Consider the following 54,229-nt stretch of genomic DNA (forward strand, 5'->3'; position numbering starts at 1 on the left):
ACCCCGCTACGCCCTGGGGAGCGCCCACGTCAGGGACTTCGCCCGTGCCCACTTCCCCGCGGAAGCCGTCGCGAGGCAAGGCCTGGGTCACCCATGGCGCCGTGGGGGCCGTCGCCCTGTTCCTCGGAGTCGGCATCGGCATCTCGGACGACGAGGCCCGCGCCGAGGCCTCGGACGCCGGCCCCGCCCCGAGGATCACCGTCACCGAGGAGGTGGAGGTGCCCGGGCCGGAGGTCACCGTGACGAAGACAGCCACCGTCACTGCCAAGCCGCCGAAGCCCAAGGGGCCGCCCACCACTGTGGCCGGGGACGGTGAATACCTGGTGGGTGAGGAAATGCGCGCCGGTACGTACAGGACGGGCGGTCCCGGTGACTCCTTCGGGTGTTACTGGGAGCGGGCGAGGAACTCCAGCGGGGAGTTCGAGGCCATCATCGCCAACGGCAACCTGGAAGGCAGCGGACGGGTCACCATCAACAAGGGCGAGGTCTTCAAGTCCAACGGATGCCAGGACTGGAAGAAGGTCGGCTGAGCGATCCCACCAGCTCCGCCAGCCCCTCCGCCAGCGTGCCGAGGCCCGGACCCGCAGGCCCGCCCGGCTCGGTCATGTACGTGTCGCGGCGGATCTCGATCATCAGCGCGGTGACCCGGCGGTCCGACCCGTAGTGCCGGAGGGGCACGTACGTACCCGCGAACGGGCTGTCGTGCCCGATGCCGTCGTGGCCGAAACGGTCGCCGAACGCCGTCTCCGCCGCAGCGAGGAGTTCCGACGGGGTGTGGAACGGGTCGGTGCCCAGGCAGACGGGCGGGCGGGGGCCGGTGCCGTGGAGCTCGTAGGGGAGGGGGTCGGTCGGGTACGAGTGGACGTCGATGATCACCGCGCTGCCGGCGGCGGCGATGCGTGCCTCGACGGCCTCGGTCATGGCGGTGGCGTACGGGTGGAAGTACGCCTCCAGCAGGGGAGTGGGGTCGTCCTCCGGCGGGCGGAGCGGTTCGCGGTGGGTGGTGCGGGTGTAGACGGCGCCCATGCCGACGGCGAGCATCTCCTCCCGTTCGTCCGGGAAGCGTTCGGGGTCGACGACCAGCCGCGACAGGTTGTTGACGAAGCGCCAGGGGGCGACCGGGGCGAGCTTCGCCGCAGCCGCGGCCAGTTCGGCGGTGTGGGCGTCGGTGATGTGGTCGAGCTCGCGCTCCAGGGAGGTGTCGTCCAACGCGATCCCCTCGCGCACGTGGTGGGGGATGCGGCGGGAGCCGTGCGGTACGTGGAGGAGGACCGGGGAGTCGGCGGCGCCCGGGATGAGGGTGAAGGGCTGCTGGGGGTCGCTCACGGGTACTTCTCCTCCGTTGTGCCGTCTTCGTCGCACACCAGTCTCCCGTGCCCGCCCAGGCGGTGGTCCCCCGGAGCCTCACCGGGGGACCACCACGTCAGAGGACGGCTACTGGCCGGAACCGATCACCGGGTAGTGGTCGGAGAGGTTCGTGTACGTGTACTTCTTGCCCCAGCTGGACACCGTCCACGGGGCGCTCTGCTCCTTGACCACATCGTTCTTCCAGTTCGCCGGCTTCGCGTGGCCCGTGCGGTGCAGGACGTGGTCCAGGTCCTCGCGGGGGTCGTCGGGGTAGCGCTCGGAGGCTATGGAGTTGTCGCGGGTGTCGAAGGAGTACGTGTGGCCCGTCCGGGAGTCCGGGGTGGTCAGGCCGGCGTCGGCGAGGAACGACGCGTACTCCGCCGAGTGCCCGTCCACGTTGAAGTCGCCCGCCACGACGACCTGTTCGGAGGCCGGGATGTTCTTCGCGTCGAGGAACGCGTCCATCTGCTTGAACTGCCGGCTGCGCATCTGTGCCGCCTCGCCCGCCGAGCAGCCGGGGTCGGTCGACTGGGCGTGGGTGCCGACGACGTGGACCCGGGCGCCGTTCACGTTCAGAACGGCGTAGGCGAAGCCCTTGTTCGAGAACCAGTCGGCACCGCACGCGTCCTTGAAGACGAACTGCTCCTTGCGCACGATCGGCCACTTGCTGAGGATGGTGACGCCGCCGTCCTCCGGCGTCGTCGCCGAGTAGGAGCCACCCGTGGCGTCCCAGCCGCTCTTGCTCCGGCCGATCACGGGCGTCTGGTGCGGGTACTGGGCGGCGGCGTTGCGCAGCAGCGCGTCGGAGGCGCCGTTGTCGAACGCCTCCTGGATCACCACGACGTCGTTGCCCTGGAAGAACGACGTCTTCGGGATCTCGGCCGCCCGGTGGTCCTGGCCCCAGTTGGGGTACAGGGTCTTGCTGAAGAGGAACGCGTTGTACGAGAGCACCCGCAGCGACGGGGTCTCGGCGGCCGCTGCCTGGGGAGCGTTCGCGGCGAGGGTGACGGTGGCGAGTGCGGCGGAGAGGGTGACGCCGGTCAGGCGGCGGAACACGGTGTTCGGCACGAGGTCTCCTGTGGTCGAGTGGGGGGCGTACCGGGTGCCCCCATCCAAGCAGCGGCAGTTACCCACGGGTAGACATCGGATGGCACGAGTCTGTCCGATCGGCTGCCATCCGGATCCCGGCCGGATACGCCGAATCGTCTCCGTCGCCGTTCAGACGAGGTCGCCGTAGACGATCAGGTTGTCCACCGGGTGGCCCTCCGCGTCGAACTCCCCGTCGCAGGTGATCAGCCGCAGCGTGCTGCCCTTTGTCGGGCCGTAGACCCTCTCCGTGGGGAACGCCTTCTTGCTGACCGCTTCCTTCCCCGTGACCGTGAAGCGCAGGGTCTTCCCCGCCCCGTCGCGGACCAGTACCTCGGCGCCCTCGCGGATGTCCTTCAGGTCGTGGAAGACGGCCCGGCCGAAACGGGTGTCGTTGTGGCCGATCAGTACGGCCGGGCCCGGTGCGCCGGGTACGGATCCGCCGCGGTACCAGCCCGCCGTCATGCCCCTCTCCGCCGGCGGAACCTCGACCGTGCCGTCCGCGTTGAGACCCAGCTCCATGAGGGTGCTCCGTACGCCGATGGAAGGGATGGTGACCTCCGTGGGGGCCGACCGTTCCGTCTCATCGGCCCGGGACCGTGCGGTCGGTCCGGAGCCCGCGTCGTCCCGCGCCGACGCGGAGGGAGCAGTGGCCGTGGCTGCCGAGGGCCCGGCGGACGAGCAGCCGGCCAGAGCGACGCAGGCCGCGACGGCGGTCAGCAGGGCGGCGGTCCGCCGGAAGCGGTGGGGCGTACGGGGCGACGGCACAGGGAGACTCCGGAATCGGGGTGGGAGGGGGTGAACTTGCGGCTCGGGAACTGCGTGTGGCGCCGCCCCTGCGCGGGGCGGCGCCACACTCAACGGTCGGGTCAGCCGTTGCGGGCCGCCGCCGAGCGGCGGCGCAGCACGAACGTGCCCGCGCCCGCGAGCAGTGCGGCCCCGGCCGCCGAACCGGCGAGCAGCGCCGTGCTGTTGTCGCCGCTGCCGGCCGGGCGTTCACCGGCGGCGACACCGCCGCGCGGGGTGACCGCCGGTTCGGCCTCCTTCGGCGCCGGTGCCGGGCGGTCGCCCGCCGCCACACCGCCGCGCGGGGTCACCGCCGGGGCGGCGTCCTTCGGGGCCTCCGCGGCGGCCTCGCTCCGCTCCGGGGCCGGTGTGGCCTCGACGGGCGCCGACGGCTTCGGGGAGGCGTCGGCGAAGGCGGCGGCGGACGGGACCAGCACCGCGCCCGCCGCGACAGCGGCGAGGACGGCGGCGCGCAGCGTGGTGCGCGAGGGGAAAGCGGTCATGCGGATGGCTCCATTCCATACTCGGCCCCGTGACGGTCCCGGATGCCGGTTCGCACCGGGGACGGGGCATGGAGCCAGGCTGGCGCCGAGATATGAAGAAGCTGTCAGAACGCTGTGGTCATCCCATCAGGGGCCGGCATCCCCCGGCTCCGGGCAGCCGGAGAGCGAACGTCGACCCCTTGCCCTCGGTGCTCGTGGCCTCCACCGTGCCGCCGTGCGCCTCGACCAGTTTGCGGACGATGGCCAGGCCCAGGCCGCTGCCGCCCGTGCGGCGGCTTCGGGACTTCTCGGCGCGCCAGAACCGGTCGAAGACATGGGGGAGATCGTCCGCGGGGATACCGGATCCGGTGTCGGTCACCTCGATCACCACCGTCCCGCTGCCGGTCACGGCCGTCCCGCGGCCTTCCTCGGAGGCGTTCGGCCCGGGGGCGTACGGACCGGAAGCGTCCCGCCCGGTGACGTACGCGCGCAGCGTCACCCGCCCGCCCTCCGGCGTGTGCCGTACGGCGTTGGACACCAGGTTGCCCACCGCCTGCCGCAGCCGCACCGGGTCCGCGCTCAGGCCCGGGCCCGGGGCGGTCGCCGTGACGGCGAGCGTGACGCCCGCGTTCTCGGCCCGCGCCTGGTGCGCGGCGGCGACCTGGCCCAGCAACTCCCGGACGTCGAGGGGTTCCGGATGCAGGCGCAGCGCCCCCGCGTCGGCCGCCGCCAGGTCCTGGAGGTCGTCGATGATGTGCTGGAGCAGCACCGCCTCCTCCAGCAGCGAGGAGACGAACGCCGGGTCGGGGTCGGCCAGTCCGTCCTGGGCGGCCTCCAGCCAGCCCCGGATGTTGCTCAGCGGGGTGCGCAGCTCATGGGCGACATCGCTCACCATCGCCTTGCGCTGCTCCTCCAGCCGCGCCCGATGGGCCGACATGTCGTTGAACGCCGCGGCCAGCCGCCCGACCTCGTCGTCCCCCGACACCGGCACCGACGCCGACTCCTCCCCGTCCCGCATCCGCTGCGCGGCGCCGGTCAGCGCGTGCAGCGGGCGTACCAGCCGGGCTCCCGCGAACACCGACGCGCCCACGGTGAGGGCCAGGACGAGCGCCGCTGCTCCGGTGATCCTGGCGGTGTTCGCCGGGGAGAGGTCGAAGCCGGGCAGCGTCGCGCCGCCCTCGCCGCCGATGAAGAGGAGGGCGGGGGAGGCCACGTACGAACTGAGCTGTTCGCTCCGGGCCGTGCCCACACAGGACGCGATGGCCCGGTCGTTCTCCCCGGTCCGCTCCGGCGTCTCCACCGACGGCGCGGCCTCCTCCGCGGGGGCGTCGCGCGGTGCGGGCACCGGCCGAGGCGCGGGCGCCACGGGTTCCCCCAGCACGGCCACCGGGGCCGGATCGCCCCAGGACAGATCGCTGTTGAGCCGTACGCCTTCGCGGCCCTGGCGCTTCAGGCAGGCGTCGGCCAGTTCGGTGAGCGCGTCGAGCGCCTTGCGTTCCGAACGGGTGGGCGTGTCCAGGGCGGCGAGATCGCACCGGGTGCCGAGCGCGCGTTCGGGGTCGTTGCCCACGATCTGCACCCGGGGGCGGCCGCTCGCGCCGACCACCACGTCGGAGGCGATCCCCGCCCGGTTCAGGCATGCCACCTTGTCGTCGGCGGTCCGCCGCAGCGCCCGGCTGTCGGCCGTCGAGAGCCGGAAGGGGCCCACCGCCCGGGGGTCGATCCGGTCGGCGCCCGTCCCCTGTCCGTCGGCTCCGCGCGCCGCCAGAACGGTGTCCACGGACAACGGGTCGACCACGGCCGACGCCTGCGGCGGGAGCGGCGGGGCGCCCTCCCCGATGGCGGAGTCCGCGAGCGGCTGCCGGCCCTGCGTGGTCAGGGCGACCCGGCGGCCCGACTCCCGCGCCAGCTTCCGGACCGTCGCCCCGACCCCGTCCCAGGTCGGGTTGCGGGCGGCGTACTCCAGCAGGGTGTCGTAGATCCGGGCGTCCGCGGTGAGGTTCTGCCCCTGCTCCTGCCTGATCGCACCCGAGGTGGTCTGCACGGCGATCCAGGCGGTGGCCGCCACCGAGCACGCGGCCACCAGCGCCGAGACGACGAGCAGCCGCCCCAGCAGACTCCGCCGCAGCGGCAGCCGCGCCCGGTCCGGCCGCCGCAGCGGCAGCCGCGCCCGGTCCGGCCGCCGCAGCGGCAGCCGCGCCCGGTCCGGCCGCCGCAGCGGCAGCCGCGCCCGGTCCGGCCGCCGCAGCGACGGCCGCGCCCGGTCCGGATCCTCCCGCCGGGCCCCCTGCCCCCGCGCCCTACCCACGCCGGGCCGGGGCCTTCGCCGGGTCGGTCAGTTTGTAGCCGACGCCGAAGACGGTGAGCAGCCGCTCCGGCCGGCGAGGAGCCCGCTCGATCTTCTTGCGCAGGTTCATGACGTGCACGTCCACGGTCCGGGCGCTGATGTAGCGGTCGAACCCGTGGAGTTCCTCCAGGAGCCGCTGCCGGCTGAACACCCGGTCCGGTCCGGCCGCCAGTGCCGCCAGGATCCGGAACTCGCCCGGCGTGCACTCCACCGTCCGGTCGCCCACCGACACCTCGTGCCGCTCCGGGTCGACCACGAGCTCGCCGACGCGCAGGACCGGGTCCTCGGCCACCGGCTCCGGGGCGGTGGGCCGCCGAGTGCGCCGCAGCAGGGTGCGGACCCGGGCCATCAGCTCGCGCGGGCTGTAGGGCTTGGTCATGTAGTCGTCGGCGCCGAGGTCGAGACCGAGCAGGAGATCGTCCTCGGTCGACCGCGCGGTCAGCATCAGCACGGGCAGTTCGCGGTCCTCGGACCGCAGCACCCGCACCACGTCCAGGCCGTCGGCCCGGGGCATCATCACATCGAGGACGAGCAGGTCGGGTTCCCGGTGCCGGACGGCGTCGAGCACGGCGAGGCCGTCGCCCACGATCCTCACGGCGTGCCCTTCCCGTTCCAGATAGCGGCGTACGAGCTCGGCCTGCTTCGCGTCGTCCTCGGCGACCATGACGTCTGCGCACACGCCCCCGATCGTAGAGCGGCGGGACTACAGTGCGAGGCCGGGGCGGGTTCCGGTCCACGGAAGCCGGGAAGGGAACCGGCGCGTTCACCCAGCGCGAGCGCGCGAGGGTGTCGCACCGGTGGAAGGAGACGGGTTTGAGCGGCCTCGGTACCGACGGCGGCGGAACGGCGCACAACGCGGCGTACAACACGGTGTCGGGGGACGCCGTCATCGTCGGGCCCGTCCTGATGGCGCAGCACATCGAGGGCCTCCAGTTGCCGGCGCCCCCGCCGGACGTCCCGCCGAGCCAGGGGCCCATGCCCAGCCGGGTGTTCGTCAACCGGACGAAGGAGCTGGCCGATCTGCGGGACGCGGCCCTGTCCCTGGCCGCCGGACCGGAGCCGGGTGTCGTGCTGGTGGTCGGGGTCGGCGGGGTCGGCAAGACGCAGCTCGTCGCCCAGGCCGTCCGGCGCGAGCTGCACCAGCTCTTTCCCGACGGCCAGCTCCACGTCGACCTGGCGGACCACCGCCGGGACGGGGTGGTCGACCTCACCGCGGTGCTCGGGGAGTTCCTGCGCGCCCTCAAGGTCCACAAGGACTACGTGCCCGCCGGGGTCGCCGAGCGGACGGCGCTCTTCCGCAGCGTCGCCGCCACGCTCCGCCTCCTGGTGAAGGTGGACGACGTCCAGCACGCCCCGGAGGCGCGGGCCCTGGTGCCGCCGCGGGGGCTGCTCGTGGCGACCGGACGCCGGGTCCTGCCGTCGCTGCTGATGGACGGGGCCGCGCTCATCGATGTCGCCCCGCTGGACGAGACGGCGGGGACGGAACTCGTACGCCGTTGGCACGCCGACGCGGACGAGGGCACGGCCGCCGATGTCGTACGGCTCTGCGCGGGGCACCCGCTGGCGCTGCGGGCGGCGCTGGAATGGCTGGCGGCCCGGCCCCAGCTGACCCTCCACGACGTGGTGCGCGACCTGACGGCCGGGCGGTACGGGACGGACGACGGCGTACGGGAGGCGATGGCGGTGGCCATGGGCACGGGCGGGGAGACCGAGGAGGGCGGTGTGGGCGAGGCCGTCGACGCGGTGCTGGACTCGGTGGTGGCGGGGGTGGCCGGCCACACCCGCCACCTCTACGACCTCCTGGGCGTCCTGCCCGGCACGACGGCCACGGCCGACCTGCTGGCGGCCGCCGGTGCCACCCGGGTCGACGAGGGCCTCGGTGAGCTGCTCTCCTGCCGGCTCGCGGTCCTGGTGGAGTCGTCGGACCGGCCCCGCCGCTACCGGCTGCACGACGTGGTGCGGGCCCATGCCCGGCTGCGCGCACGGGCGTTGCCCGAGGAACGGCGGCGGGCCGTCCTGCGGCGCGTCGTGGACTTCTACGCCGACGCGGCGGCCCACGGCGACGCGCTGGTGCTGGGCGACCGGTTCCGGATCCAGCCGCCGCCGGTCCGCCCGCTCCACGAACTCGCCGTGCGGGGAACGCTGTTCACCGGGCGGGCCGATGCTCTGGAGTGGCTGGACGCGGAACGCGTGAACTTCCGGGCCGCGATCCGGGTCGCCGCCGACGAGGGCCGGCACGAGCAGGTGTGGCGGCTCTGCGAATCGCTGTGGGCGCTCTACCACAGCCGCAAACACCTCGCGGACTGCGTCGAGTCGGGCCGCCTCGGTATCGAGGCGGCCCAGCACGAGGCCCGCCCCGACGTCGAGGTCCGGATGCGGAACCAGGTCGCCCGGGCCGCCTACGAGCTGGGCGACCTCGACCGCGCGGAGGCCCAGCTCGACGCCGCGGTCGGCCTGCTGGGACTGGCCGGTGACCCGCGGCTGAGCGGCGTCGTCCAGGAGAGCCGAGGGCTCATCGCCCTGGCGCGCGGCCGGTCGGAGGAGTCGCCCGGGGCGGCGTACGAGCGGGCCGAGGAGGCGCGGCAGCTCTTCGAAGACGCGCTGGCGGCCAACCGTGCCGTCCCCGACCCGCACGGCATCGTCGTCCAGAGCTACAACGTGGCCCAGGCGCTGGTGGCCGGGGAGCGGTGGGCCGACGCCGTCGACGTGCTGGACGCGGCGGCCGAGACCGCCCGGACCACCGGCGACGAACCCATGCTGCCCCGGATCGACCTCGTACGGGCCCACGCCTTCGCCGGGCTCGGCTCGCTGGACCGGGCGGTCGCCGCCGCGGGTGCGGCGGCCGACGCGGCGGCCGGGCTCAAGCAGTTCGCCAAGCTCGACCAGGCGCTCGAACTGCTCACCGCACTGGCCGACCGGGTCGAGGACCGGCCGCTGCGGGCCGCCTGCGAGGAGAAGCTCAGCGCGTTGCGGCGGACCATGGGGCTGAGGCCACCGGCCGCGCCGACGGCCTGAGCCTCCCTCCGCTTACCCTTCTCCCTGTCCCCTTACCTCCCCCGGAGCCACGCGTTGTCCTCGGTGCCGTCGCTGCTCAGCCGTACGTCCGCCCGGTTCCGGGGCCGCCGCGCGGGCCGGCCCTGCCGCGACCGGTGGAACACCTGGGACGCGCCGAAGGCCGAGGTCCTCGGGGTGGCCCGGACCCTCACGTCCGCCACCCGGGTGGTGGACGTGATGCATCTGCTGCGGCCCGAGGACGGCATCGAGAAGTACTACACGGTCAACCCGGGATCGGCGTTCGCCGACGGGCTCGACTCCTACCTGTCCGGCCTGGGGATCCATTTGCTGAGCTGGGAGGAGGCGACCCGGCGCCCCTTCGACCTGGCCGTGAGCTGTTCGGTGCATTCGACGATGCGCCGGCTCGACGCCCCGCTGATGGTGCTGCCGCACGGCGCCGGGTACAACCGCCTCGTCACCGAGTCGACGGGCGACGCCCTCGCCCCCGCCGGGCTGTCCCGCCGGGAGCTGATGTGGCGGGGCAAGGTCGTCCCGCAGGCGATCGGCGTCTCCCACCAGGATCAGATCGACCGGCTCACCGAGATCTGCCCCGAGGCGGCGCCGTACGCCCTGGCCGTCGGCGACTGGTGCTTCCAGCGCATCACCGCGAGCATGCCCCACCGGGACCGGTACCGCTCGCGGCTCGGCGCGGTCGACGGGCGCCGGCTGGTCGTCGTCCACTCCACCTGGAGCGAGCACTCGCTGCTCGGGCGCCATCCGGAGCTGCCGCTGCGGCTGGTCACCTCGCTCCCGGCCGACGAGTTCGCGGTCGCGGCCGTCTTCCACCCCAACGTGTGGGCGCGGCACACCCCGGCGGGTGTGCTGGAGCGGCTCGGGGCCGCCATGGACGCCGGGCTCATGATCATTCCGCCTCAGGAGGGGTGGCGGGCAGCCGTGGTGGCCAGTGACTGGGTGGTCGGCGACCACGGCAGTACGTCGTTCTACTCGGCCGCCGCCGACCGCGTCACGATGCTCGCGGCCACCGGCCTCGACGAGCTGGACCCGCTCTCTCCCGCCGCCGCGTTCGCCCGGGGCGCGCCGCGCCTGGACCCCGAGGGGGACCTCCTCGCGCAGCTGCTGGACGCGGCGCGCCGGCACGACCCGGCGGAGCTGCGGCCCGTGGTCGACGGGCAGCTCGCGTCGGTCGACACCTCCGGTGAGGTGACGCGGGCCCGGATGTACGAGTTCCTCGCCCGGCGCGGGGTCCGGGTGCCCCCGGGTGCTCCCCGGCCCCTTCCCGTCCCGGCGCCCGAACCGGTGCGACGGGCGCAGGTCACGGCGTACGACGTGACGGGGACGCACGACGCGTGGGGCACCGTGACGATCCAGCGGCGCCCCCTCGTCGCGGGACACCACACCGAGGCCCTCGGCTTCTACGCCGTCACCACCGAGGAGAACCACCCCCACTGGCCCGCCGCGGCGGAGGTGCTGGCCCGCACGGTCGCGGACGCGGAGGTGGCCGCGCTCGACTGGATCGCCGACGCGGCCCGCCGCCACGAGAACCTCAACGTCCTGGTCGCCCGGCTGGACGAGACCCGCTGTCTCGTCCAGCTGCGCGGCGGGCGGCAGTTGGAGGCGCGCACCGAACGCGCCTGGGGTGCCCGGCGGCCCGCGCTCGACCCGGTGCTCCTGGGCTCCGCCGTCAACCTGTGGCTGACCGACCTGGAGCGGTCGAAGGATCTGACGGACGGACTGACGCTCCGGACCGGGGAGTGGAGCGTGGGGGTGACCTTCACCCCGCCGGCGCCGCCGAGGTGATCCGCCCGCGCCGCCTTGGTGGCCTGCCTCCGCCGCTGGTGATCGGCCGCACCGCCCTGGTGACCCGCCCGCGTGGACCGTGCGGTCTGCCGACGCCTGCCTTGTGGTCAATGGTGCGCAGATGTCCTGCGAGGGCCGACGGGAAGGCGGTCCGCATCGTTCGAGGTTCGGCCGGAAATGAGCGCGAACAGGGCCCAAGAGTTCACGGAACCTCCTTATAGTGGTGCCGCGTTGATCGTATGGTCGCAACGCGCGAAGTCGCCGCCACTGGAGTCCGTACGATGACGAACCCCTCGTCCGCCGCGCCCGCGTCCCCGACCGGTCCCGGTGGCTGTCCCATGGGCGCCGGTGCGGGTGCCGTCGCGCTCGGCGGACCCGGCTTCGACGCCGAACCCCAGGAGCTGTACCGCTCCATGCGGCGCGAGCACGGCCCCGTCGTCCCGGTCGAACTGCCCGGCGGCTTTCCCGCCTGGCTGGTGATCGGCTACCGGGAACTCCACCAGGTCACCAGCGACGGGGAGTTGTACCCCCGGGACGTCTCCCTGTGGAACCAGTGGGGCAACATCCCCGCCGACTGGCCGCTGTTGCCCATGGTGGGGACCCCGATGCCGTCCATCTACTTCACCGCCGGGGCCGAGCACCGCCGCCACGTCGACATGGTCGTCCCCGCCCTCGAAGGCGCGGACCCCTTCGAGATCCGGCAGCACTGCGAGCAGTTGGCGGACCGGCTCATCGACGCCGTGTGCAGCCGGGGAACCGCCGACCTCGTCGCCGAGTACGCCGAGCCGCTGCCCGTCCTCGTGCTCGCCCGGCTGGTCGGCTTCCCCGACGACGAGGGCGCCGACATCGCACGGGTGCTCAAGGACCTCGCCGACGGCGGCCCCGACGCGCAGAAGGCGCATCTGCGCTTCGGCGAGCACATGCAGCGCCTCGTCGCCGACAAGCGGGCCCGGCCCGGCGACGACGTGACCTCGCGGATGCTGGCGCACCCAGGGCCGTTCACCGACGAGGAGTACGCGCTCGACCTGATGGCCGTCACGGCGGCCGGGCACCTCACCACCGCCGACTGGATCAGCAACTCCACTCGGCTGATGCTGACCGAGGACCAGTTCGCCGACGCGCTCTCCGGCGGCCGGCACAGCGTCGCCGAGGCCATGAACGAGGTGCTCTGGGAGGACGGCCCCACCCAGATCCTGGCCGGCCGCTGGGCGGCGCGCGACACCCGGCTCGGCGGCCGGCACATCGCCCGCGGAGACATGCTGCTCCTCGGGCTCGGCGCCGCCAACGCCGACCCCCACATCCGCCAGCAGGTCACCGCCTCCGCCGTCCGCTCCGGGCAGGGCGGCAACAACGCCCACCTGGCGTTCAGCCACGGCGAGTACCGCTGCCCCTTCCCCGCCCAGGAGATTGCCGAGATCATCGCCCGTACCGGCATCGAGGTGCTGCTGGACCGGCTGCCCGACCTCGAACTGGCGGTCCCCGCGACCGAGCTGGTCCGCCGGCCGTCCGCCTTCCTGCGCGGGACGACCGCACTGCCCGTCCGCTTCACCCCCGTACGCACGACAGGAGACGCCTTGTGAACTGCCCGCACGCCGAAGCCGCACCGGCAGGCCGGAACACCGGGGTCATCACCATCGACCCCATGGTCCAGGACCTGGACGGCGAGACCGCACGGCTGCGGGACGCCGGGGTCCTCGCCCGGATCGACCTGCTCGGCGTCCCGGCCTGGACGGTCACCCGCCACGCCGAGGCGCGCCAACTCCTCGTCGATCCACGTCTGGTGAAGGACATCGACGCCTGGGGGCTGTGGCGGAGCGGAGTGGTGACACGTGCCTGGCCGCTGATCGGCATGATCGACGCCGGGCGCTCCATGTTCACCGTCGACGGGGCCGAACACCGGCGGCTGCGCACCAAGACCTCGCAGGCGCTCACCCCCCGCCGCCTGGAGGCGATCCGCCCGGAGATCGAGAAGTTCACCGCGGAGCTGCTGGACGCCCTCGACGCCGCGCAGGGCGAGGACGGGGTGGTCGACCTCAAGGCGGTCTTCGCCCAGCCGCTGCCGATGAAGGTCGTCGGCATGCTGATGGGCGTCGACGAGTCCCAGCACGCCATGCTCACCCGGCAGTACAAGGCGTTCTTCTCCATGCTCACCCCGCAGGACGAACGCCTCGCCCTGCTGACGGAGTTGGACGACTTCTACATCGACCTCGTACGCGAGAAGACCGCCCGGCCCACGGACGACCTCACCAGCGCGCTGATCCAGGCCGAGGAGGGCGGCGAACCGCTCACCGAGGAGGAGGTGGTGGGCAATCTCAAGGCCATGGTCGCCGCCGGGCACGAGACCACCATCGGGCTCGTCCTCAACGCCGTACGCGCCCTCCTCGCCCACCCCGACCAGCTGCGCCTGGTGCTCGACGGGGAGATCGGCTGGGACGCGGTGATCGAGGAGACGCTGCGCTGGGACACCCCCACCACCCACCTGCTGATGCGGTTCGCCACCGAGGACATGGCCGTCGGCGACGAGGTGATCCGCAAGGGCGAGGGAGTCGTCATCTCCTACCGGGCCATCGGACGGGACTTCGAGCAGCACGGCCCCGACGCCGATGCCTTCGACATCACCCGGCCCACCCGCAACCGCCACATGACCTTCGGCCACGGCCCGCACATCTGCCCCGGCGCGGCCCTGTCGCGCGTCGAGGCGGGTATCGCGCTGCCCGCCCTGTTCGCCCGCTTCCCCGGACTCCGCCTCGCCGTTCCGGACGAGGAGATCACCAGACTTCCGGTGATGACACAGAACGACATGGCCGCCTTCCCGGTTCTTCTGGGCTGACGGCACGGCCCTCCGGCGGCGGAGGAGAGGAGGGCGTATGACATCCGGACCGGGGTTCCTGGCGCGCGCGCCGCACCGCTCCGGCACGGCCTCCCTCCTCGCCGACGCGGCCCGCCGACGGGGCATGGAGGTCACCGTGCTGCCCGCCGACGGAGTGCCCGAACCACACCGGGGGCGGGCGGACGCGCACTACTACGGGGGACCGCGCTTCGCGGCCCGGGTCGCCGGTCCGCTCGGGGTGGCGCTCCTGGAGCCGCACGAGGGATGGCTGGACGGGCTGCCCCTCGCCTTCACCGGCCGCGACGTCCGCCGGGTGCCCCTCTCCGAGGCCCGCCGCCGCACCGGCCCGCTCTTCGTCAAACCGCCCACCGACAAGAGCTTCCCCGCCGCGGTCCACCCGGACGGCTCCTCGCTCCCGCCGTCCCCGCCCGGCTCCGGCGACCCTCTCGTCCAGATCAGCGAAGTCGTCATCTGGCAGGACGAGTTCAGGATCTTCCTGCTGGACGGTGAGATCCGCACCGGGTCGCAGTACGCCGTGTACGGGCGGCTCGACGCCGCCCCACTGGCGGGCCACCCCCAGGAGTCCGCCGTCCGGGCCTTCGTCGGCCGGCTCACCGAGGAGTGCGGGGACACCTTGCCCGGAGCCGTCGTCGTGGACGTCGGACGGATGCGCCGGCCCGGCCGCGCCCCCGCGTGGGCGGTCGTCGAGGCCAACATGGCGTGGTTCAGCACGGTGTACGCCGCCGACCCCGACCGCGCCCTGGACGTGGTGCTCCGGTCGGCGGGCCCCCTCGGCCTCGTGCCCGAACGGGACCTGGAGTTCCGGCGGGCCCGGCCCGCGACGGCCGCTGTCGAGGTCTGACACGGAGGTCGAAAGGGTGCGACGGGGGCGGGCAAGATCCTGGTTGCCGAAGATTCAACCGTGGTAACTTCGCGTTCAGCCATGTGAGTTGACCGACTCGGCGGGGGGATGGTCGGCGATGAATCCTGTCCCACGCGGGCACCCGGGGCCGGACCTGGCCCAGACCCTGGTCGATGAACTGACCCTGCTCGACTGCGTCAAGGACCGCACCCAGCGGATCGAGTTCGTGCACGCCGTGGCCTACCGCCTCGACATCGAACTCACCCACCCGGACAGCACGCCCCGCACCGACATGATGCATGTGGTCCGCAAGGTGATGCACCACCCCGGCGGCCCCGAGGCGCTGATCTACGCGGTCCGCACCGTCTCCGGCAAGGACGACGCCGACCGGATCGCCGCCGAGGCGGGCATCCGGACCGACCAGGAGCGGCGGTTGCCCTGGCCCGCGCCCGTCTTCGCCGACGATGTCGCCCGCCAGGCGCGCCGGCTGCTCGGCGAGGCGACGGACATCGACCCCGTACGGTTGCGCGCCCTCCTCGCCGAGGAACTCCCCGGCGAGCTCCCCGATCACGGAACACCGGCCGAACTCTTCGACCACGCCCAGGACATGACCGCGTGCGCGGACGGTCTCCCGGCCGCCGTCGTCCTGGCCGAGGTGGCGGCGGCCCTCTCGGCGGAGCGCGGCGCACCCCTGCGCGGGTGGTCGGACCGCTGGGCCGCGGGAGACCCCACCGCACCGGCCGACGACGCCCGGGCACCCGTCCCCGGGGCCGCCGAGGCCCTCGCCGACTGCCGGCAGCGCCTGAAGAGCCCCGCCGCCCCCGACCCGACCGTGCCCCGCTGCCTCGTGGTGATGGTCGACCCGGCACGGGACGGCTCCCCGGACGTCTTCGTCCGGCACTGGATCAACAAGACCCCCGGCTACTGGCGGCCGGAACCGGGCTCCGTCGAGACCGCCACCCTGGACACCCTGGCCGCCGCGGTCGAACGCGCCGTCGACCGGGGCGAGTCGCTGTGGGCCGACCGCCCCGTGGCCCGGGCGGGCCCCGTCCACGTCGAGTTCCTGCTCCCCTTCGACCTCCTCAACCACGACATGGCCCGCCTGGAACTGGGTACCCGGACCCCGAGGTCGTGGCCGATCGGGATGCGCTACCGGGTCCATCTGCGCAGCCTGGACCGGATGCGCGGCGACGCCGGGCAACTGCGCCGCTGGCAGGCCCGCTGGGACCGGCTGCGGACCGCCCCCGCCCCCGCCGCCCACCGGTGGAGGGCGGCCGACCGGGACGGCTTCGAACGCTGGCGCGCGCGGCTCGCGGGCGACGAGTCGCTGACCGCGGTGATCCTCGACGAGCCCGCCGTCCGTGGGCACGGACTGGAGGCACTCCAGAGCGCCCTCGCCGAGGGCATCGGCCTCGCCGCCTGGGACCGCAGAGCGGAGAGCACCTCGCAGTCCAGCGAGCTCCTCACACTGCTCCTGGGCCACTCGTACGCACAACTGCCGGAAACGGTGAACAGGCTGAGGATCGGGGCGGAGATGGAGGAGGACGGCCCGCTGTGGCTGGGCCGGCACATCGCCTTCCTCTGGGACGATCCGCACCGACTGGTCGATCGTGAGGAGTTGTTGTCGGCATGACCGGACAGACCCCCGCCGCACCACCGTCGCCGCCACCCTGGTGGGTGTTCCACGCGACCGGAAAGGCGCCCGGGGCCGAACCGCCGGAGCTGCCCGAGCCACCCCCCTGGCGCACCTTCCCCGGCGCCCCCCTCCAGCCGCCACCGCCCGAGGACGACCGGGCGGCCGAACGGCGTCTGGGCCGGATCCAGGACGGTCCGCAACTGCGCCGTGAGGAGATCGACGCGGTCAACGCGGCCCTGCTGCTGCGCCGCCCGCTGCTCGTCACCGGTCCGCCCGGCGTCGGCAAGTCCACCCTCGCCTACTTGATCGCCCGTGAGCTGGGCCTGGGCCGGGTCCTGCCCTGGAGCGTCGTCAGCCGCAGCACGCTCAAGGGGGGCCTGTACGCGTACGACGCGATCGGCCGCGCCCAGGCCATAGCCGCGTGGCGGGCCGCCGGCACCCAGGACGGGCCCGGCCCCGACCCCGCGCCCGGCGAAGGGCCGCCCGCGCTGGGCGACTTCGTCACCCTCGGCCCGCTCGGCACCGCGCTGCTCGCCTACGAGCGCCCCCGGGTGCTGCTCGTCGACGAGTTGGACAAGAGCGATATCGACCTGCCCAACGACCTCCTGCACGTCCTGGAGAACGGCAGCTACGAGATCCCCGAACTCGTGCGCAGCAACGAGGAGTCGGCGACGGTCTTCACCGACGATCCGCGCGGCACGGCGACGGTCGAGGGCGGCCGGGTCGAGTGCGCGCAGTTCCCCGTCGTGGTCATCACCAGCAACGGTGAACGGGAGTTCCCCGCAGCGTTCCGCCGCCGCTGTCTGCCGCTGGAGATGGAGCCGCCGGGCCGCGAGCAGCTGATCGGGATCGTCGTGAGCCATCTGCGGCGGCGCCCGGAGGGTGTCGAGGCACTGGTGGAGGAGTTCGAGGACCGGCTGCGCGGGGGCGGCACCCAGTCGATCGACCAGTTGCTCAACGCCGTCCAGCTGACCACCGCGGGCGGTTTCCAAGCGGATGCCGACGGGCGTAAACTCCTGGAGATGCTCCTCCGAGACCTCTCGAAGGGCCGCTGATGAACGGCTTGCCCAGGGAGCGTGCTCCGGACCCCGCGTCCGTGCCGGCCGGCTCCCCCGATCACGCCACCGGCGACCGGTACGAGGACGGCAGCCCCAACGACCCGGGCGGGGCCGACTGGACGGGGCTCGCCGACGCCGCCTGGCTCGCCGCCGCGCGGATCGGCGCCGACCGCGCCACCGGGACCGCCCCGGACCACCCGCCCCACGGCGAAGAGCACCCCGACACGCCCGGTCCTCCGCCCGAAGCGCTTCCCGACCCGCCGGCCCGCCCCGAACCCGACATCGTGCCCGGGGCGTCCGGGCTGCCGGGAGCACGGGCGTACGAACGGGAGGTCCGCACCTCCGTGGAGCGCACCCGCACCGGCCCCGACCGGCTCCCGGGCCGCGGCCCCCGCACCGTGCGCCGGGGCCCGTCGACGCTGGCCAGGTCCCTGCGCGGGCTGGGCCGCAGGGTGCCCACCGGGGGCCTGAGCGCCCTGGACGAGGAGAGCACCGCCGAGCACGGGCTCACCGACGGGCTGTGGGTCCCCTACTTCCTCCCCGACCGTGAGCGCGCCTTCGACCTGATGCTCCTCGTCGACCGTGCCCCCACCATGCCGCCGTGGCGGGGCACCGTCCGGCAGATCGCCGACGAGGCCGCCCACAGCGGGGCCTTCCGGGATGTCCGCACGGTCGGGGTGACCCTCCCGACCGGTACCGGCGAACCCGCGCTGCGCTGGCCCGGCGGGCGCGACGGCGACCCCGCCGAACTGATCGACGGCCGCAGCTCGCGGCTCTTCCTCGTCGTCACGGACGGACTCGCCCACGGCTGGGCGGGCCCCGGGGCCGACCGGTTACTGGAACGGCTCGCCTCGGGCGGGCCGACCGCGCTCGTCCACCTCCTGCCGCCCTATCTGCGCCACCGGTCCTCGCTGTTCCCCTTCCGCGCCCAACTGGACGCCGGAGGGTTCGGCGCGCCGAACCGGCGCTTCCACTGCCGCCCGCCCCTCGGCGCCCACGACCCCGTCCGGCCGTTGCCCGAACCGGACGACGACACCGTGCCCGTTCCGGTGCTCAGCGTCCGCGTCGGCTCCTTCCGCGCCTGGGCCGACCTGGTGACCGGCGAACGCGGGGTGCGGCGGATCCTGCCGGTCGTCCTGGCGGGCGCGCTGGCCAAGGGCGCCTCCGCCCCCGGGCTGCGCCGGCCGGTCGTCGACGGCCCCCGCGCGGCGGCCGCCGCCGTCCGCAGATTCCGCTCGCTCGCCAGCCCCCTGGCCCGGCAGCTCGCCGGACTGCTGGCCCTCGCCCCGATAGACTTCGCCGTCATCGAGGAACTGCGCGACCTGGCCCTGCCGGACGCCGGGCCGGAGCACTTCGCCGAGGTCATGATGGGCGGACTGATCGACTGGGGAACCGGTGGCGAGAACGGTCCGGACTTCGCCGACGGCGTACGCGAAGCCCTCCTGGCCATCAGCACCCGGACCCAACTCGCCCGTACGGTCAACCTCCTGGCGGAGCTGCGGACGGGGCAGGGCCACGGCGCCCGGCTTCGTGCCGCCCTCCACGACCCGGTCCGCACCGCCCTGCCCGGCACGGAGCCCGGCGCCCGCCCCTGGCTCCGGGTCGAACTGGCGGTCCTCCGGGCGCTGGCAGGCCCGTACGCCGGCCGGGCCGCCCGGGTGGCCGCCCGGCTGACGGGTCCCTCGGGCGGCCACGCTGCCCGGCCGGGTGAGACGGGTGCGAAACCGATGAAAGACATCCCGAATTGGGAAAAGCTGCTACCGGACAGCGTCGTTTCACCAGGAGGATCCGTGCCGCCCACGTCACCCACAGCAGCTGACACCTCGGTACCGGCTGACGACCCAGCCCGGAGGGCTCGCGAGGAGATGAAAGCCAAAGCGTCAAAAGCCCCCTTCGTCCGTTCGGGCCAGCCGAAGATCATGGGCAACGTACCGCCCAAGAATCCCAATTTCACGGGCCGCGAGTCGCTCCTCGCCGCCGTGGAGCGGCAGCTGGCCGAGGACGAGACGACGGCGGTCCTCCCGCACGCTCTGCACGGCCTCGGCGGCGTGGGCAAATCGCAGATCGCGGTGGAGTACGTCTACCGCCACAGCGGCGACTACAACGTCATCTGGTGGATCCCCGCCGAACAGGAGAGCCTGATCCTGGCCGCGCTCGCCGAGCTGGCGGCGAGCCTCGGCCTGGAGGTCGGACCGCAGGCGAACACCGCGGTGCCCGCCGTCCGGGAGGCCCTGCGCACCGGCAAGCCCTTCGACAACTGGCTGCTGGTGTTCGACAACGCCGAGGACATCGACGCGGTGCGCTCGTACTTCCCCAACGGCGGCCCGGGGAAGATCATCGTCACCTCCCGCAACCGGGAGTGGGAGCGGGTCGCCACACCCCTCAGCGTCGACGTCTTCGACCGCGAGGAGAGCATCGCCCTGCTCCAGCGCCGCGCCCGGGGGCTGAGCACACAGGACGCGGGCCGGCTAGCCGAGGCGCTCGGCGACCTGCCGCTCGCCGTCGAGCAGGCCGGGGCCTGGCACGCGGCCACCGGCATGCCGGTCGACGAGTACCTGCAACTACTGGACGAACGCCGCCCCGAGATCCTCGACCTTGCCCCGTCCCCCGACTACCCCGTGCCCGTCGCCGCGGTCTGGGACATCTCGCTCGGCAGGCTCACCGCCGAGAACCCGGCCGCCCGCCAACTCCTCCAGATCTGCGCCTGCATGGCGCCCGAGCCGATCCCGCTGAGCATGCTGCGCGGCGGCCGCAACGTCCAGATCACCCCGGAGCTGGACCCCGTGCTGCGCGACCCGCTGCTGCTCGCCCGCGCCACCCGCGACCTGAGCAAGCTCTCGCTGGTCCGCCTCGACCACAAGGCCGGCACGCTCCAGATGCACCGGCTCATGCAGAACGTGATCGTCGCCCGGCTGGACCCGGAGGACCGGGAGCGGATGCGCAACGCCGCCCACCTGCTCCTCACCACCGCCAAACCGGGGCTGCCCGCCTCGCCGGAACAGTGGCCCGCCTACCTCGGACTGCTGCCCCACATGATCGCCTCCGACGCGGTCGGCAGCTCGGACGCCTGGGTGCGCGACCTGGTGTTCGACATGGTCACCTTCCTCTACTACTGGGGAGCGCACGAGGCGGGCGCGGACCTGACGCGGCAGGCCTGGGAGGCATGGAGCGAGCAGTCCGCCGAGGACGACCTGCACGTCATCCGGATCACGAAGATGCTCGGCTTCTACCTCCACCACCTCGGCCGGATCGCGGAGGCCGCGGCACTGAGCGAACAGGCCATGGAGGTCTCGCGCACCGCGCCGATCCCCGAGGAGGAGGTGATCGACTCCATGCTCCAGCAGGCCGGCTCGCTGCGGTACCGGGGCGACTTCGAGGCCGCCCGTGAGCTGAGCGCCGAGGCATACGAGCGGGCGAGCGACCTCTACGGCCCGGAGGACCCGACGACGCTGAACGCGGCCCACAGCTACGGCCTCTCACTGCGGGTGAACGGCGACTTCCGGCAGGCGCGGGAGATCGACGAGGAGTCCGCCAGGCAGCGGGAGTTGCTCTACGGGCCGACCAGCGGGCTCACCGTGAACACCCTGAGCGCCCTGGCGCTGGACACCCGCGAGGCGGGCGACTTCCTGGAGGCCCGGGCCCTGCAGGAGTCGACCTACCAGACCTACCGCACCCACTTCGGCCCCACCAACGCGGCGACCATCCGGGCCGCGCTGAACCTCGCGATCTGCCGGCGCCGGGCCGGATTCCTGGAGGGGGCGGCGGAGCTGGTCGAGGAGATCCTGGAGCGCTTCACCAGCAGGTACGGCGCCGCGTACCCGGAAACGCTGGGGGCGGCCCTGGCGGCGGTCGTCGACCGCCGGATCGCGGGCAGGCTGGAGGACTCCCGTCGCCTCGGCCGGCAGACCCTCGACGGCTACCGGAACATCTTCGGCGAGCACCACCCGTACACCCTGTGCGCCATGATCAACGTGGCCGCCACCCTGCGGGCCGTGGGCGAGGTGGAGGAGGCCGAGCGGCTGGACACGGTCGCCGGGGAACGGCTCCGGGCGGACCTGGGGGAGCGCCACGTCTACTCACTGGCCGCCGCGTTGGGCCGGGCCAACGACCACTACGCCCGGCTGGACTTCGCCGGCGCCCTGGAGGCCGACAGCGCCACGCTGCCCCTGCTCACCGAAGTGGCGGGCGAGGATCACCCCTTCACCCTCGTCTGCGTCGCGAACCTCTCGCTGGACCATCGCGGACTCGGCCACTCTGCGGAGGCGGACCGGCTCAACGCGCAGGCGGTGGAGGGCCTGACGCGTGTGCTGGGGGAGGAGCACCCGTGGCGGACCTCGGCCCGGCTGCACCAGCGCATCGAGTACGACCCGACGGTGATCCCGCTGTGAGGTGACGGATCGGTACGGGGCGGGGCCGGGAGGCCGGGCCCCCGACGTGTGACGGGCGAACCGGAAGACCGCGGACGGCCGGGGTGCGACGGGGTGCGGCCGACGGGAACACCACTGATGGGGGCGATGCATGACCACGGTCGTATTCATCCACGGTACGGGGGTGCGGCCACCGCACACCGAGACCCTGAACGCACGGGTCACGGCCTCGCTCGCCGAGGCCGCCCCGGGCGTGCGGGTCGTGCCGCTCGACTGGGGCGAGCGGCACGGCGCCCGGCTCGCCGCGGGCGGGGCCAGCATCCCGCCGGACAGGACCGGGGCCACCGAACGGGACGTGGCGGGCGAGGAGGACGGGGAGGACGCGGAGACCACCGCCTGGGAACGCCTGTACCGGGACCCGGAGGCGGAGCTGGCCCTCGCCGCCACGCGCGGCCCCTCGGGGGAGGCGCCCCCGGGCGCCGCCTTCCCGGACGAGGAGTTCCGGGAGCGCCTCGCGGCCCTGGCGGCCCGGGGCGAGAGCGTCGCCCCGGAGCTGGGGCCCGGCCTCGGAGCACGGGCCGCCGACCTCGCCCGCAGCCCCCTGCTCGCCCCGGCGGCCGAAGCCCTGGATCCCGAAGACCTGGCGCCGCTCCTGGCCCGTGCGCTGGCCGCCGCCGTGATCGGGGCGGCCCTGGCGGCGGACGCCCCCGTCCTCTGCGACGGCCCCGCCCGCGACGCCGCCGTGGACCGGATCGCCCGGGAGCTCGGCGCCACCGCGCCCGGCTCCACCCGGGGGCCGGTGGGCCGGCTGATCGGCCGGCCCGTGCTGCGGCTCGGCTCCCGTTACGCGGTGCGCCGCCGCCGCGCCCTCACCGGGGCCGTCCACCCGGCCGCGGGCGACGTGCTCAAGTTCCTCGTCCGCGGCGGCCCTCTGCGCACCGCCCTGCGCGAGCTGGCCGCCGATGCCGAGCCGCCCGTGGTCCTCCTCGGCCACAGCCTCGGCGGGATCATCGCCCTCGACACCCTGATCGAGGCCCCCTTGCCCGGCGTCCGGCTGCTGGTCACGGTGGGCTCGCAGGCGCCGTTCCTGTACGAGACGGGGGCGCTGCCCCACCTCGACCACCCGGAACCGCTGCCCGGGCACGTACCCGCCTGGCTGAACATCCACGACCGCCGCGATCTGCTGGGCTTCGCCGCCGCACCGGTGTTCCCCGGCCGGGCCGAAGACATCGCGACGGACAACCGGCAGCCGTTCCCCGCAGCCCACAGCGCCTACTGGAGCGACCCGGCCGTCTACCGCGCCATCGCGGAGCGGCTGCCGTGAGCGCGGGCCCGGCCCACCCGGCCGGCGTGAGCGCACACGGGGTGGACCCCGCCCGGGTGGTGGCGCTCGTCGTCGGCGTGGAGGCCTATGCGGCGGGACCTCGCTGGACGCTGCCGGGCCCGGTCCGCGACGCGTTGCGCTTCCGGGACTGGCTGCGGTCCACGGGCGTGCCGGACACCAACATCCTGCTGCACCTCGCCCCGGCGGAGCGGACCGACGCGGTCACCGGCCACCGCGACGCCGACCACGAGACCCTGCGACGCGTCCTGGTCCATGAACTGCCCGCCCGGCAGGGAGACCTGCTCTGGGTCTGGTGGGGCGGGCACGGCGTCCTGGACCGGGACGAACACCTGCGGCTCTACTGCGCCGACGCCACGGAGACCGACCGCCGCAACATCGACCTGGAGTCCGCCCGCCGCCGGCTGAGCAGCGATGTCCTGCCCGGGTTCGAGCAGCAGAACTGGATCGTCGACGCCTGCCAGACCTTCGAGGAGCGCCACCGCGCCGCCGTCACGATCCCGGACGGGAGCCTGCCCGCCGGCCAGCGTCTGCGGGTCCACCGGCAGAGCGTGCTGCTGGCCGCCGACCGGGGACAGCGCGCGGCCAACGATCCGGTACGCGGTCAGGGTGTCTTCTCGGACATCCTCCTGCGGGAGCTGGCCGCTCTTCCCGGCGGTCCGGCCCCCGACCCGGAGGCGCTCTTCGCCGCTGTCCGGGGCCACTTCGACCGGCTGCGCGCCGAGGGGCGTCATACCCAGCTCCCCACGCTCCAGCTGCACCGCCCCGGACACGCGGAACATCTGCCCGCCCCGCCCGCTCCACGGGACGCGGAGGCCCCCGGTCGGGCCCGGGCGGGCGGCGGGCTGGCCCGGGTGGTCGAAGCGCTGCTCGCCTATCCGCTGATGAGCGACCGCGACGAACGCCAGACGATGGTCGCGGAGCTGGACCCCGTCCTGGTTGGCCGGATGCCGCGGCACGCGGTGCCCCGTACGGATGTCCTCGGCATTCTGCGGACGCTGCGGCGGCGTCCGGACGGCCCCTGGGACCTCTACCGTGCCGTCACCCTGCTCGACGACGACCCGGCCCGGGCCGCCGAACTGGAGGAAGCGATAAGCGAGTTCCTGGCCGAGAATCGACCGGCTCCCTGATCGTCCGACGTGATCGCACGGGTTTCCGGAAGGCAACCCATTCGTCATGATGGGAAGAGACGGGTGGCATCGTGTGCCGCCGGACCGACAAGGGGGAACAGGCCTTGCAGCAGACGGCATCGGCCGGTGATCCGGCTGACTACCTGGAGTCCGATGTCGCGGACCTCGCGGAGGTGGGTGTCGCCGCCGTGCGCGATCTCGCTCCCGCTCCCGGACGGCGTCTGCTGGAGGAGATCCGAAGAGCGCGCACCAGCACGCTGTCCGGCGACCCCCCTCCTGGAGCTCGCGCCGACTGAGCGCTGTGCGGCCCGCCCCAGGAGCGGCGGTCTTCCGGGTCGCGTCGGGACCACGACAGAGGAGAGCGGGTGCACGTTCCGATACGGATGCCCGGCCACTGGTTCGACGAACTCGCCACGGGCGGCGGTTCGGTGGAGGCCATCGGCTTCCTCGCGCAGGGGGAGCGGTCCCGACGCCTCCTCCTGATCGGCGAGTTGCTCGACCGGCTGGAGGAGCGGCCCACCCTGCTCGGCCCCGCCGACCTCGGCGCAGTCTGGCGGACCGTGGAAGAGGCCGAGGCGCGGAAGCCGGGCTCCGCCGAGGAGTTGCTGACGGGTCCGGAGGTGGGCAGCTGGCTCGCCCACACCCTGCGCCGCCTGCACGGAACCTCCGTCGGCCCTCCGCTCTGGGTGGACACCGGGCATCTGGCCGCCGTCGCCGTGGTGGCTGCGCTGCGCGCCGGGACGGCTGCCGACCTCGTCGTACCGGCGCGAGAAGGCGCCGTACCCCTGCCGACGCTCGGCCTCGCCCGGCTCCCGGGCTCCCCGCTGCTCGGCTTCCAGCCGGTCCGCGCGCGCGTGCGCGAGGGGGAGCTGCACCTCGCCGCGACCGTACGGGGGACGGGGGCGATCGCACTGACCGTACGCCCGCTCACCGCACCGCGGAGCGCCGTGTGGTGGCCGACGCACCGGCTGCCGGTCAGGCCGGGCGGGCCCGAGGTCTCCCTCGACGACACCGACCCCTACCGCGACCTCGACCGCCCGATACCGCCACGTCTGCTCACTCGGCGTGAACTCGCCACCTGGACACGGCTGTTCACCGAAGCGGTCGCGCTACTCGACGCCGACCCGGCCCCGGTCCCCGCTCCCGGCTCCGGCCCCGACCCTGCCCCCGGCTCCAGCGCCACGCCCGCTTCCGGCCCCGACCTCACCACCGGCACCGGCTCCACGCGCGTTTCCGGAGGATCGGGCACCCGCCCCGGCACGCTCCGCCCCGAGGAGATCAGGCGCATCGTGCCCTGGCCGGGGCGGCTGCCGAACGGCCCCGTCGAAGGGCTCAGCGCCTCCACGGCGGACGCCTTCGGCTCCATGGTGGTGGCCGAGCCGCCGAACGCGGCGGCCCTCGCCGAGACGATGGTCCACGAATTCCAGCACAGCAAACTCGGCGCGCTGCTCCACCTCTTCGCGATGCTCGACGACGACCGTACGGAGGAGCACTACGCCCCGTGGCGCCCGGACCCGCGCCATCTGCCGGGCCTCCTCCACGGGGCGTACGCCTTCGTCGGCGTCGCCGGGTTCTGGCGGGACCGGATCGGGGACCGCACGGCCGACCCGCTGGACCTCGCGCCCTTCCGGTTCGCGCTCCGCCGCATCCAGACCCGTACGGTCCTGCGCACCCTCGCGACCCGCGCGACGCTCACCGGGCCCGGCCGCCGACTGGTCGCCGGACTCACCCGCACCGTCGACGGCTGGGTGCGCGAACCGGTGGACGGGGCGGTCGTGGCGCGGGCCCGTGCGGCGGCGGCCGGTCACCGGGCCGAGTGGCGGCTGCGGCATCTGCGGTGCGTGGAGGAGGAGCGCGCCGGGCTGGCGGCGGCGGTACGCTCCGGGGCGCCGCTCCCGCCTCCCCGGCGGCCCCGGCTCCTCCCGGCGGCGGAGCGCACCCACTGGCAGGACGTGCGGGGCGCCCTCTACCTGCGCCCGGATACCGTGGACGCCGCGGATGCCGTCCCGGACAGGGACCCGGACAGGGCGCCGGACCCCCCATCACTCCCTGCCGACGTCCTGCTGGTCCAGGGCGAGGCCGCATCGGCACGGGAGGCGTACCGGGAGCGCTGGTCGGCCACCCCGGGGGACCCGCATCTGCTGGCGGGCTGGCTGCTGGCGCACACCGCGCTCCACCCCGGCCACCGGCGGCTCCTCGCCCGCCCCGAGCGGTTCGCCGCCGCGGTCGAGGGGGAGGGGCCGGAGGTGTGGGAGCGCGCGGCGTACCGGCTGGCTGCCCCGGGACACCCCGCCTGACCAGCGCCGGGACGCTCCGGCCCGTGTCCGTGAAGCGCTCCGCCACGGCCGCCGCGCGTGAGGCGCGTCACTCTGCGTGAAATTCTCGGCATACATTCCGCCGGACTGGGGAGGGGTCCAGGCCGCTGGTGCGCCGGATGTCGGCCCGCCATGCGCATGCCCTGGCCGAAACCGGAGGGGGCATTTCAGGCACGGAAGGCTAAACACGACATGCTGGAGCTCAGCACCATCCACATCGACGGCACCTGGCGGGCCGCCGTATCGGGCGAGACCCGCACGGTCCTCGACCCCGCCGACGCCACGGTCCTGGCCGTCGTCGCGGAGGGCGGCGTGGCGGACACCGACGCGGCGATCGCGGCGGCCCGGCGCGCCTTCGACGACGGCCCCTGGCCGCACCGGCCCGTCGCCGAGCGGGCCGGGCTGCTGCGCAGGGTGGCCGAGCTCCTCCAGCGGGACCGCGAGGAGATCGCGATCACCGAGAGCCGTGACACCGGCAAGACCCTGGAGGAGGGCCGGGTCGACGTCGACGACGTCACAGGCGCCTTCCGCTACTTCGCCGACCTCGTGATGAACGAGAGCGGCGGCCGGGTCGTCGACGCGGGCGACCCCGACGTCCACAGCATCGTCGTCCACGAGCCCGTCGGCGTCTGCGCCCTCATCGCGCCCTGGAACTACCCCCTTCTCCAGGCCAGCTGGAAGATCGCCCCGGCCCTCGCCGCGGGCAACACCTTCGTGCTCAAGCCCAGCGAGGTCACCCCGCTCTCCACCGTCCACCTGATCAAGCTCCTCGCCGAGGCCGGGCTCCCCGACGGGGCCGCCAACCTCGTCACCGGCGCGGGCGACCCGGTGGGCGCCCGGCTCTCCGAGCACCCGGACGTCGACCTGGTCTCCTTCACCGGCGGCCTCGCCAGCGGTACGAAGGTGGCCCAGGCCGCCGCGCCGACCGTGAAGAAGGTCGCCCTGGAGCTCGGGGGCAAGAACCCCAACGTGGTCTTCGCCGACGCCTGCGCCACCGACGAGGGCTTCGACACCGCCGTGGACCAGGCGCTGAACGCGGCGTTCTTCCACAGCGGCCAGGTCTGCTCCGCCGGCGCCCGCCTGATCATCGAGGAGAGCGTCCGCGACCGGTTCGTCACCGAGCTGGCCCGCCGCGCCGACGCCATCCGCCTCGGCCGGGGCACCCTCGACGGCGTCGAGTGCGGCCCCCTCGTCTCCGCCCAGCAGCTCGCCAAGGTCGAGATGTACGTCGCCTCCGCCCGCGAGGAGGGCGCGACCGTCCGGGCCGGCGGCGAACGCCCCGAGCCGAGCGACGTACTCCCCGAGGGCGGCTACTTCTACCGGCCGACCGTCCTCGACGGCTGCCACCGCGGGATGAAGGTCGTCCGGGAGGAGACCTTCGGCCCGATCCTCACCGTCGAGACCTTCCGTACCGAGGAAGAGGCCGTCACGCTGGCCAACGACACCGACTACGGCCTCGCGGGCGCCGTCTGGACGACCGACGCCGGCCGGGCCCGCCGGGTCGCCGGACGGCTGCGCCACGGCACCGTCTGGATCAACGACTACCACCCCTACCTCCCGCAGGCCGAGTGGGGCGGCTTCGGGAAGTCCGGCACGGGACGCGAGCTCGGCCCGACGGGGCTCGCCGAGTACCGCGAGTCCAAGCACATCTACCAGAACCTCAACCCGCGCCCCCAGCGCTGGTTCGCCGGCTGACGCCTGCGGGGGCCGGGCCGATTTCCGTAACCGCCCGGCCCCACCCGGCTGTTCGCAGCACCACGTACACGCACGAACCTTGCAGAAGGAGCAGTGACCGATGCCCTCCACCCCCCACAGCACCGCCGTCCCCGACCCCGCGGACCCCGTGGCCGACTACGTGATCGTCGGCGGCGGCACCGCCGGATCGGTCATCGCCTCCCGGCTCACCGAGGACCCGAACGTGACCGTCACGGTCATCGAGGGCGGCCCCACCGACATCGACCGCGACGACGTCCTGACCCTGCGCCGCTGGCTCGGCCTCCTCGGCGGGGACCTCGACTACGACTACCCCACCACCGAACAGCCGCGCGGCAACAGCCACATCCGGCACAGCCGCGCCCGCGTCCTCGGCGGCTGCTCCTCGCACAACACGCTCATCAGCTTCAAGCCGCTGCCCGGCGACTGGGACGAGTGGGCCGAGGCGGGCGCCGAGGGCTGGGGCGCCGCCGCGATGGACCCGTACTTCGCCAAGCTGCGCAACCACATCGTCCCGGTCGACGAGAAGGACCGCAACGCCATCGCCCGCGACTTCGTCGACGCCGCCCAGGAGGCGGCCGGGGTCCCGCGCGTGGACAGCTTCAACAGCAAGCCGTTCCACGAGGGCGTCGGCTTCTTCGACCTCGCCTACCACCCCGAGAACAACAAGCGCTCCTCCGCGTCGGTGGCCTACCTCCACCCGCACATCGAGGCCGGCGACCGCCCGAACCTGCGGATCCTGCTGGAGACCTGGGCGTACCGCCTGGAGTTCGACGGCACCCGCGCCACCGGCGTACACGTCCGTACGAAGGACGGCGAGGAGATCCTGCTGCGCGCCGCCCGCGAGGTCATCGTCTGCGCGGGCGCGGTCGACACGCCCCGGCTGCTCCTGCACTCCGGGATCGGCCCCCGCGAGGACCTGTCCGCCCTCGGCATCGACGTCCGCCACGACCTCCCGGGCGTCGGCGAGAACCTGCTCGACCACCCCGAGTCCGTCATCGTCTGGGAGACCACCGGGCCCATCCCGGAGAACTCCGCGATGGACTCCGACGCGGGACTCTTCGTCCGCCGCGACCCCGGATCCCGGGGCCCGGACCTGATGTTCCACTTCTACCAGATCCCCTTCACCGACAACCCGGAGCGGCTCGGCTACGAGAAGCCCGAGCACGGCGTGTCGATGACCCCGAACATCCCCAAGCCGCGCAGCCGGGGCCGCCTCTACCTCACCAGCGCCGACCCCGAGGTCAAGCCGGCCCTGGACTTCCGGTACTTCACCGACGAGGACGACTACGACGGCCGCACCCTCGTCGACGGCATCAAGCTCGCCCGCGAGATCGCCCGCACCGAACCGCTGGCCCACTGGCTGGGGCGCGAGGTCTGCCCCGGCCCCGAGGTCACCTCGGACGAGGACATCAGCGAGTACGCCCGCAAGGTCGCCCACACCGTCTACCACCCGGCGGGCACCTGCAAGATGGGCGCCACCGACGACGAAGCGGCCGTCGTGGACCCGCAGTTGCGCATCCGCGGCCTTCAGGGCATCCGGATCGCCGACGCGTCCGTCTTCCCGACCATGCCCGCCGTCAACCCGATGATCGGCGTCCTCATGGTCGGCGAGAAGTGCGCCGAACTCCTCGCGGACCAGGCGCGTGACACCGCGCCGGCCGCCGGAACCAGCACCAGCACCGGAGGCGATGCCCGATGACCGGAACCGAGACCCTCAAGGCCACCGAGCCCACGGGGAACACCGGAGCCACCGGAACCGACGAGAACCCGGTGTTCTCCGTACGCAACCTCTGGAAGGTCTTCGGCCCCAAGGCCGGCCGCGTCCCCGGCAGCGAGCACGCCTCCCTCCCGCCCGCCGAACTGCGCGAGGCCACCGGCTGCACCGCCGCCGTCCGCGACGTCTCCTTCGACGTCCGCAAGGGCGAGGTCTTCGTCGTCATGGGCCTGTCCGGCTCCGGCAAGTCGACCCTCGTACGCTGTCTGACCCGGCTGATCGAACCCACCAGCGGCACCCTCGCCATCGACGGCGAGGACGTCCTCGCGATGGACCGGGCCCGGCTGCGCGAACTGCGCCGCCACCGCGCCGCGATGGTCTTCCAGCACTTCGGACTCCTGCCGCACCGCACGGTGTTGGACAACGTCGCCTACGGCCTGGAGATCCAGGGTCTGAGCAAGGCCGAACGCCGCGCCAAAGCGACGGAGTTGGTGGCCAAGGTCGGTCTCGCCGGGCTGGAGGACCGCCGCCCCTCGCAGCTCTCCGGCGGCCAGCAGCAGCGCGTCGGGCTCGCCCGCGCGCTCGCCGTCGACCCGTCCGTCCTCCTCTTCGACGAGCCGTTCAGCGCGCTGGACCCGCTGATCCGCCGCGAGATGCAGGACGAGGTGGTCCGGCTGCACCGCGAGGAGGGCCGCACCATGGTCTTCATCACCCACGACCTCGGCGAGGCCCTGCGGCTGGGCACCCGGATCGCGCTCATGCGCGACGGCGGTATCGTCCAGCTCGGCACCCCCGAGGAGATCGTGGGCTCGCCCGCCGACGACTACGTCCGCGAGTTCGTCCGCGACGTCCCGCGCGAGCAGGTCCTCACCGTCGCCACCGCCATGCGGCCCGCGCTCGCCGGGGAGAGCGAGCACGGCCCGGCCGTGCGCCCCGACGCCACCGTCTCCGAGGCCATCGAAGCGGTCTCCCGCTCCGGCGACCCCGTCGCCCGGGTGATGGACGGCGGCCGCCTCGTCGGCGTCGTCGACCGCGCGTGCCTGCTCGACGTCGTCGCCGGGACCTCCGCACCCGGCGGCGCGCCCGCACCCGTACCGGCCGACGTCGCGTCCGGAGCAACCGAGGCATCCGACGCCCCCGACGCCCCCGACGCACCGGACGGCTCCAGCGAGGTGACCCTCTGATGGCCACCGCACAGGCCACCCCGGCCCGCCCCGTCGCCACGGGTGCGCGCCGGGGGCCGCTGGCCGCCCTCCGCGAACGCCCCGCCGCCGCGAAGCTCCTGCTGCTCGCGCTCGTCGCCGCCGTCGTCGTGCCCGTCGTGCACGGCCGCTGGGGCGGCGGGATCTGGCCCGAGGCGCTGACCGCCGACCTCTCCGCGCCGCTCGGCGACGTGACGGACTGGATCGTCTCCAACCGCGACAGCCACCCGCTGTTCCTCTACTTCTTCGGCCACATCAGCAACGCCGTCGTCCTCTCCGTACGCGGCGTCTACCTGGTCCTCCTGGCCCTCGGCTGGGCCGGTGTCACCGTGCTCGCCGCCGCCGTCGCCTGGCGCGTCGCCGGGCTCCGGCTCGCCCTCACCGCGGGCGTGTCGTTCCTGCTCTGCGGGCTGCTCGGCATGTGGGTGCCGACCATGCAGACGCTCGCGCTGATGGTCGTCGCCGTCCTCGCCTCCGTCGTGCTGGGGCTGCTCCTGGGCCTCGCCGCCGGGCTCTCCGACCGCGTCTTCCGCCTGCTGCGCCCGGTCCTGGACACCATGCAGGTGCTGCCCGCCTTCGCGTATCTGCTGCCCGTGGTGCTGGTGTTCGGCATCGGCGTGCCCGGTGCCGTCCTCGCCACCGTCGTGTACGCGGCCCCGCCGATGGCCCGGCTCACCGCGCTCGGCCTGCGCGGCGCGGACAGCGGCGTCATGGAGGCCGTCACCTCGCTCGGCGCGACCGGACGCCAGCGGCTGCTGAGCGCCCGGCTCCCGCTGGCCCGCAAGGAACTCCTCCTCGGCCTCAACCAGACCATCATGATGGCGCTCTCCATGGCCGTCATCGCCTCCGTGATCGGCGCGGGCGGCCTCGGCGACCGTGTCTACCAGGCCCTGTCCTCCGTGGACGTCGGTGCCGCCCTCGCCGCGGGCATCCCGATCGTGCTGCTGGCCGTGGTGCTCGACCGTACGACCGAGGCGGCGGGCCGCCGTATCGGCGCCGAGCCCACCGGCCCGGTCCTGCTGCGCGGATGGCGCGGCTGGGCCCTCGCCGCCGTCGTCACCGCGGCCGTGGCCGCAGCCGGACGTGCCACCGGCGGCCGGGTCTGGCCCGAGGACGTGACCGTGGCGATCGCCGGCCCGGTCAACACCGCCAAGGACTGGATGGTCGACCACCTCTACACCGGGGTGCCCGTCGTCGGCGGCACCGCCGATCTCGCCTCCCACTTCACCAGCGGCGTCCTCAACCCGCTGCGCAGCGGGCTCACCGGACTGCCCTGGTGGTCGGTGCTGCTGATCGTCGCCGCGCTCGCCTGGACCATCGGCACCTGGCGCACCGCCGCCACCGCCGTACTCGCCATGGCCGCGATCGGAGTGCTCGGTGTGTGGGAACCCTCCATGGACACCCTCAGCCAGGTCCTCGCCGCCGTCGCCGTCACCCTGGTCATCGGATTCGGCATCGCCGTCGGCACGGCCCGCAGCGAACGCCTGGAAAGGCTGCTGCGACCGGTCCTGGACGTCTTCCAGACCATGCCGCAGTTCGTCTACCTGATCCCCGTCGTCGCTCTGTTCGGCGTCGGCCGTGCCCCCGCCGCCGCTGCCGCGGTCGTCTACGCGCTGCCCGCCGTCATCCGCATCACCACGCAGGGTCTGCGGGGCGTCGACCCGGCGGCGATGGAGTGCGCCCGTTCGCTCGGCGCGACCCCGGGCCAGCAACTGCGCCAGGTCCAGATCCCGCTGGCCAGGCCCTCCCTGCTGCTCGCCGTCAACCAGGCGGTCGTGCTGGTCCTCGCCGTCGTCATCATCGGCGGACTCGTCGGCTCCGGCGCCCTCGGTTACGAGGTCGTCCTCGGCCTCGCCCAGGGCGACCTGGCCACCGGCCTCGTCGCCGGAGCGGCGATCGTCTGCCTCGGCCTGATGCTCGACCGGGTCACCCAGCCCACCACCCGCCGCCAGCGACAGGAGAGCTGAGATGAACCGCTCCCGTACGCGCCTGATCACGGCGCTGTCGTCGGCCGCCGCTCTGCTCGCCACGGCGGGCTGCGGCGCCGCCGACATGACCAAGCAGGCCTCTCCGTTCGCCGCCCCCGCCGGGGTCAAGACGGTGACGCTCTCCGTCCAGTCGTGGGTCGGCGCCCAGGCGAACGTCGCCGTGGCCGAACAGCTTCTCAAGAAGGAGCTCGGCTACCGCGTCGACCTCGTCCAGACCGACGAGGTCCCCGCCTGGGACGCCCTCAGCCAGGGCCGCGTCGACGCGATCCTGGAGGACTGGGGCCACCCGGACCAGGAGAAGCTCTACATCGACGAGAAGAAGACCATCGTCCGGGGCGGCGACCTCGGCGTCACCGGCCACATCGGCTGGTACGTCCCGAAGTACTGGGCCGACAAGAACCCCGACGTCACCGACTGGAAGAACCTCAACAAGTACGCGGACGAGCTGAGGACCGCCGAGAGCGGCGGCAAGGGCCAGCTGATGGACGGCTCGCCGTCCTACGTCACCAACGACGTGGCCCTGGTGAAGAACCTGGACCTGGACTACAAGGTGGTCTTCGCCGGCTCCGAGGCGGCCCAGATCACCCAGATCCAGCAGTTCGCCAAGGAGAAGAAGCCCTTCCTCAGCTACTGGTACCAGCCGCAGTGGCTGTTCAACGAGGTGCCGATGGTCGAGGTGGAGCTCCCCGAGTACACGGACGAGTGCGCCGCCAAGGACCCGGAGGACATCGACTGCGCGTACCCGACGACGCCGTTGCAGAAGTTCCTCAACGCGGACTTCGCCGAGCGCGGCGGGGACGCGTCCGCGTTCCTGAAGAAGTTCCACTGGTCGGAGAAGGACCAGAACGAGGTGTCCGAGATGATCGCCCAGCAGAAGCTCACGCCCCAGGAGGCGGCCGAGCGCTGGATCGAGCGCCACCCGGACGTCTGGCAGAAGTGGCTGCCGAAGGACTGACGCCGTCCGGCGCCCGGCCTCCTTGAGGAGAGCCGGGCGCCGTCCCCGTCACCTCGCCCGGACCGTCGCCGTGACGTCCCGGTCCGGCTGGAGCGTCAGACCCGTCACGGGTGTGATCTCGTCCGGGTCGACGTCCAGGGTGAAGCGGCGGGCCAGCACGGCCAGCAGGAGGACGGCCTCCACCATCGCGAAGCGCGTACCGATGCAGACCCGGGGCCCGCCGCCGAACGGGAACCACGCGTACTCCGCGATCTCGTCGCCGTGCTCCGCGTCCCAGCGCTCGGGCCGGAAGTCCTCCGGCTCGGGGAACCACCGCGCGTCGCGCTGCGTGGCCCACTGGCTGCTCCAGACCCGGGTGCCCTCCTCGATCGGCAGGCCCCCGATCGTCGCCCCTTCCTTCGCGACCCCGGTGATCAGCCAGACCGCCGGGTACAGCCGCAGCGTCTCCTTCACCACGGCCTGGGTGTACGTCAGCCGGGCGTAGTCCTCGAAGCCGGGCTCCCGGTCGCCGAGCACCCGGTCCAGCTCCTCGGCGAGCGCCTCGCGCACCCGGGGGTTGCGCGCGAGCAGATACCACGCCCAGACCAGCGTCGTGCTCGTCGTCTCGTGACCGCCGATGTACAGCGTGACCGTCTCGTCGCGGATCTCGTCGTCGGTGAGGTGTGTCCCGCTCTCGTCGACGGCGGTGAGCAACCGGCTGAGCAGGTCGGGGCGTTCCTCCTCGCCGTCCCGGTGCCGGGCGACGACCCGGCCCACCTCGGCGTCGATGACGGCGGCGGCCTTCTTGATGCGCGCCCGGCCCGGGGTGGGCACCCAGTCCGGAAGCAGCGCGCCGATCCCGGCGAACTCCTTGCCGATCTCCATCTGGGCGACGTCCATCGCCCGGCCCATCGCCTCGGAGTCCGCCGGGGTGTCCACCCCGAAGATCGTGCGCACGGCGATCTTCTGCGTCAGCGCGGCCATCTCCCGCTTGACGTCGATCCGCTGGCCGTCCGCCCAGCGGTCCGCCAGCTCCACCGCGGACGCCGCCATGGTGGCCGCGTACGACGTGACCTGCTTGGGTCGCACCGAGGGCTGTACCAGCGAGCGTTTGCGCCGCCAGTCCCTGCCCCGCGCCACCAGCATCCCGTTGCCCAGCACCGTACGGAAGGCGATGCCGAGCTTCGGCTGGTCGAAGGTGTGCTCCGTCTCGGTGAGCAACTCGCCTATGCAGTCCGGGTCGGCGAGGAAGACGCACCGGTTGCGTCCGAACCGCCAGCGCACCATGTCCCCGTGCTCGCGCAGGAGTTCGAAGAAGGCCAGCGGGTTCTTCCCGAACCGCGGCAGGTTGCCCACCAGCGGGAGACCCTTGGGTCCGGGCGTGAACGCGTGGCCGCGAGGCTGGGTGTCGTGCGCCGGACCGGTCTGGGTGGACATCGAGGAACTCCGCTCACTGGGGCGCGCCACTGCCGACGCGCGGCCGTTCGAGCCCTATCGAACAGGATGGGGGTGACGCTCCACCAGGGCGGTGGCAGGGCGTGGCCGATTTCCGTCAGATGTCCTGTGCAGTAAGTGAGTTGTCGAGCGTTGCCCAGCCGTTTCCGGACCGGGACCGGGATCGGGATCGGGATCGCGGGAAGAGTTCCGTACCTGCGTGGGAATTCCCGCGCGAGGACCGATGCCGTGCGCCGGTGGACGCTGACTCGGCCGAGGTGTACGGGTTGGCGGCCGGGGAACCGGGTAGGCGCGGACCGGGCCGGGCTCCGTCGTGCGAGGACCCGGAGACGATCGGCGCGTCATGGGGAGGCCTCGTTGTTCGACCTGGTGTTGAGGATGACCGGGACAGCTGCCGGGCTGTGCATCGTGCTGCTCTCCCGCAGGGGCCGGCGCGCGGAGGCGGAACTCACCGCACGTGAACGTGCCGGAGAGTTGAACCGGCTGCAGGCGGGTGAGGCTCTGCTGCGGCTGCTGCACAGGTCACGGATGACCGGAGTGATCGCCACCGCGGCCGTCGCCGGTCTGCTCACCGCCGTGTTGATCCGGGCCACCGCGACGGGCGAGTGGGGCGGCATGACGGTGTACTACCTCGTGCTGTTGTTCCCGCTGCTCCTGTGGACGGGCGTGGGCCACAGCCGTACCACCGCGCGGATCATCCGGACCAGGGCGGAGGTCTCCGTCCTCACGAGGGATGCGGGACGCCGCCGGTTGCCGAAGGAACCACCTCGGTAGGTGTGGGGTGCGGGGCCCGGCCGGAGCCGTCGTCGTGGCCGGGCCGGGGCACCACGACGACCTGGACGTCGTCCTCGTACACGACCCTGCCGGGATCCGCGGACTCCAGCCGCTCGCACGGAACCCCGTGCGCGGCCAACAGCGCGAGATAGCCCGGGATCCGGTCCAGCAGATGGGTCGCCGTCACCTTGAACCAGGCCGCGGCGCCCGGGTTCACGGCGGGGTCGTACACCGTCGGGTCGGCCCGTGAGGGGTCGGGATACGCGGCGTCGTACCAGTCGTTCCCCGCCCGCCAGAAGCGGCGCTGCTCCTCGCTCAGGCGCCCCTCCCTCGCCAGGGCGTTGGCCAGGGCGAAGATGCCCGGGAAGTGGCCCCGGGGGCTGCGCTCGGTGCTCTGGAACCGTACGTACGACGTCGTCCCGCTCATCCTGTTCCCTTCTGCCGTGGCCGCCCCGGCCCGGACGATCCCGCTCTGTGAGGAGCCAGGATCGCCGAGACCGGGGCGGAGCCGCCACAGCCGGCCCGCGGGCGCGGGGCCGACGCGCCTGTCAGAGGCCGGGCGGTACGTGGGCCGGCCGGCCCCTGCCCCGCGTCAGCGAGTAGCCGAACACGGCTGCCAGCGCGGCGAGTACACCACCGCCCACGGTCCACAGCCAGCGGTCGGTCCACCAGCCCGAGGCCCAGCCGTCCTCGGGCTCACCGGTGGCGACGGTCCGCGGCGCGTCCGCGGCGCGTGCGTCGCTCTCGCCCGCGGAGGCGACCGAGACGCCCGGGACGAGAGGCTCGGCGAGGGTGCCGCCCCCGCCTTGGCCCCCGCCCGACTCCTTGATGCTCGTCCCCACTTCCACTTCGACCGGCAGGCCCAGGTCTGCGGCGGGCAGATCCACCACGGTGAGACGGATGTAGTAGCTCCCGGGCAGCGGGTCGTCGGCCCAGGGCTCCGACCAGGACCGCACGGGGCGCAGGACGCAGGACAGTTCGACGGTGGCCGCGTCGGCCGCCGCCTTGCGGGTCTGGTGCCCGTACATGCAGGCCTGGCGGCGGCGCAGCCCGTCGTACACGTCGACCTGCCAGGTGGACGTGCCGCGCCGGGCGGCGCTCTCGGGCAGCTTCACCGTGGCCTCGACGGTGGGCCGCTGACCGGCGTCGGCCGGGAACACCCAGTACAGGTAGTCACCGGCCGAGGCCTGCGCGGTGCCGGACCGGCCCTGCTTGAGGACGGTCGCCGTACGGAACGTGGTGCCGGCCTCGGTGGGGCCGGCCTCCTCCCCGGCGGGGCTCGCGCTCGCCGACGGGTCGTCCGCGAGCGCCGGGCCGGCCGTGGTGAGGAGGGTCAGCCCGGCGAGCAGCGCTCCGGTGAGCGCGCGTCGTACGCCGCGGGCGCGGCGAGGGGTCCTGGTCATCAGTTGGTCCTCCAGACGGCGATGCGCCAGCGCGAGATCCAGCCGGTCAGCAGGCCCGCGACCAGTCCGGTCAGCACGAGCACGCCGAGCAGCCACCAGCCGCGGCCGAGCCCGAAGGCGGCGACGTCCGAGGCGTTGTCGGGGCCGTCCACCAGGTCCACGGTCAGCTCGACCGGCAGGCCGGGGGACCGCTTCACCGAGGCGGGCGCGGAGAAGGAGTGGGCGAGCTGGAGGCAGACGGTCTCGGCGGCGGGCTTGCCGTCGCCGTCGTCACCGTCGTCCACCTCGGGCTTCGGGTAGCGCAGTCCGGACGAGATCACATCGGTCCGGCCGGTGCCCGCCTCGGAGCCCCGGACGATCTCGCGCCCGTGCACGGTCACCGCGCGCAGCAGGACCCCGTAGTCGTTGTCCACGGCACGGTCGGCCGCGACGCTCGCCGAGGCACGCAGCTCCTGACCCGGCAGCACATCGACGCGGTACCACCGGTGTTGGCCGATCTCGGAGCGGTCGGTGAAGAGGCCCGGCTTCAACTCGGGCGCGCCGGAGCAGCTCGCTGCCCCCTCGGTCGCCACCGGAGTGACGACGGGCTCGGCTGCCCGGTCCACCAACTGCTTGACGCGGCCAGACAGTTCTTCCTTGTGCTGGACGGCGGTGTACGTGCCGCCGGTGGCCTCGGCGATGCAGGTGAGCTGCTGGCGGATCTTGGCGTTGGGCACCAGGCCCAGCGTGTCCACGACGAGGTGGGTGCCCCGGGCGGCGATCTCCCGGGCCACCTCGCACGGGTCGAGCGGCCCGCAGGTGTCCTCGCCGTCCGTGATGAGCACGATCCGCCGCGAACCGTCCCCGCCCTCCAGATCGTCGGCCGCGCCGAGCAGGGCCGGCCCGATCGGGGTGAAGCCGGTGGGGGCGAGGGTGGCGACCGCGGTCTTGGCCTCCGTACGGTCCAGCGGACCGACCGGATAGAGCTGCCGGGTGTCCTTGCACCCGACCTTGCGGTCCTCACCCGGATAGTCCGCACCGAGCGTCCTGATCCCGAGCTGCACCTGCTCGGGCACCGCGTCCAGAACATCGTTGAACGCCTGCTTGGCGGCGGCCATCCGGGACTGGCCGTCGATGTCCCGGGTACGCATGGAACCGCTGACGTCGAGCACCAGCTCGACCTTGGGGGAGGGGGCGGCGGGGGCTTCGTCGGCGGCGGCGGGGATCGCGGTGCCGAGCCCGGCGGCCAGGGTGGCGAGCGTTATGCCCACCCCGGTCGTCAGCCGTTTTCTAGTGATCATCGCCGGATCTTATGGAAAATCAGTTCGTATTCCCAACCGGGGGTGCGGCGGCGGGCCGGCCCCCGCCCCCGGTCGGTGCTTCAGCCGCCCAGCAGTGGCTCGGACGCCCGCTCCAGGACCGACGTCACCCGCTCCCAGGTCTCCGTGTCCCGCTCCACCGGCGGCAGCTGACGGCCCGTGCCGGACTTCTGCCAGGCCGTCGCCAGGGCCACCGGATCGCCCCCGCCCGCCGCCGACGCGGCCAGTGCCGCCGCGCCGAGGGCGACCAGCTCGCCGTTGCCCGGGATGACGACCGGGCGGCCGGAGAGGCGGCGTACCGTCTCCACCCACATCCGGCCCTGAGCCCCGCCGCCGATGAGCCGCAGCGGGCGGGCGGCCACCTCGGGGGCGTGCGGGTCGAGGCCGCAGGCCGACAGCAGTTCGTCCGTGGCGCGCAGGACGGTGACGGCCGCGCCCTCGTAGGCGGCCCCCAGCAGTTGCTGCCGGGTCGTGTGGTGGCGCAGTCCGGTGAGGAGCCCGGAGGCGGTCGGCAGGTCCGGGGTCCGTTCGCCGTCGAGGTACGGGAGCAGCACCGCCTCGCCGCCGGGTGCCGCGTCCTCGCGGTCCAGGCCCAGCAGGGCCGCCACCTTGTCCACGGCGAGCGTGCAGTTGAGGGTGCAGGCCAGCGGGAGGTACGTACCGTCGGCGGCGGCGAACCCGTTGAGCGCGGGGGAGGCGGGCCGGGTGCGGGAGGCCGCGAACACCGTGCCGGAGGTGCCGAGGCTGAGGGCCGGATGGTCCAGCAGCCCCTCGCCGCCCAGCCCGAGACCCACGGCGGCGCTCATGTTGTCGCCGGTGCCGGCCGCCACCGCGATGCCCGCGGGCAGGCCGAGAGCCTCGGCCGCCACTCCGGTGAGCGAGCCGATCCGGGCCGCCCCGCTGGGCGCCACCTCCGGGAGCAGGGCCGCGTCCAGGCCGAGGAGGTCCAGCAGGTCGGGGTCGTACGCACCCGTCGCCGTGGAGTACCAGCCGCTGCCCGAGGCGTCCCCGGGGTCGGTGGCGGCGACACCCGCGAGGCGCTCGGTGAGGAAGTCGTGGGGGAGCCGGACGCCCGCCGCGTCCGCCGCGCTCGCCGGGTCGTTCTCCCGCAGCCACTGCCACTTGGAGGCGGTGATGGACGCCACCGGCACGGACCCGGTCCGCGCCGTCCAGGCCCCCGGTCCGCCGAGCGCCCCGGTGAGGGCGGCGGCCTGCGGCGCGGAGCGGGTGTCGTTCCACAGCAGCGCCGGGCGCAGCGGGCGGCCCGCCCGGTCCAGCACGACGAGCCCGTGCTGCTGCCCGGCCACCGCGATCCCGGTGACCGCGCGAGCGGGGAGGCCGGACTCCTCCAGCCCGGCGGCCACCGCCTCGCACAGCGCCCGCCACCAGACCTCCGGATCGCTCTCCCGCGCCCCGGCCTCGCCGGTGACCACATGCGGGGCGCGCCCCACGGCGAGCTGCTCGCCGGTCCCGGCGTCGACGAGGACTGCCTTGGTGGACTGGGTCGAACTGTCCACGCCGATGACGACGGCGGGTGAGGGCATGGGGGCCTCTTTCGCGCTGCGGGTGCTGGGTGGCCGATTCACGTGCCGATCATTCGGCTGCGGCATGAACAAATTACGGGATGCGGGCGCCGCTGCACAGGGGTGTGGACGTTCCTCGCGGCGAGGGGGTTCCGCGTCCGGGGTACCGTGTGCTTGATTAGTCATGACAGTGAACAAATAGGGGTGCCGGGCTCGCCGCCGGGTGTCCCGACGGCAGGCGAAGGCGGTCGGACGACGATGACGGAACGCTTTACCCCCACCCCCGAGGACAAGTTCAGTTTCGGCCTGTGGACCGTGGGCTGGCAGGGCCGGGACCCCTTCGGCGACGCGACCCGCGCGGCCATCGACCCCGTCGAGTCGGTCCAGCGGCTCGCGGAGCTGGGCGCCTGGGGCGTGACCCTGCACGACGACGACCTGATCCCCTTCGGCGCGCCGGAGACCGAACGCGAGAGGATCGTCAAGCGCTTCCGGCAGGCGGTCGACAGCAGCGGCCTCGTCGTGCCCATGGTGACGACGAACCTCTTTACGCACCCCGTCTTCAAGGACGGCGGATTCACCGCGAACGACCGTGCCGTACGCCGCTACGCGCTCCGCAAGACCCTGCGCAACATCGACCTCGCCGTCGAACTGGGCGCGAAGACGTTCGTTGCGTGGGGCGGCCGTGAGGGCGCCGAGTCCGGCGGGGCGAAGGACGTCCGCCTCGCCCTGCACCGGATGAAGGAGGCCTTCGACCTGCTCGGCGAGTACGTCACCGAGCAGGGGTACGACCTGCGCTTCGCCGTCGAGCCCAAGCCCAACGAGCCGCGCGGCGACATCCTGCTCCCCACCATCGGCCACGCCCTGGCCTTCATCGAGCGCCTGGAACGCCCCGAGCTGGTCGGGGTCAACCCGGAGACCGGGCACGAGCAGATGGCCGGGCTCAACTTCCCGCACGGCATCGCCCAGGCCATGTGGGCGGACAAGCTCTTCCACATCGACCTCAACGGCCAGTCCGGCATCAAGTACGACCAGGACCTGCGCTTCGGCGCCGGCGACCTGCGCCAGGCGTTCTGGCTCGTCGACCTGCTGGAGAGCGGCTACGAAGGCCCGCGCCACTTCGACTTCAAGCCCCCGCGCACCGAGGACTACGACGGCGTCTGGGCCTCGGCCGCCGGCTGCATGCGCAACTACCTCATCCTCAAGGAGCGGGCCGCGGCCTTCCGCGCCGACCCCGAGGTGCGGGCCGCGCTGCGGGCCTCCCGCCTGGACGAACTGGCACGCCCCACCGCGGGGGACGGCCTGGCGGAGCTGCTCGCCGACCGCACGGCGTACGAGGAATTCGACGTGGACGCGGCGGCGGAGCGCGGAATGGCCTTCGAGGCGCTGGACCAGCTCGCCATGGACCACCTGCTGGCCGTCCGCTGACGAACGGCTGACGCGCACGGTGAGCGCGGGCCCGTCGGCGTACCGGACGGGCCCGCGCTCACCGGCGTACCGCGTGGGCACGGGCCCGGGCCATCGGACCGCCCCGGCCCACGCCCTGGCTCACCCGCCCGACGGCTCCGCGTACGCCACCGGATCGTCCAGCACGTCCTGCACCACGAGCGCCGCCGCCCCCCGCGCCGCGTCCCCCGCCACCGACGACGCCCGGAGCCGGCCGCTGCCCGGCGACCAGAGGCCCGACACCACCCGGCCCGTCAGCTCCTCGTCGGCGGGCCGCGCCAGCCACGGCATCAGGCCCCGGTAGATCCCGCCGAGCACCACCGCGTCCGGGTCGACCAGATTGACGGCCCCCGACAGCACCCGGCCCAGCATCCGGCCCGCCTCGCCGATCGCGGCCACCGCACGCGGGTCCTTCGCCGCCGCGCGCCGCTCCAGCTCCAGCACCCCCGAGGCGCCGCCGATCCCCTCGACCCCGGCCGCCCGCAGCAGCGCGGCCTGTCCGGCGTACTGCTCCAGGCACCCCCGCGATCCGCACCGGCACTCCGGACCCGCCGGATCCACCACCACATGGCCGATCTCCCCGGCGAAACCGTGCGCCCCGCGCAGCAGCTCGCCGTTCAGGACCAGCGCCCCGCCGACCCCGATCTCACCGGTCAGATAGAGGAAGCTGCGGACGTCACCGAGCCCGCCGAACCACAGTTCGGCCAGCGCCGCGAGATTGGCCTCGTTCTCCGAGGCGACCGGCAGCGCCGGACGGCCGGGACGCAGGGCGGCCAGGGCGTCGGCGAACAGCTCCTGCGCCGGGACCTCGTTCCAGCCGAGGTTGGGGGCCTGCCGCACCGACCCGCCGGAGACGAGACCGGGCAGCGCCAGCGCCGCCCCCACCGGACGCAGCTCCTGCTCGTACGCCGACTCCAGGGTCCGCGCGGCGAGCCGGGCCGCCCGCGCCAGGGCTTCACCGGCGGGCGCGCCCCGGTTGTCGAGGTGCTCGGTCTGCCGGACCCGGCCGGTGCCCGCCAGGTCCACCACGCACACCGAGACGTAATCGATGTTGATCTCCACGCCGAGCCCGGCCGGACCGGTGCGGGCCACCTTGAGCGCGGTGCCGGGGCGGCCGGCCTGGCCGCTGAACGTCTTGCCCGACTCGGTGAGGAACCCGCTGTCCATCAGCTGCTCGACGAGCGAGGACACCGCCGCCCGGGTCAGCCCGACCCGGGCGGCCACTGCGGCGCGCGTGGCGTCGCCGCGCTCGCCCTCGTCCCGCACGGCGCGCAGTACCAGGCTCAGATTGTGCCGTCGCACGGTGTCCTTGTCGGCCTTGGGCCCCAGCGGAGTGAGGATGCTCTTCATATCGTCGCCGAGCCTATGCGATGAGGGGCTCGGGACGGACGGTGCGCGAAGGGGCGGTTCCGGCCCTCCGGCCGGAACCGCCCCCTGGGCGATCAGGGCTTGGCGCCCCGGTCCTTGAGCATGTCCGCCATCAGTCCGATCTCCGACTGCTGGCCCCGGACCATGCCCTCCGCCAGATTCCGGATGGCGTCCGTCCGCGCCGCGCCTGCGGCGGCCTGCGCCATGTCGGCGCCCGCGCGATGGTGCACGGTCATCAGCCGCAGGAACAGGATCTCGGCCTTCTCGCCCTTCGCGGCCGTGAGTGCCGCCAGTTCCGCGTCGGTCGCCATGCCCGGCATCAGCGAACCGTCGCCGGTCGGCGTGAAGGTGTGCCCCATCCACTTCATCGGCGGCCCGGCCGCGCTCTTCGGCAGCCCCCACATCTCCAGCCAGCCCAGCATCATGCCGCGCTGATTGGCCTGGGTGTTGATGATGTCGTACGCGAGCCGCCGCACGTCCTCGTCGTCGGTGCCCTCCCGCACGATGAACGACATCTCGACCGCCTGCTGGTGGTGGATCGCCATGTCCCGGGCGAACCCGGCGTCCACGGAGTCGTCCGCCGGCGCCGACAGCGACGACCCCCCGGACGGGGTGGCCGCGGAGGGGCGGACGACCATCAGCGCCACCAGCCCCAGCGCGACGAGCAGCACCGCGGCTCCCGCGAGGACCAGCCGGCGGCTGGAGCGGGCGGGCGCGAGGGCGGTCATCCGTCCAGCCCGCCGGTGCAGGCGGCCCCCGGCTCAGGAGTCTGCGGGCCCTGCACGTACTTGGTGAAGAACTGGTCGACCCGGTCGTCCGAGGCGCTCTTGACCGTGACCTGCTTGCCCCAGGCGCTCAGCATCAGCGGGTCCTTCTGGTCCTTGACCGGGCTCATCAGGGAGTACGGGGTCGACTTGACCTTCTTGGTGAGCGCCTCGACGTCCGCGTCCGAGGCGTTGTCGTTGTACGTCACCCAGACCGCGCCGTGCTCCAGCGAGTGCACGGCGTTCTCCTTCGGTATCTCCTCGGTGTAGACGTCCGCGTTGCAGTTCATCCAGACCTGGTTGTGGTCGCCCCCGACGGGCGGGTTCATCGGGTAGTCGACCTTGTTCGACACGTGCTCCTGCGTCAGCTTGTCCCAGCTGCGCTCACCGGTGACGGGGGAGGTCTTGGCCTGCTCCTCCTTCTTCTCCTTCTCGTTGGCCTGCACCATCAGATAGCCGCCTCCGGCGACCAGGGCGGCGACCACGGCCACCGACGCCCCGATGGTGATGATGCGGACCCGGCGTTCGCGGGCGCGCTCCTTGCGGCGTGCCTCATCGAGCTTGGCGCGCCGCGCCGCTGCCGGGTTGTTCTGGTTCTTGGCGGAAGCCATGAGAAGTCCTCGTCGTTCAACCGATGCACAAGAGGTCTGTGCATGAGGGGTAAGGGATGCGGGGCATACGGAGAACCGCTCCCGGTGGACCGGCGCCAGGGCGCGGCGGGGGGCGCGGACCCGGCCTCTAGATCCGTTGGACCTGAAGGCGCAGTTGATCGACGGAACGCACACCGTCGTGCGCGGGACCCCTGATGGCGGCCGCCCCCGTGAGCGGGGCGGCGGGGACGAAGGCCACGGGCGAGGGGACGGCCACGGGCGCGGACGACACCGGGAGCACGACGGCCACCGCGTGCGTCGAACCCCCGTGGCACGAGGAGCCCGGACCGCGGTCCGGCGCGGAAGCCAGTACGACCGGTTGGAAGGCCGCTTCGGGCGTCGGGGTGAACGTGCGGACGGCGGCCGCCTCGGCCTGACCCGCGGCGACCGGCACGACGGCGGACGACGCGGCGGCCGAGCAGCAGAAGAGCGTGGCCAGCAGGAAGAGGACCCAGCCCAGGGCGAAGGGCGTGCGGGAGCCGTACCGCTGCCGGTCGGTCCGCGTGCTCACCCTGGTCATCGCCCGTCATCGTAGTGGGTGTGTGAAGTTTCAAAGACAGTGGGTCGCGCCGTTCGCGGGACAGTGTGCCCGAGTCGTCGCCGCGAGGACAGGGGTCAAATATTTTACAGGTGTAATACCTGTTAACTTATATGAGTGAGTGATACACCTGTCCGCCCCGGGCGGCCCTCCGTCCGCAGGCTCCCGAAGCTCCCACCGGCCGTCCGCGGCCTTCCGTCGGTCTCGGCCCTCCGGCTCTCGCCGCCCTCGGACACCTGGTTCAAGCCCGCGCTCAGCGTCGTCGTCGCCTCCGCCGTCCCCCATCTGACGCTTCTGGCCCTGGGCCGGCTGGACCTGGTCGTCTACACCATGGCCGGGTCGCTGTGCGCGCTCTACGGACACGGCCTGCCGTACGCCCGGCGGGCCCGGGCCGTCGGGGGCGTGGTGCTCGGCATGGCCGCCGGGCTCGCCGTCTCCCTGGTCACCGCGTCGCTCACCGGCTCGACCGCCGTGCTCATCGCGGTCGGGGGGCTGCTCGCCGCCGTGCAGAAGGTGCTGTGCGACGCCGCCCGGATCGGGCCGCCCGGCCATGTGATCTTCACCTTCGTCAGCTCCGCCGCGCTCTTCGCCCCGCAACGCCCGGACCAGATCCCGGGCCACCTCGCGCTGACCCTCGGCGCGGGCGCGTTCGCCTGGCTGGTCACCCTCGCGCCCGCCCTGGTCCGCCGCGAGGGGCCCGAACGCCGGGCCGTCGCCCGCGCCCTGGAGGCCGCCGCGGTCTGTGCCGCCGACCCGGGCCCGCGTCACCGCAACGCCGCGGCCGCCGCCGTGCACGCCGCCTGGCGGTGCCTGCTCGCCTCCGGGCGCCCCACCCCCGTACGCCGGTCGCTGGAACGCCTGGTGGTGCGGGCCGAAACGGCCTTCGTGGCCCCGGGCTCCGGGGCCGGGGCGGCGGATCCGGAGCGGCTGCGCGCCTGGGCCGCCCTGACCCGGGGGCGGGGGCCCGTGCCCGCGCCCCCGCCGGCCCCCGGAACCGCCGACGAGCTGTACGGGATCGACGCCGAACGCGCCGCGCGGCGCGCCCGCGAAGGCCGCCGCACCCTGCTGCGCGGCCTCGGCCCCGGATCCCCGCTGCTGCCGGTCGCCGTCCGCACCCTGATCGGCTGCGCGCTCGCCGGGTACCTCTGCGCCGCCCTCGGCGTCGGCCGCCCCTACTGGGCGATCGTCACCGCCGCCTCCCTCTGCCAGGCCAACCTCACCCTGTCGTGGAACCGCACCCTCCAGCGCACCCTCGGCAACCTCCTGGGCGTGCTCGTCTTCGCCGCCGTGCTGCCGGTCTCCCGGACCGGCCCGCTCGCCCTCGTCTGCTGCTGCCTCTTCTTCGGCTTCGCCGCCGAGGCCCTCATCACCCGCAACTACTGGCTCGGCTCCGTCGCCGTCACCCCGATGGCCCTGCTGGTCCTGGAGTTCGGCGGCACCCACCCGGCCGGGGAGCTGATCGGCGACCGGGTCCTGGACACCGTCCTCGGTGCGGCCGCCGGCTTCCTGGCGGCGACGCTCGTCACCAACCGGCGGGCGGCGGGCCGGGTCGAGCGGGCCCTCGACGCCACCGACCGGGCCCGCGCCGCCGCGGAGCGGACCGGCGCCGACCCCGCGGCCGCGCCCGCCGAGCGGGACCGGGCCCGCCGGGCGCTCACGGCGAGCCTCGTCGAACTGCGCGAGGCGGGTGACACCGCCGCGGGCGAATGGCGGCAGCGCGCCCTGCCCGAGCGGCGTCTTCTCGCGGCCGAGCGGGCCGGACACCGTACGCTCGCCGCGACAGCACAACGGCGCGGGCCCACGGCCCACGCCCCTTCGATCGGAGCGGAGTGACCGACGACATCGTTGCCTCGGTGGTCCGGCAGTGGCAGGCCGTCAACCCCGGGCTCGACACCGGGCCGATGGAGATCATCGGCCGGATCAACCGCTGCGCCGCCCTGCTCCAGCAGGCGGAGGACGCCCCGCTGCGCGCCGCCGGGCTGACCCGCGCCGAATTCGACCTCCTCGGCGCCGTACGCCGGACCGACCGGGAGCTGACCCCCGGCGAGCTGGCCCGCGAGACCTTCTCCTCCGGAGCCGCCGTCACCAAACGGCTGCGCGTCCTGAAGGACCGTGCCCTCGTCGAGCGCCGGGGTGACGACCGCGACCGGCGGGTCGCCCATGTCCGTCTCACCGACGAGGGGCGGGCCCTGGTCGACCGGCTGCTGCCCGAGCAGCTCGCGTACGAACGCTCGGTGCTGGCCGGGCTCGACCGGCCCGGCCGCGATGAACTCGCGTCCCGGCTGAGCGAGTTGCTCGTCCAGCTGGAAGGGCGCCTCGGGGGCGCCCGCCGCTGACCCCGAGGCCCGCTTAGGTGGCGGGCTCCGCATATGCGTCAGCGCGGCGAAATTCCCCATCACCCCTCCGTCGGCCGGGAATCTGCTCCTTTCGATCCGGTTCGATCACCTGTGCCTCTGGCTGATTCTGTGCGGTCACAGGGAGAGGTTATGGGGGGTTTTCGTTCGATAGGTCGCTTGTTCGGCGACGAAGACCCCTCCTTTCGCATGCCTGCGAGCCGGTAGAGGGGCTGTTTTCTGCCGTCGCTACTCCCCGCACATGCTCCACAGCGCTCAGTGCAAAAACTGGTGAGTGTATTCCTCCCGGCGGGCATCCGCAGGGGGTTGGGTGAATATGCCGAAGCACTGTTCTGATCTGGCTAAGCTCACGCGCAGTGAAGTCGAGTTGAGATGAATTCGAGCACTTGTCCTAAGTCTCCGCTCACGTGCGCATACATCCCGGAATCAACCGCCAGAGGGTTTAGATGGTCCGTGTTGAATCACCGCCGACCGACAGAGAAGTTCCCGTCGTCCGCGTAGTCCTGCTGCCCGTGGTCCTGCTCCTCGGCGCGACCGCCGCCGGGTCGGCCCTGGTCGCACCGGCCGCGCGGATACCAGTCGCCGTGTGCGGCGCGATCACCACGCTCGTGGTCGCCGTGCTCACCGTGGCGCTCCACCGCGCCCGACGCGCCACGCGCGTCCAGCGTGCCGAGCACGAACAGCGCATCGCCTACCTGGAACACCGCATCCACTCGCACGACGCCGAGACGGTGCGGCTCACCAAGGAAGTCATGCCCGCCGCCATCCGGCGGCTGCGCGTGGGCAATTCGCCCGACGAGGTGATGCGCGACATCGTCGACGCGGACGCGGCCAACCGCCATCTGCCCAAGGCGCTGCGCGAGCAGATCTACCAGGTCCTCGAAGTCATCGACAACGAGGAGGCCCGGCGTGACTCCGCCCAGCGCGCCTTCGTCAGCGTCGCCCGCCGCGTCCAGGCGATCGTGCACCGCCAGGCCAGTGAACTGCGGGAGATGGAGGACCACTACGGGCGCAACCCCGAGGTCTTCGACGACCTGCTGCGCATCGACCACGGCACCGCGCTGATCGGCCGGCTCGCCGACTCCATCGCCGTGCTCGGCGGCGCCCGCCCCAGCCGCCAGTGGCCCAAGCCCGTACCGCTGTTCAGCGTGTTGCGCGGCGCGATGTCCCGCATCCTGGAGTACCAGCGCGTCGATCTGCACTCGATCGCCAAGGTCGCCATCGTCGGCACCTCCGTCGAACCGCTCATCCACGCCTGCGCCGAACTCCTCGACAACGCGACCCGCTACTCGCCGCCCCAGACCCGGGTGCACGTCACCGCGGTCGAGGTGCAGACGGGCATCGCCATCGAGATCGAGGACGGCGGCGTCAGCCTCAGCGAGGAGGCCCGCGCCCGCGCCGAGAACATGCTCGCCCAGGCCCAGGCCGGCATCAACATGAACGACCTCGGGGAGTCCCCGCGCCTCGGCATGGCCGTCGTCGGCCGGCTCTCCCGCATGTACCAGCTCCAGGTGTCGCTGCGTCAGTCCGCGTACGGCGGCGTCCGCGCCGTCCTCATCGTGCCGCGCGAGATGATCACCACCGGGCCCGCCCCGGGCATCGCCCACGGCATCGGCGCCACCTCCCGGCCCACCAGCTCCCTGGACATGTCGCAGCTCCAGCACGTGGTGCCGCCGCCCGGCAAGCGCAAGCCCAAGCCCGCCGCCACCGGTCCCGTGCCCTCCGTGGCCGCACCGGTCCCCACCGGCGCCCCCGCGGCCGCGCGCCCGGCCCCTCCCACGGCCGCCATGGAGGACGACGTTCCCGTGGTCACCGAGTGGACCGAGAACGGGCTGCCGCAGCGCCGCAGCCGGGGCCGTGCCCCGCTCGGCTCGCACAACCTCCCGCAGCAGCCCACGCCGCCCCCCGCCCCCGCGAACGGCTTCCAGCCCGACCCGGGCGAGGGCACGGACGGCGGACGCGGCGAGGAGAAGCCCCCCGGCCTCTGGCTGGAGGCCTTCACCAAGGCCGTCAACGGCGTACCGCAGGAACGAAAGCACGGCGAAGACTCCGATGACGCGTGGGACAAGGGAGACCTGAAGTGATCCAGCAGCGGGGAAACATGGACTGGATGCTCAAGGAGCTGGCCGACGACGTTCCGAGCATCCACCAGATCGTGGTGCTCTCGTCGGACGGCCTGCGCATCGCGATGCACGGCGGCGACCCCGACGTCGCCGACCGGCTCGCCGCGGCCTGTGCCGGACTCCAGAGCCTGGCCGCCGCGGTGGCCACCGAGATCCCGTACAGCGACGGACTGATGAAGCTCGTGGTCATCGAGGTCACGGGCGGGTTCTTCTACCTGATGGCGGCCGGCACCGGCGCGTATCTCGCGGTCCTGGCCGGCGAGACCGTGGACGCCGGACTGGTCGGGGCCCGGATGCGGGACATGGTCGTGCGGATCGGAGCCCACCTGACCAGCCCGCCCCGCCACGGCGGGCAGTCCGGATGAGTGGACCTCGACGAGAACGCCGCAAGACCGACCCGGATCTCCTCGATCCGGAACGGCTGTACGTGATCACCGGCGATCTCGACGACAGCGAACGGGCCGCGCTCGACCTGGTCACGATGGTCGTCGCGCAGGCGGAGCCGTCGCCGACGTTCCAGCCCGAACAGGCCGCGATCCTGCGGCTCTGTCAGGCCCCGTTGTCCGTCGCCGAGATCTCCGCCTACCTCGGCCTGCCGTTCAGCGTGGTCACCTCGCTCCTGAGCGATCTCCTGGCCACCGAACTCATCGAGTCGCGCGCGCCGATCGTCCGCGCCACTCTCCCCGACAGGTCCCTTCTCGAAGCGGTGATGCATGGACTTCAGAAGCTCTGACACGATCACCGGACCCCGCACCGAGGACGTCCTCCCCACCACGGCCACCGCCGCGGTGAAGGTCGTGATCGTCGGAGGGTTCGGCGTCGGCAAGACGACCATGGTCGGCTCGGTGAGCGAGATCCGGCCACTCACGACAGAAGAGACCATGACCCAGGCCGGCGTCGGCGTGGACGACAACGCCGGGGTGGAGACGAAGACCGCCACCACCGTGGCCATGGACTTCGGACGGATCAGCCTCAGCGAGGAACTGATCCTCTACCTGTTCGGCACCCCCGGCCAGGAGCGCTTCTGGTTCCTGTGGAACGGCCTCTTCGAAGGCGCCCTCGGCGCGGTCGTCCTCATCGACACGAGACGGCTCGAAGTCAGCTTCGACGTCATCGGCCGACTGGAGGAGCGCGGAGTGCCGTTCGTGGTGGCCGTGAACACCTTCCCCGACGCGCCGCACCACCCGGTCGAGGCCCTGCGCAGCGCCCTCGACCTGCCGGACGAGGTCCCGATGATCGACTGCGATGCCCGGCTGCGGGCCTCCAGCCGCGATGTGCTGATGACCCTGATGCGCTACCTGCACAGCCTGGCCGTCCCCCTCGCCTGACACCCCCGCCCCCGGGCCCGGCGACGGGACCGCCCCGGGGGCGTACGCCATCCCCCGGCGTACGCCCCCGGCCGGTCCGCACCCGAACGCCCCGTCCCGCCCGCCCGTCTGCGCACCAGACCTGGAATCCTGATCCCTGGAGCCCCCGTGACAACCCCGTTCCACCACGAACCCGGCGCTGTGCCCCCGCCCCAGTGCCCGGCCCACAACCTCGACATCGGCCCCGGCGGACTGCGCCGGCTCTACGGCCCCGAGGCGGAGAACAACCCCGCCGGCCTCTACGACAAGCTCCGCGCCGAACACGGCACGGTCGCCCCCGTCCTGCTCCACGGCGACGTCCCCGCCTGGCTCGTCCTCGGCCACAGCGAGAACCTCCACCTCACCCGGACGCCGTCCCAGTTCTCCCGGGACTCGCGGCGCTGGCGCGCCCTCCAGGACGGCAGTGTCGCCCCCGACCACCCGCTCGCCCCGATCTTCACCTGGCAGCCCGTCTGCGTCTTCGCCGACGGCGCCAAGCACGAGCGCCAGCGCGGCGCGGTCACCGACAGCATGGAGCGGATCGACACCCGCGGCGTGCGCCGCCACATCAACCGGTTCAGTAACCGCCTCGTCAACGACTTCTGCGAGAAGGGCACCGCCGACCTGGTCAGCCAGTTCGCGGAGCACCTGCCGATGATGGTGATGTGCGCGATCTTCGGCATGCCCGAGGAGTACGACGAGCGCCTCGTCCAGGCCGCCCGCGACATGACCCGCGGCACCGAGACCGCCGTGGCCAGCAACGCCCACATCGTGGCCGTGCTGACCCGCCTCGTCGAGCGCCGCCGCGCCGAACCGGCCCACGACTTCGCCAGCTGGCTGGTCGAGCACCCCGCGACGATGACCGACATCGAGGTCGTCGAGCACCTGCGCCTCATCCTCATCGCCGCGTACGAGTCCACCGCCAACCTCATCGCCAACGTGCTGCGCATGGTCCTCACCGACCCGCGCTTCCGCGCCCGGCTCAGCGGCGGGCACATGACCGTCCCCGAGGCGGTCGAGCAGACCCTGTGGGACGAGCCGCCGTTCACCGCCGTCTTCGGCCGCTGGGCCGTCGGCGACACCGAGCTGGGCGGCCAGCAGATCAAGGCGGGCGACGCCCTCCTCGTCGGGATCGCCCCGGCCAACACCGACCCCGTCGTCCGCCCCGACCTGAACGCCGACATGGGCGGCAACCGCGCCCACCTCGCCTTCAGCGGCGGCCCCCACGAATGCCCCGGACAGGACATCGGCCGTGCCATCGCCGATGTCGGCGTCGACGCGCTGCTGATGCGCCTGCCCGACCTGGAACTCGGCGTGGGGGAGAGCGAACTGCGCTGGGTCGGCAACATCATGTCCCGCCATCTGGTCGAGCTCCCCGTGACGTTCGCCCCCAGTCCCCAGCAGAAGCTGGACGCCGACCCGCTCACCGTGATGGCCCGCACCCCCCGCCCGGCCGACGCCTGGGAGATCTCCTCCCCGGCCAGGACCGTCCCCGAGCCCCGGCACGAGGCGGCGGCCGGAGCGCGGCCCGCCCACGCTTCGGGCGCCGCCCCCCGGCCCGTCCCGGCCGCCGCACCCCCGGCGGCCCAGCCGGTTCCCGTCACCCCCGCTCCCGAGACGGCCCCGGTCGCGACGATCCCGCGCCAGCGCCGCCCGGCAGCCCCCGCCCGGCTCTGGCAGGCCGTCACCCGCTGGTGGAACGGCTACTGACCCGCCGACCTCCCTTCCGGCCGCGGCGGCCCCGGATCACGCCCACGGGCCCGGGGCCGCCGCGTCGCGCGCCGGGCGCGGTCCTCCCCGGACGGCTCCGGCCTGCCCGTACCATCGAGCAGCGTGAAGCTGACAATTCTTGGCGGTGGCGGATTCCGGGTGCCTCTCGTGTACGGGGCCCTCCTGGGCGATCACGCCGAGGGCCGCGTCTCCCGGGTCACGCTGTACGACACCGACGCCGACCGGCTCACCGCCGTCTCCCGTGTGCTCGCGGAACAGGGCCGGGGCATCGCGGACGCCCCCGCCGTCGTCGCCACCACGGAGCTCGACGAGGCGCTGCGCGGCGCCGACTTCGTCTTCTCCGCCATCCGCGTCGGCGGACTCGCCGGCCGCGCCGCCGACGAACGGGTGGCCCTCGACGAGGGCGTGCTCGGCCAGGAGACCGTCGGCGCCGGGGGCATCGCGTACGGGCTGCGCACCGTTCCCGTCGCCCTCGACCTCGCCCGGCGCATCGCGCGGCTCGCCCCGCGGGCCTGGGTCATCAACTTCACCAACCCGGCGGGCCTGGTCACCGAGGCCATGTCCCGGCACCTGGGCGACCGGGTCATCGGGATCTGCGACTCGCCGGTCGGGCTCGGGCGGCGCATCGCCCGAGCGCTCGGCGCCGACCCGGACCGGGCCTGGATCGACTACGCCGGGCTCAACCACCTCGGGTGGGTGCGGGGGCTGTACGTCGACGGGCGCGACGAACTGCCCCGGCTGCTCGCCGACCCGAAGCTCCTCGAATCCTTCGAGGAGGGCCGCCTCTTCGGCGCGGAACTCCTCCGGTCACTGGGCGCGATCCCCAACGAGTACCTGCACTACTACTACGTCAACCGGGAAGCCGTACGCGCCTACCAGGAGGCGGAGCGGACCCGGGGCGCGTTCCTCCAGGACCAGCAGGAGGGCTTCTACGCCCGGATGCGCGAACCCGGCACGCCCGCCCTGACCACCTGGGACCGCACCCGCGCCGAACGCGAGGCGACGTACATGGCGGAGAACCGCGAGGTCGCCGGGGCGGGGGAGCGGGAGGAGAGCGACCTGGAGTCCGGCGGCTACGAACAGGTCGCGCTCGCCCTGATGCGGGCCGTCGCCCGCAACGAACGCACCTCGCTGATCCTCAACGTCCGCAACCGCACCACCCTCTCGGTCCTGGACGCGGACGCCGTGGTGGAGGTGCCCTGCCTCGTCGACGCCAACGGGGCCCACCCGGTGACCGTATCGCCGCTGCCGTACCACGCGGTCGGGCTCGTCACCGCGGTGAAGGCCGTGGAACGGGCGGTGCTGGAGGCGGCGGAGAGCGGATCCCGCGCGGCGGCCGTCCATGCCTTCGCCCTGCACCCGCTGGTGGACTCCGTGACGGTGGCCCGGCGGCTGCTGGAGCGGTACACCGAGGTCCACCCCGGGCTCGCCTACCTCGCCCGGCCCTAGAGATCGTCTTCAAAGGTCAGATCCAGAGCAGGATTGAGGCGATGGTGACGGCCGCC

At 73.5% G+C, this 54,229-nt stretch carries 43 protein-coding genes; 28 read left to right on the forward strand and 15 right to left on the reverse strand.

What is annotated here, in order from left to right; all coding sequences use genetic code 11:
- Window positions 1-44: 44 nt before the first annotated feature.
- On the forward strand, window positions 45-530 hold the full coding sequence (locus IE145_RS24940; protein WP_189527695.1) for an Rv1352/Rv1906c domain-containing protein: 486 nt from the start codon (window positions 45-47) through the stop codon (window positions 528-530).
- Here IE145_RS24940 and IE145_RS24945 read toward each other — a convergent pair.
- From IE145_RS24945 to IE145_RS24970, 6 genes are all read right to left on the reverse strand, one after another.
- On the reverse strand, window positions 490-1,326 hold the full coding sequence (locus IE145_RS24945) for an N-formylglutamate amidohydrolase (protein ID WP_189527696.1): 837 nt from the start codon (window positions 1,324-1,326) through the stop codon (window positions 490-492). The genes IE145_RS24940 and IE145_RS24945 overlap by 41 nt on opposite strands.
- 108 nt (window positions 1,327-1,434) lie before the next feature.
- A complete protein-coding gene (gene sph / locus IE145_RS24950) occupies window positions 1,435-2,415 on the reverse strand; it encodes a sphingomyelin phosphodiesterase (RefSeq protein WP_189527697.1) in 981 nt (326 codons plus the stop codon).
- 150 nt (window positions 2,416-2,565) lie between these two features.
- A complete protein-coding gene (locus IE145_RS24955; RefSeq protein ID WP_189527698.1) occupies window positions 2,566-3,201 on the reverse strand; it encodes a class F sortase in 636 nt (211 codons plus the stop codon).
- A 101-nt stretch (window positions 3,202-3,302) separates the two neighbouring features.
- The gene (locus IE145_RS24960; RefSeq protein WP_189527699.1) at window positions 3,303-3,722 is read right to left on the reverse strand and encodes a hypothetical protein; all 420 of its coding nucleotides are present in this window, start codon (window positions 3,720-3,722) and stop codon (window positions 3,303-3,305) included.
- A 118-nt stretch (window positions 3,723-3,840) separates the two neighbouring features.
- Window positions 3,841-5,889 (reverse strand): sensor histidine kinase, encoded by a 2,049-nt coding sequence (locus IE145_RS24965; protein WP_229825807.1) that lies wholly within the window; start codon window positions 5,887-5,889, stop codon window positions 3,841-3,843.
- A 112-nt stretch (window positions 5,890-6,001) separates the two neighbouring features.
- The gene (locus tag IE145_RS24970; protein WP_189527731.1) at window positions 6,002-6,712 is read right to left on the reverse strand and encodes a response regulator transcription factor; all 711 of its coding nucleotides are present in this window, start codon (window positions 6,710-6,712) and stop codon (window positions 6,002-6,004) included.
- A gap of 149 nt (window positions 6,713-6,861) precedes the next feature.
- Between IE145_RS24970 and IE145_RS24975 the strand changes: the two genes are divergently transcribed.
- The 17 genes from IE145_RS24975 (at window position 6,862) to IE145_RS25055 (ending at window position 33,975) form a co-directional block, all read left to right on the forward strand.
- Window positions 6,862-9,063 (forward strand): regulator, encoded by a 2,202-nt coding sequence (locus IE145_RS24975; RefSeq protein WP_189527700.1) that lies wholly within the window; start codon window positions 6,862-6,864, stop codon window positions 9,061-9,063.
- Window positions 9,064-9,117: 54 nt separating this feature from the next.
- A complete protein-coding gene (locus IE145_RS24980; RefSeq protein ID WP_189527701.1) occupies window positions 9,118-10,860 on the forward strand; it encodes a hypothetical protein in 1,743 nt (580 codons plus the stop codon).
- A 281-nt stretch (window positions 10,861-11,141) separates the two neighbouring features.
- Window positions 11,142-12,440 carry a cytochrome P450 gene (locus tag IE145_RS24985; RefSeq protein ID WP_189527702.1) on the forward strand — a complete coding sequence of 433 codons (1,299 nt, stop codon included), beginning with the start codon at window positions 11,142-11,144 and terminating at the stop codon, window positions 12,438-12,440.
- Window positions 12,437-13,690: a cytochrome P450 family protein gene (locus IE145_RS24990; RefSeq protein WP_189527703.1), complete on the forward strand. Its 1,254-nt coding sequence runs from the start codon at window positions 12,437-12,439 to the stop codon at window positions 13,688-13,690. The genes IE145_RS24985 and IE145_RS24990 overlap by 4 nt, the downstream gene beginning before the upstream one ends.
- 37 nt (window positions 13,691-13,727) lie before the next feature.
- On the forward strand, window positions 13,728-14,552 hold the full coding sequence (locus IE145_RS24995; protein ID WP_189527704.1) for an ATP-grasp domain-containing protein: 825 nt from the start codon (window positions 13,728-13,730) through the stop codon (window positions 14,550-14,552).
- Between the two features lie 118 nt (window positions 14,553-14,670).
- Window positions 14,671-16,185 carry a VMAP-C domain-containing protein gene (locus tag IE145_RS25000; RefSeq protein ID WP_189527705.1) on the forward strand — a complete coding sequence of 505 codons (1,515 nt, stop codon included), beginning with the start codon at window positions 14,671-14,673 and terminating at the stop codon, window positions 16,183-16,185.
- Entirely contained in the window at window positions 16,182-17,243 is a 1,062-nt protein-coding gene (locus IE145_RS25005; RefSeq protein ID WP_189527706.1) for an AAA family ATPase, read from the forward strand. Before IE145_RS25000 ends, IE145_RS25005 begins: the two co-directional genes overlap by 4 nt.
- Window positions 17,243-21,634 (forward strand): FxSxx-COOH system tetratricopeptide repeat protein, encoded by a 4,392-nt coding sequence (gene fxsT, locus IE145_RS25010; RefSeq protein WP_189527707.1) that lies wholly within the window; start codon window positions 17,243-17,245, stop codon window positions 21,632-21,634. The genes IE145_RS25005 and fxsT overlap by 1 nt, the downstream gene beginning before the upstream one ends.
- A 130-nt stretch (window positions 21,635-21,764) precedes the next feature.
- A complete protein-coding gene (locus IE145_RS25015) occupies window positions 21,765-22,937 on the forward strand; it encodes an alpha/beta fold hydrolase (protein WP_189527708.1) in 1,173 nt (390 codons plus the stop codon).
- Window positions 22,934-24,085 (forward strand): effector-associated domain 2-containing protein, encoded by a 1,152-nt coding sequence (locus tag IE145_RS25020; protein WP_229825798.1) that lies wholly within the window; start codon window positions 22,934-22,936, stop codon window positions 24,083-24,085. Before IE145_RS25015 ends, IE145_RS25020 begins: the two co-directional genes overlap by 4 nt.
- Before the next feature lie 104 nt (window positions 24,086-24,189).
- A complete protein-coding gene (locus IE145_RS25025) occupies window positions 24,190-24,381 on the forward strand; it encodes a hypothetical protein (protein WP_229825799.1) in 192 nt (63 codons plus the stop codon).
- A 69-nt stretch (window positions 24,382-24,450) separates the two neighbouring features.
- A complete protein-coding gene (locus IE145_RS25030; RefSeq protein WP_189527709.1) occupies window positions 24,451-26,382 on the forward strand; it encodes an HEXXH motif domain-containing protein in 1,932 nt (643 codons plus the stop codon).
- A gap of 210 nt (window positions 26,383-26,592) precedes the next feature.
- Complete coding sequence (locus tag IE145_RS25035; RefSeq protein ID WP_189527710.1) at window positions 26,593-28,095, forward strand: aldehyde dehydrogenase family protein; 1,503 nt, start codon at window positions 26,593-26,595, stop codon at window positions 28,093-28,095.
- A 100-nt stretch (window positions 28,096-28,195) separates the two neighbouring features.
- The gene (locus tag IE145_RS25040) at window positions 28,196-29,815 is read left to right on the forward strand and encodes a GMC family oxidoreductase (protein ID WP_189527711.1); all 1,620 of its coding nucleotides are present in this window, start codon (window positions 28,196-28,198) and stop codon (window positions 29,813-29,815) included.
- Entirely contained in the window at window positions 29,812-31,014 is a 1,203-nt protein-coding gene (locus tag IE145_RS25045) for a quaternary amine ABC transporter ATP-binding protein (RefSeq protein WP_189527712.1), read from the forward strand. Before IE145_RS25040 ends, IE145_RS25045 begins: the two co-directional genes overlap by 4 nt.
- Window positions 31,014-32,999, forward strand: coding sequence for an ABC transporter permease (locus tag IE145_RS25050; protein WP_189527713.1), 1,986 nt, complete (start codon window positions 31,014-31,016; stop codon window positions 32,997-32,999). Before IE145_RS25045 ends, IE145_RS25050 begins: the two co-directional genes overlap by 1 nt.
- 1 nt (window position 33,000) lies before the next feature.
- Window positions 33,001-33,975, forward strand: coding sequence for an ABC transporter substrate-binding protein (locus IE145_RS25055; protein WP_189527714.1), 975 nt, complete (start codon window positions 33,001-33,003; stop codon window positions 33,973-33,975).
- A gap of 48 nt (window positions 33,976-34,023) precedes the next feature.
- On the opposite strand, the gene IE145_RS25060 is transcribed toward IE145_RS25055, so the two are convergent.
- A complete protein-coding gene (locus IE145_RS25060) occupies window positions 34,024-35,391 on the reverse strand; it encodes a cytochrome P450 (protein ID WP_189527715.1) in 1,368 nt (455 codons plus the stop codon).
- A 396-nt stretch (window positions 35,392-35,787) separates the two neighbouring features.
- On the opposite strand from IE145_RS25060, the gene IE145_RS25065 reads away from it, so the two are divergent.
- Window positions 35,788-36,183, forward strand: coding sequence for a hypothetical protein (locus tag IE145_RS25065; protein ID WP_229825802.1), 396 nt, complete (start codon window positions 35,788-35,790; stop codon window positions 36,181-36,183).
- Here the strand turns inward: IE145_RS25065 and IE145_RS25070 are convergent.
- From IE145_RS25070 to xylB, 4 genes are all read right to left on the reverse strand, one after another.
- The gene (locus IE145_RS25070) at window positions 36,134-36,610 is read right to left on the reverse strand and encodes a hypothetical protein (protein ID WP_229825806.1); all 477 of its coding nucleotides are present in this window, start codon (window positions 36,608-36,610) and stop codon (window positions 36,134-36,136) included. The genes IE145_RS25065 and IE145_RS25070 overlap by 50 nt on opposite strands.
- Window positions 36,611-36,731: 121 nt before the next feature.
- The gene (locus tag IE145_RS25075; protein ID WP_189527717.1) at window positions 36,732-37,586 is read right to left on the reverse strand and encodes a hypothetical protein; all 855 of its coding nucleotides are present in this window, start codon (window positions 37,584-37,586) and stop codon (window positions 36,732-36,734) included.
- The gene (locus tag IE145_RS25080) at window positions 37,586-38,866 is read right to left on the reverse strand and encodes a VWA domain-containing protein (RefSeq protein ID WP_189527718.1); all 1,281 of its coding nucleotides are present in this window, start codon (window positions 38,864-38,866) and stop codon (window positions 37,586-37,588) included. Before IE145_RS25080 ends, IE145_RS25075 begins: the two co-directional genes overlap by 1 nt.
- An 80-nt stretch (window positions 38,867-38,946) precedes the next feature.
- Complete coding sequence (gene xylB, locus IE145_RS25085) at window positions 38,947-40,428, reverse strand: xylulokinase (protein WP_189527719.1); 1,482 nt, start codon at window positions 40,426-40,428, stop codon at window positions 38,947-38,949.
- 237 nt (window positions 40,429-40,665) lie between these two features.
- Here xylB and xylA point away from each other — a divergent pair, with 237 nt between their 5' ends.
- Window positions 40,666-41,832 carry a xylose isomerase gene (gene xylA / locus IE145_RS25090; RefSeq protein ID WP_189527720.1) on the forward strand — a complete coding sequence of 389 codons (1,167 nt, stop codon included), beginning with the start codon at window positions 40,666-40,668 and terminating at the stop codon, window positions 41,830-41,832.
- A gap of 120 nt (window positions 41,833-41,952) precedes the next feature.
- Here the strand turns inward: xylA and IE145_RS25095 are convergent, their stop codons facing one another.
- The 4 genes from IE145_RS25095 to IE145_RS25110 form a co-directional block, all read right to left on the reverse strand.
- Window positions 41,953-43,200: an ROK family protein gene (locus IE145_RS25095; protein ID WP_189527721.1), complete on the reverse strand. Its 1,248-nt coding sequence runs from the start codon at window positions 43,198-43,200 to the stop codon at window positions 41,953-41,955.
- A gap of 92 nt (window positions 43,201-43,292) precedes the next feature.
- Entirely contained in the window at window positions 43,293-43,946 is a 654-nt protein-coding gene (locus tag IE145_RS25100; RefSeq protein WP_189527722.1) for a DUF305 domain-containing protein, read from the reverse strand.
- Window positions 43,943-44,593: a thioredoxin-like domain-containing protein gene (locus IE145_RS25105; protein WP_189527723.1), complete on the reverse strand. Its 651-nt coding sequence runs from the start codon at window positions 44,591-44,593 to the stop codon at window positions 43,943-43,945. The genes IE145_RS25100 and IE145_RS25105 overlap by 4 nt, the downstream gene beginning before the upstream one ends.
- Before the next feature lie 127 nt (window positions 44,594-44,720).
- Entirely contained in the window at window positions 44,721-45,152 is a 432-nt protein-coding gene (locus IE145_RS25110; RefSeq protein ID WP_189527724.1) for a hypothetical protein, read from the reverse strand.
- 135 nt (window positions 45,153-45,287) lie between these two features.
- On the opposite strand from IE145_RS25110, the gene IE145_RS25115 reads away from it, so the two are divergent.
- The 8 genes from IE145_RS25115 to IE145_RS25150 all read left to right on the forward strand — a co-directional run bounded on the left by IE145_RS25115 (window position 45,288) and on the right by IE145_RS25150 (window position 54,173).
- Window positions 45,288-47,003 carry an FUSC family protein gene (locus tag IE145_RS25115; protein WP_189527725.1) on the forward strand — a complete coding sequence of 572 codons (1,716 nt, stop codon included), beginning with the start codon at window positions 45,288-45,290 and terminating at the stop codon, window positions 47,001-47,003.
- A complete protein-coding gene (locus IE145_RS25120) occupies window positions 47,000-47,506 on the forward strand; it encodes a MarR family winged helix-turn-helix transcriptional regulator (protein ID WP_189527726.1) in 507 nt (168 codons plus the stop codon). The genes IE145_RS25115 and IE145_RS25120 overlap by 4 nt, the downstream gene beginning before the upstream one ends.
- A 464-nt stretch (window positions 47,507-47,970) precedes the next feature.
- Window positions 47,971-49,608, forward strand: coding sequence for a sensor histidine kinase (locus IE145_RS25125; protein ID WP_189527727.1), 1,638 nt, complete (start codon window positions 47,971-47,973; stop codon window positions 49,606-49,608).
- Entirely contained in the window at window positions 49,605-50,012 is a 408-nt protein-coding gene (locus tag IE145_RS25130; protein ID WP_006128841.1) for a roadblock/LC7 domain-containing protein, read from the forward strand. Before IE145_RS25125 ends, IE145_RS25130 begins: the two co-directional genes overlap by 4 nt.
- The gene (locus IE145_RS25135) at window positions 50,009-50,380 is read left to right on the forward strand and encodes a DUF742 domain-containing protein (RefSeq protein WP_006128842.1); all 372 of its coding nucleotides are present in this window, start codon (window positions 50,009-50,011) and stop codon (window positions 50,378-50,380) included. Before IE145_RS25130 ends, IE145_RS25135 begins: the two co-directional genes overlap by 4 nt.
- Window positions 50,361-50,975, forward strand: coding sequence for a GTP-binding protein (locus IE145_RS25140; RefSeq protein WP_006128843.1), 615 nt, complete (start codon window positions 50,361-50,363; stop codon window positions 50,973-50,975). The genes IE145_RS25135 and IE145_RS25140 overlap by 20 nt, the downstream gene beginning before the upstream one ends.
- Before the next feature lie 147 nt (window positions 50,976-51,122).
- The gene (locus tag IE145_RS25145) at window positions 51,123-52,703 is read left to right on the forward strand and encodes a cytochrome P450 (protein ID WP_189527728.1); all 1,581 of its coding nucleotides are present in this window, start codon (window positions 51,123-51,125) and stop codon (window positions 52,701-52,703) included.
- A 123-nt stretch (window positions 52,704-52,826) separates the two neighbouring features.
- On the forward strand, window positions 52,827-54,173 hold the full coding sequence (locus IE145_RS25150) for a 6-phospho-beta-glucosidase (protein WP_189527729.1): 1,347 nt from the start codon (window positions 52,827-52,829) through the stop codon (window positions 54,171-54,173).
- Window positions 54,174-54,229: the final 56 nt, after the last annotated feature.

This window comes from Streptomyces sindenensis (genome assembly GCF_014649035.1).
GTDB lineage: Bacteria > Actinomycetota > Actinomycetes > Streptomycetales > Streptomycetaceae > Streptomyces > Streptomyces sindenensis.

What these genes read in the sequence shown, in the direction of transcription:
- IE145_RS25080 (WP_189527718.1), bottom strand. Translation starts at nt 38,866, where the DNA reads ATGATCACTAGAAAACGGCTGACGACCGGGGTGGGCATAACGCTCGCC.
- fxsT (WP_189527707.1), top strand. Translation starts at nt 17,243, where the DNA reads ATGAACGGCTTGCCCAGGGAGCGTGCTCCGGACCCCGCGTCCGTGCCG.
- IE145_RS25040 (WP_189527711.1), top strand. Translation starts at nt 28,196, where the DNA reads ATGCCCTCCACCCCCCACAGCACCGCCGTCCCCGACCCCGCGGACCCC.
- IE145_RS24985 (WP_189527702.1), top strand. Translation starts at nt 11,142, where the DNA reads ATGACGAACCCCTCGTCCGCCGCGCCCGCGTCCCCGACCGGTCCCGGT.
- IE145_RS25045 (WP_189527712.1), top strand. Translation starts at nt 29,812, where the DNA reads ATGACCGGAACCGAGACCCTCAAGGCCACCGAGCCCACGGGGAACACC.
- IE145_RS25095 (WP_189527721.1), bottom strand. Translation starts at nt 43,200, where the DNA reads ATGAAGAGCATCCTCACTCCGCTGGGGCCCAAGGCCGACAAGGACACC.
- IE145_RS25110 (WP_189527724.1), bottom strand. Translation starts at nt 45,152, where the DNA reads ATGACCAGGGTGAGCACGCGGACCGACCGGCAGCGGTACGGCTCCCGC.
- IE145_RS25060 (WP_189527715.1), bottom strand. Translation starts at nt 35,391, where the DNA reads ATGTCCACCCAGACCGGTCCGGCGCACGACACCCAGCCTCGCGGCCAC.
- IE145_RS25000 (WP_189527705.1), top strand. Translation starts at nt 14,671, where the DNA reads ATGAATCCTGTCCCACGCGGGCACCCGGGGCCGGACCTGGCCCAGACC.
- IE145_RS25035 (WP_189527710.1), top strand. Translation starts at nt 26,593, where the DNA reads ATGCTGGAGCTCAGCACCATCCACATCGACGGCACCTGGCGGGCCGCC.
- xylB (WP_189527719.1), bottom strand. Translation starts at nt 40,428, where the DNA reads ATGCCCTCACCCGCCGTCGTCATCGGCGTGGACAGTTCGACCCAGTCC.
- IE145_RS25100 (WP_189527722.1), bottom strand. Translation starts at nt 43,946, where the DNA reads ATGACCGCCCTCGCGCCCGCCCGCTCCAGCCGCCGGCTGGTCCTCGCG.
- IE145_RS25075 (WP_189527717.1), bottom strand. Translation starts at nt 37,586, where the DNA reads ATGACCAGGACCCCTCGCCGCGCCCGCGGCGTACGACGCGCGCTCACC.
- IE145_RS25050 (WP_189527713.1), top strand. Translation starts at nt 31,014, where the DNA reads ATGGCCACCGCACAGGCCACCCCGGCCCGCCCCGTCGCCACGGGTGCG.
- xylA (WP_189527720.1), top strand. Translation starts at nt 40,666, where the DNA reads ATGACGGAACGCTTTACCCCCACCCCCGAGGACAAGTTCAGTTTCGGC.
- IE145_RS25125 (WP_189527727.1), top strand. Translation starts at nt 47,971, where the DNA reads ATGGTCCGTGTTGAATCACCGCCGACCGACAGAGAAGTTCCCGTCGTC.
- IE145_RS24995 (WP_189527704.1), top strand. Translation starts at nt 13,728, where the DNA reads ATGACATCCGGACCGGGGTTCCTGGCGCGCGCGCCGCACCGCTCCGGC.
- IE145_RS25015 (WP_189527708.1), top strand. Translation starts at nt 21,765, where the DNA reads ATGACCACGGTCGTATTCATCCACGGTACGGGGGTGCGGCCACCGCAC.
- IE145_RS25055 (WP_189527714.1), top strand. Translation starts at nt 33,001, where the DNA reads ATGAACCGCTCCCGTACGCGCCTGATCACGGCGCTGTCGTCGGCCGCC.
- IE145_RS24960 (WP_189527699.1), bottom strand. Translation starts at nt 3,722, where the DNA reads ATGACCGCTTTCCCCTCGCGCACCACGCTGCGCGCCGCCGTCCTCGCC.
- IE145_RS25105 (WP_189527723.1), bottom strand. Translation starts at nt 44,593, where the DNA reads ATGGCTTCCGCCAAGAACCAGAACAACCCGGCAGCGGCGCGGCGCGCC.
- IE145_RS24970 (WP_189527731.1), bottom strand. Translation starts at nt 6,712, where the DNA reads ATGGTCGCCGAGGACGACGCGAAGCAGGCCGAGCTCGTACGCCGCTAT.
- IE145_RS25005 (WP_189527706.1), top strand. Translation starts at nt 16,182, where the DNA reads ATGACCGGACAGACCCCCGCCGCACCACCGTCGCCGCCACCCTGGTGG.
- IE145_RS25140 (WP_006128843.1), top strand. Translation starts at nt 50,361, where the DNA reads ATGGACTTCAGAAGCTCTGACACGATCACCGGACCCCGCACCGAGGAC.
- IE145_RS25070 (WP_229825806.1), bottom strand. Translation starts at nt 36,610, where the DNA reads ATGAGCGGGACGACGTCGTACGTACGGTTCCAGAGCACCGAGCGCAGC.
- IE145_RS25135 (WP_006128842.1), top strand. Translation starts at nt 50,009, where the DNA reads ATGAGTGGACCTCGACGAGAACGCCGCAAGACCGACCCGGATCTCCTC.
- IE145_RS25065 (WP_229825802.1), top strand. Translation starts at nt 35,788, where the DNA reads ATGACCGGGACAGCTGCCGGGCTGTGCATCGTGCTGCTCTCCCGCAGG.